Origin of the sequence: Mesorhizobium sp. B3-1-6 (assembly GCF_006439555.1) — a bacterium.
Lineage (GTDB): Bacteria > Pseudomonadota > Alphaproteobacteria > Rhizobiales > Rhizobiaceae > Mesorhizobium.
This window is the reverse complement of the sequence record NZ_VFTM01000037.1, coordinates 1-55,857: the sequence shown is the minus strand read 5'-3', so window position 1 is coordinate 55,857 and position 55,857 is coordinate 1. Positions and strand designations below refer to the sequence as shown.

The 55,857-nt window shown below is 63.7% G+C and carries 53 protein-coding genes and 1 pseudogene (1 of these 54 only partly in view); 27 read left to right on the top strand and 27 right to left on the bottom strand.

Annotated elements, in window-relative coordinates:
- The 3 genes from FJ414_RS26685 to nhaA all read left to right on the top strand — a co-directional run.
- Positions 1-93: the 3' portion of an ActS/PrrB/RegB family redox-sensitive histidine kinase gene (locus tag FJ414_RS26685; protein WP_140647362.1), read on the top strand. Its footprint begins 1,233 nt before the window's first position; the window shows 93 of its 1,326 coding nt (coding positions 1,234-1,326); its start codon lies off the left edge, out of view; the stop codon is at positions 91-93.
- A 291-nt stretch (positions 94-384) separates the two neighbouring features.
- Positions 385-948, top strand: a complete 564-nt coding sequence (locus FJ414_RS26680) for an ActR/PrrA/RegA family redox response regulator transcription factor (RefSeq protein WP_140647361.1) — start codon at positions 385-387, stop codon at positions 946-948.
- 307 nt (positions 949-1,255) lie between these two features.
- Positions 1,256-2,446, top strand: coding sequence for a Na+/H+ antiporter NhaA (gene nhaA / locus FJ414_RS26675; protein WP_140647360.1), 1,191 nt, complete (start codon positions 1,256-1,258; stop codon positions 2,444-2,446).
- A 52-nt stretch (positions 2,447-2,498) separates the two neighbouring features.
- On the opposite strand, the gene FJ414_RS26670 is transcribed toward nhaA, so the two are convergent.
- Positions 2,499-2,999, bottom strand: coding sequence for an MmcB family DNA repair protein (locus tag FJ414_RS26670; protein ID WP_164772367.1), 501 nt, complete (start codon positions 2,997-2,999; stop codon positions 2,499-2,501).
- Positions 3,000-3,128: 129 nt separating this feature from the next.
- Between FJ414_RS26670 and FJ414_RS26665 the strand changes: the two genes are divergently transcribed.
- The 3 genes from FJ414_RS26665 (at position 3,129) to FJ414_RS26655 (ending at position 4,070) form a co-directional block, all read left to right on the top strand.
- Complete coding sequence (locus FJ414_RS26665) at positions 3,129-3,356, top strand: hypothetical protein (protein WP_140647358.1); 228 nt, start codon at positions 3,129-3,131, stop codon at positions 3,354-3,356.
- 19 nt (positions 3,357-3,375) lie between these two features.
- On the top strand, positions 3,376-3,657 hold the full coding sequence (locus FJ414_RS26660) for a hypothetical protein (protein ID WP_140647357.1): 282 nt from the start codon (positions 3,376-3,378) through the stop codon (positions 3,655-3,657).
- A gap of 149 nt (positions 3,658-3,806) precedes the next feature.
- Positions 3,807-4,070: a DUF1902 domain-containing protein gene (locus tag FJ414_RS26655; protein ID WP_140647356.1), complete on the top strand. Its 264-nt coding sequence runs from the start codon at positions 3,807-3,809 to the stop codon at positions 4,068-4,070.
- Positions 4,071-4,264: 194 nt separating this feature from the next.
- Here the strand turns inward: FJ414_RS26655 and FJ414_RS31595 are convergent, their stop codons facing one another.
- From FJ414_RS31595 to FJ414_RS26640, 4 genes are all read right to left on the bottom strand, one after another.
- Positions 4,265-4,432 (bottom strand): hypothetical protein, encoded by a 168-nt coding sequence (locus FJ414_RS31595; protein ID WP_181181721.1) that lies wholly within the window; start codon positions 4,430-4,432, stop codon positions 4,265-4,267.
- Positions 4,432-5,253 (bottom strand): hypothetical protein, encoded by an 822-nt coding sequence (locus FJ414_RS26650; RefSeq protein WP_140647355.1) that lies wholly within the window; start codon positions 5,251-5,253, stop codon positions 4,432-4,434. Before FJ414_RS26650 ends, FJ414_RS31595 begins: the two co-directional genes overlap by 1 nt.
- 614 nt (positions 5,254-5,867) lie before the next feature.
- Complete coding sequence (locus tag FJ414_RS26645; protein ID WP_140647354.1) at positions 5,868-6,821, bottom strand: IS1595 family transposase; 954 nt, start codon at positions 6,819-6,821, stop codon at positions 5,868-5,870.
- A gap of 83 nt (positions 6,822-6,904) precedes the next feature.
- Positions 6,905-7,126 (bottom strand): hypothetical protein, encoded by a 222-nt coding sequence (locus FJ414_RS26640; protein WP_140647353.1) that lies wholly within the window; start codon positions 7,124-7,126, stop codon positions 6,905-6,907.
- Between the two features lie 144 nt (positions 7,127-7,270).
- Between FJ414_RS26640 and FJ414_RS26635 the strand changes: the two genes are divergently transcribed.
- The gene (locus FJ414_RS26635; protein WP_140647352.1) at positions 7,271-7,741 is read left to right on the top strand and encodes a nucleoside deaminase; all 471 of its coding nucleotides are present in this window, start codon (positions 7,271-7,273) and stop codon (positions 7,739-7,741) included.
- 13 nt (positions 7,742-7,754) lie between these two features.
- Here FJ414_RS26635 and cueR read toward each other — a convergent pair whose 3' ends face one another.
- Positions 7,755-8,144, bottom strand: coding sequence for a Cu(I)-responsive transcriptional regulator (gene cueR, locus FJ414_RS26630; RefSeq protein ID WP_140647351.1), 390 nt, complete (start codon positions 8,142-8,144; stop codon positions 7,755-7,757).
- 226 nt (positions 8,145-8,370) lie between these two features.
- Here cueR and FJ414_RS26625 point away from each other — a divergent pair, with 226 nt between their 5' ends.
- Positions 8,371-8,988: a L,D-transpeptidase gene (locus tag FJ414_RS26625; protein ID WP_140647350.1), complete on the top strand. Its 618-nt coding sequence runs from the start codon at positions 8,371-8,373 to the stop codon at positions 8,986-8,988.
- Positions 8,989-9,147: 159 nt separating this feature from the next.
- Here the strand turns inward: FJ414_RS26625 and FJ414_RS26620 are convergent, their stop codons facing one another.
- From FJ414_RS26620 to trpS, 4 genes are all read right to left on the bottom strand, one after another.
- Entirely contained in the window at positions 9,148-9,717 is a 570-nt protein-coding gene (locus FJ414_RS26620; RefSeq protein WP_140647349.1) for a NifU family protein, read from the bottom strand.
- Between the two features lie 146 nt (positions 9,718-9,863).
- On the bottom strand, positions 9,864-12,164 hold the full coding sequence (locus FJ414_RS26615; protein WP_140647348.1) for a glycogen debranching N-terminal domain-containing protein: 2,301 nt from the start codon (positions 12,162-12,164) through the stop codon (positions 9,864-9,866).
- A 151-nt stretch (positions 12,165-12,315) separates the two neighbouring features.
- Entirely contained in the window at positions 12,316-12,807 is a 492-nt protein-coding gene (locus FJ414_RS26610) for a universal stress protein (RefSeq protein ID WP_140647347.1), read from the bottom strand.
- A gap of 102 nt (positions 12,808-12,909) precedes the next feature.
- Positions 12,910-13,977, bottom strand: a complete 1,068-nt coding sequence (gene trpS / locus FJ414_RS26605; protein WP_140647346.1) for a tryptophan--tRNA ligase — start codon at positions 13,975-13,977, stop codon at positions 12,910-12,912.
- A 234-nt stretch (positions 13,978-14,211) separates the two neighbouring features.
- Between trpS and FJ414_RS26600 the strand changes: the two genes are divergently transcribed.
- On the top strand, positions 14,212-14,457 hold the full coding sequence (locus FJ414_RS26600) for a type II toxin-antitoxin system VapB family antitoxin (RefSeq protein WP_095766111.1): 246 nt from the start codon (positions 14,212-14,214) through the stop codon (positions 14,455-14,457).
- Complete coding sequence (locus tag FJ414_RS26595; protein ID WP_140647345.1) at positions 14,457-14,861, top strand: type II toxin-antitoxin system VapC family toxin; 405 nt, start codon at positions 14,457-14,459, stop codon at positions 14,859-14,861. Before FJ414_RS26600 ends, FJ414_RS26595 begins: the two co-directional genes overlap by 1 nt.
- On the opposite strand, the gene murJ is transcribed toward FJ414_RS26595, so the two are convergent.
- Together murJ and FJ414_RS26585 are read right to left on the bottom strand one after the other, a co-directional pair.
- Positions 14,836-16,443, bottom strand: coding sequence for a murein biosynthesis integral membrane protein MurJ (gene murJ, locus FJ414_RS26590; protein WP_140647344.1), 1,608 nt, complete (start codon positions 16,441-16,443; stop codon positions 14,836-14,838). The genes FJ414_RS26595 and murJ overlap by 26 nt on opposite strands.
- A 40-nt stretch (positions 16,444-16,483) precedes the next feature.
- Positions 16,484-19,285, bottom strand: coding sequence for a [protein-PII] uridylyltransferase (locus FJ414_RS26585; RefSeq protein WP_140647343.1), 2,802 nt, complete (start codon positions 19,283-19,285; stop codon positions 16,484-16,486).
- 185 nt (positions 19,286-19,470) lie between these two features.
- Between FJ414_RS26585 and FJ414_RS26580 the strand changes: the two genes are divergently transcribed.
- The 3 genes from FJ414_RS26580 (at position 19,471) to FJ414_RS26570 (ending at position 23,372) form a co-directional block, all read left to right on the top strand.
- Positions 19,471-21,975, top strand: coding sequence for a heavy metal translocating P-type ATPase (locus tag FJ414_RS26580; RefSeq protein WP_140647342.1), 2,505 nt, complete (start codon positions 19,471-19,473; stop codon positions 21,973-21,975).
- Between the two features lie 41 nt (positions 21,976-22,016).
- On the top strand, positions 22,017-22,406 hold the full coding sequence (locus tag FJ414_RS26575; protein ID WP_140647341.1) for a DUF305 domain-containing protein: 390 nt from the start codon (positions 22,017-22,019) through the stop codon (positions 22,404-22,406).
- A 105-nt stretch (positions 22,407-22,511) separates the two neighbouring features.
- Entirely contained in the window at positions 22,512-23,372 is an 861-nt protein-coding gene (locus tag FJ414_RS26570; RefSeq protein WP_140647340.1) for an aldo/keto reductase, read from the top strand.
- A gap of 383 nt (positions 23,373-23,755) precedes the next feature.
- Here FJ414_RS26570 and FJ414_RS26565 read toward each other — a convergent pair whose 3' ends face one another.
- From FJ414_RS26565 to mutS, 3 genes are all read right to left on the bottom strand, one after another.
- Positions 23,756-24,325 (bottom strand): TetR/AcrR family transcriptional regulator, encoded by a 570-nt coding sequence (locus FJ414_RS26565; protein WP_140647339.1) that lies wholly within the window; start codon positions 24,323-24,325, stop codon positions 23,756-23,758.
- Positions 24,326-24,447: 122 nt separating this feature from the next.
- Positions 24,448-24,912 carry a nuclear transport factor 2 family protein gene (locus tag FJ414_RS26560; RefSeq protein ID WP_140647338.1) on the bottom strand — a complete coding sequence of 155 codons (465 nt, stop codon included), beginning with the start codon at positions 24,910-24,912 and terminating at the stop codon, positions 24,448-24,450.
- Positions 24,913-25,002: 90 nt separating this feature from the next.
- Positions 25,003-27,741 carry a DNA mismatch repair protein MutS gene (gene mutS / locus FJ414_RS26555; RefSeq protein ID WP_140647337.1) on the bottom strand — a complete coding sequence of 913 codons (2,739 nt, stop codon included), beginning with the start codon at positions 27,739-27,741 and terminating at the stop codon, positions 25,003-25,005.
- Positions 27,742-27,892: 151 nt separating this feature from the next.
- Between mutS and FJ414_RS26550 the strand changes: the two genes are divergently transcribed.
- Both FJ414_RS26550 and FJ414_RS26545 read left to right on the top strand, forming a co-directional pair.
- Positions 27,893-29,074: a glycosyltransferase gene (locus FJ414_RS26550; RefSeq protein WP_140647336.1), complete on the top strand. Its 1,182-nt coding sequence runs from the start codon at positions 27,893-27,895 to the stop codon at positions 29,072-29,074.
- 101 nt (positions 29,075-29,175) lie between these two features.
- Positions 29,176-31,455: an NADP-dependent malic enzyme gene (locus FJ414_RS26545; RefSeq protein WP_140647335.1), complete on the top strand. Its 2,280-nt coding sequence runs from the start codon at positions 29,176-29,178 to the stop codon at positions 31,453-31,455.
- Positions 31,456-31,548: 93 nt separating this feature from the next.
- On the opposite strand, the gene FJ414_RS26540 is transcribed toward FJ414_RS26545, so the two are convergent.
- From FJ414_RS26540 to FJ414_RS26530, 3 genes are all read right to left on the bottom strand, one after another.
- Positions 31,549-32,652, bottom strand: a complete 1,104-nt coding sequence (locus tag FJ414_RS26540; protein ID WP_140647334.1) for a porin — start codon at positions 32,650-32,652, stop codon at positions 31,549-31,551.
- Positions 32,653-33,013: 361 nt separating this feature from the next.
- Complete coding sequence (locus FJ414_RS26535; protein ID WP_140647333.1) at positions 33,014-33,724, bottom strand: antitoxin Xre/MbcA/ParS toxin-binding domain-containing protein; 711 nt, start codon at positions 33,722-33,724, stop codon at positions 33,014-33,016.
- Between the two features lie 414 nt (positions 33,725-34,138).
- Complete coding sequence (locus FJ414_RS26530; protein WP_140647332.1) at positions 34,139-35,131, bottom strand: adenosine kinase; 993 nt, start codon at positions 35,129-35,131, stop codon at positions 34,139-34,141.
- 278 nt (positions 35,132-35,409) lie between these two features.
- Here FJ414_RS26530 and FJ414_RS26525 point away from each other — a divergent pair, with 278 nt between their 5' ends.
- Both FJ414_RS26525 and FJ414_RS26520 read left to right on the top strand, forming a co-directional pair.
- Positions 35,410-36,312 carry an EamA family transporter gene (locus FJ414_RS26525; RefSeq protein WP_140647331.1) on the top strand — a complete coding sequence of 301 codons (903 nt, stop codon included), beginning with the start codon at positions 35,410-35,412 and terminating at the stop codon, positions 36,310-36,312.
- A 154-nt stretch (positions 36,313-36,466) separates the two neighbouring features.
- Positions 36,467-37,162: a sulfate transporter family protein gene (locus FJ414_RS26520; RefSeq protein ID WP_140647330.1), complete on the top strand. Its 696-nt coding sequence runs from the start codon at positions 36,467-36,469 to the stop codon at positions 37,160-37,162.
- On the opposite strand, the gene FJ414_RS26515 is transcribed toward FJ414_RS26520, so the two are convergent.
- The 5 genes from FJ414_RS26515 to FJ414_RS26495 all read right to left on the bottom strand — a co-directional run bounded on the left by FJ414_RS26515 (position 37,159) and on the right by FJ414_RS26495 (position 40,668).
- Positions 37,159-37,968 carry an oxaloacetate decarboxylase gene (locus FJ414_RS26515; protein WP_140647329.1) on the bottom strand — a complete coding sequence of 270 codons (810 nt, stop codon included), beginning with the start codon at positions 37,966-37,968 and terminating at the stop codon, positions 37,159-37,161. The genes FJ414_RS26520 and FJ414_RS26515 overlap by 4 nt on opposite strands.
- A 74-nt stretch (positions 37,969-38,042) precedes the next feature.
- On the bottom strand, positions 38,043-38,897 hold the full coding sequence (locus FJ414_RS26510; RefSeq protein ID WP_140647328.1) for a hypothetical protein: 855 nt from the start codon (positions 38,895-38,897) through the stop codon (positions 38,043-38,045).
- Positions 38,898-38,961: 64 nt separating this feature from the next.
- Complete coding sequence (locus tag FJ414_RS26505; protein WP_140647327.1) at positions 38,962-39,621, bottom strand: HAD family phosphatase; 660 nt, start codon at positions 39,619-39,621, stop codon at positions 38,962-38,964.
- Positions 39,622-40,107, bottom strand: a complete 486-nt coding sequence (gene dut, locus FJ414_RS26500; protein ID WP_140647326.1) for a dUTP diphosphatase — start codon at positions 40,105-40,107, stop codon at positions 39,622-39,624. It lies immediately after the preceding gene.
- A gap of 90 nt (positions 40,108-40,197) precedes the next feature.
- Positions 40,198-40,668 carry an Lrp/AsnC family transcriptional regulator gene (locus tag FJ414_RS26495; protein WP_140647325.1) on the bottom strand — a complete coding sequence of 157 codons (471 nt, stop codon included), beginning with the start codon at positions 40,666-40,668 and terminating at the stop codon, positions 40,198-40,200.
- A 116-nt stretch (positions 40,669-40,784) separates the two neighbouring features.
- Here FJ414_RS26495 and FJ414_RS26490 point away from each other — a divergent pair, with 116 nt between their 5' ends.
- The 3 genes from FJ414_RS26490 to FJ414_RS26480 all read left to right on the top strand — a co-directional run bounded on the left by FJ414_RS26490 (position 40,785) and on the right by FJ414_RS26480 (position 42,810).
- Positions 40,785-41,039: a DUF6356 family protein gene (locus FJ414_RS26490; protein ID WP_140647324.1), complete on the top strand. Its 255-nt coding sequence runs from the start codon at positions 40,785-40,787 to the stop codon at positions 41,037-41,039.
- Positions 41,040-41,055: 16 nt separating this feature from the next.
- Positions 41,056-41,856: a class II glutamine amidotransferase gene (locus tag FJ414_RS26485; protein ID WP_140647323.1), complete on the top strand. Its 801-nt coding sequence runs from the start codon at positions 41,056-41,058 to the stop codon at positions 41,854-41,856.
- Positions 41,857-42,009: 153 nt separating this feature from the next.
- Positions 42,010-42,810: a class II glutamine amidotransferase gene (locus FJ414_RS26480; RefSeq protein WP_140647322.1), complete on the top strand. Its 801-nt coding sequence runs from the start codon at positions 42,010-42,012 to the stop codon at positions 42,808-42,810.
- Positions 42,811-42,853: 43 nt separating this feature from the next.
- Here FJ414_RS26480 and FJ414_RS26475 read toward each other — a convergent pair whose 3' ends face one another.
- Positions 42,854-43,927, bottom strand: coding sequence for an FAD-binding oxidoreductase (locus FJ414_RS26475; RefSeq protein WP_140647321.1), 1,074 nt, complete (start codon positions 43,925-43,927; stop codon positions 42,854-42,856).
- Between the two features lie 62 nt (positions 43,928-43,989).
- Positions 43,990-45,804 (bottom strand): winged helix-turn-helix domain-containing protein, encoded by a 1,815-nt coding sequence (locus tag FJ414_RS26470; protein WP_140647320.1) that lies wholly within the window; start codon positions 45,802-45,804, stop codon positions 43,990-43,992.
- A 203-nt stretch (positions 45,805-46,007) separates the two neighbouring features.
- Between FJ414_RS26470 and FJ414_RS26465 the strand changes: the two genes are divergently transcribed.
- The 4 genes from FJ414_RS26465 (at position 46,008) to FJ414_RS26450 (ending at position 48,853) form a co-directional block, all read left to right on the top strand.
- A complete protein-coding gene (locus FJ414_RS26465; protein ID WP_140647319.1) occupies positions 46,008-46,289 on the top strand; it encodes a DUF4242 domain-containing protein in 282 nt (93 codons plus the stop codon).
- A 16-nt stretch (positions 46,290-46,305) separates the two neighbouring features.
- Positions 46,306-46,821, top strand: coding sequence for a hypothetical protein (locus tag FJ414_RS26460; protein WP_140647318.1), 516 nt, complete (start codon positions 46,306-46,308; stop codon positions 46,819-46,821).
- A 76-nt stretch (positions 46,822-46,897) separates the two neighbouring features.
- Entirely contained in the window at positions 46,898-47,230 is a 333-nt protein-coding gene (locus FJ414_RS26455; protein WP_181181720.1) for a DUF1127 domain-containing protein, read from the top strand.
- 30 nt (positions 47,231-47,260) lie between these two features.
- Positions 47,261-48,853 carry a peptide chain release factor 3 gene (locus tag FJ414_RS26450; RefSeq protein ID WP_140647316.1) on the top strand — a complete coding sequence of 531 codons (1,593 nt, stop codon included), beginning with the start codon at positions 47,261-47,263 and terminating at the stop codon, positions 48,851-48,853.
- 114 nt (positions 48,854-48,967) lie between these two features.
- Here FJ414_RS26450 and FJ414_RS26445 read toward each other — a convergent pair.
- Positions 48,968-49,434, bottom strand: a pseudogene (locus FJ414_RS26445) (VOC family protein).
- A 249-nt stretch (positions 49,435-49,683) separates the two neighbouring features.
- Between FJ414_RS26445 and ilvD the strand changes: the two are divergent.
- Positions 49,684-51,528, top strand: a complete 1,845-nt coding sequence (ilvD, locus tag FJ414_RS26440; protein WP_140647315.1) for a dihydroxy-acid dehydratase — start codon at positions 49,684-49,686, stop codon at positions 51,526-51,528.
- A 46-nt stretch (positions 51,529-51,574) separates the two neighbouring features.
- Here ilvD and FJ414_RS26435 read toward each other — a convergent pair whose 3' ends face one another.
- Complete coding sequence (locus FJ414_RS26435) at positions 51,575-53,329, bottom strand: ABC transporter ATP-binding protein (RefSeq protein ID WP_140647314.1); 1,755 nt, start codon at positions 53,327-53,329, stop codon at positions 51,575-51,577.
- 174 nt (positions 53,330-53,503) lie between these two features.
- On the opposite strand from FJ414_RS26435, the gene FJ414_RS26430 reads away from it, so the two are divergent.
- Both FJ414_RS26430 and FJ414_RS26425 read left to right on the top strand, forming a co-directional pair.
- Positions 53,504-54,784, top strand: a complete 1,281-nt coding sequence (locus FJ414_RS26430) for an amidohydrolase family protein (protein ID WP_140647313.1) — start codon at positions 53,504-53,506, stop codon at positions 54,782-54,784.
- A gap of 77 nt (positions 54,785-54,861) precedes the next feature.
- On the top strand, positions 54,862-55,785 hold the full coding sequence (locus FJ414_RS26425; RefSeq protein ID WP_140647312.1) for a DMT family transporter: 924 nt from the start codon (positions 54,862-54,864) through the stop codon (positions 55,783-55,785).
- Positions 55,786-55,857 lie beyond the last annotated feature (72 nt).

The window sequence follows — 55,857 nt, the reverse complement described above, 5'->3', positions numbered from 1 at the left end:
CTTGGCGAAGGCGCGGTGGTGCAGATCGCATGGCCGCGCGGCGTCTTCCTCAACCAGGACCAGGCGTCGGCCACCATGTTCGACAATGCCTAAAGCAATTCCAGGAAAAGTGCGCAGCGGTTGGGCTCGGCGACTTCGCCGTAGTTTTCCGTCCGGAATTGCGAAACGGTGAAAAGCCCTGCAATTACTGCATGGCAGCTCTGTTGCCGGCTGTAAAAATTGGACATTGCCCTTGCGGGACTGTATCTGCGTAAAAGTAAGGCATGCCGCCCAAAACCGTGCAGCTTTTTTGGCAAACGGCGTGCCTGGAAACAAGGACTTAAGGCGCATTCGCTAGAATTCGTTTCGGGGCGAGGTGGTTCAAGTCAGTAGGATGCCGATAAGATGAGCGGAGACGAAACGACTGTTGCAATGGTGGAGGGCGAGGATACCTCGCTGCTCATCGTCGAGGACGACAAGCCGTTCCTCACTCGGCTCGCCCGGGCTATGGAGACCCGGGGCTTCGTGGTCGAGACGGCGGAGAGCGTGGAGGAGGCGGTCGCCAAGGCGCGCGCCCATCCGCCGGCCTATGCGGTGGTCGACATGCGGCTCGGCGACGGCAATGGCCTCGATGTCGTTGCCGCCATTCGCGAGAGACGCGACGACGCCCGCGCCATCATCTTGACGGGCTACGGCAACATCGCCACCGCGGTGACAGCGGTGAAGCTCGGCGCCATCGACTACCTCTCCAAGCCCGCCGATGCCGACGACGTCTTCGCCGCGCTTACCCGTACCTCAGGCGAGCGCGCGGCGCCGCCGGAAAACCCGATGTCGGCCGACCGCGTGCGCTGGGAGCACATCCAGCGGGTCTACGAAATGTGCGATCGCAACGTGTCCGAGACGGCGCGCCGGCTGAACATGCATCGGCGCACCCTGCAGCGTATCCTCGCGAAGCGGGCTCCGCGCTAGGCAAGCATCGTCATCCACGGGCGAAGCGGACGCGGAGACCCGAGGATCCATGCCGTGACCTTGGCCGGAGGATGCAGTGGAGCAGAATTCTGCGCCGTCGGCACCGCTCCGATGTAACGGAATGGATCCTCGGGTCTGCGCTGCGTCGCTTCGCTCCTTGCTTCGCCCGTGGATGACGAAGAGACGGACGTTTCGGCCAATTTTCGAAGCATCGGCTGCGGTGTCGCCCGTAAGCCTTGCATCTCCACTGACGTTGCGCATCATTGGACCACAGATTCCGGCCAACAGGCTAGGTTAGCGAGGCACCATGCAAGACGAACGGCCGAAATCGATCCTGCGTGAATTCCTCGACGGCGAGGCCGCTGGCGGCATCATCCTGATGGCGGCTGCAGCCCTTGCGCTGATCGTCGCCAACTCGCCTTTGGCCACAACCTATTTCACCGTCCTGCACGCCTATCTCGGACCGCTCAGCGTCTCGCATTGGATCAATGACGGGCTGATGGCGGTGTTCTTCCTGCTGGTCGGGCTGGAGATCAAGCGCGAGATGCTGGACGGTCAGCTCTCGACCTGGCCGCGCCGGGTGCTGCCCGGCATCGCCGCCGCCGGCGGCATGCTGGTTCCGGCGCTGGTCTACGTCGCCGTCAATCGCGACAATCCGGCCGCGCTTTCCGGCTGGGCGATCCCGACCGCCACCGACATCGCCTTCGCGCTCGGCGTGCTTTCACTGCTCGGCAGCCGGGTGCCCGCCTCGCTGAAGGTCTTCCTCACCGCTCTCGCCATCATCGACGATCTCGGCGCCGTCATCATCATCGCGCTGTTCTACACCAGCGGCCTGTCGCTCGCCTACCTGGCCGCCGCCTTCGTCGTCATCGCCTTGCTGGTCGTGCTCAACCGCATGCGGGCCATGAAGCTCTGGCCGTATCTGCTGCTCGGCGCGCTGCTGTGGGTGCTGGTGCTGAAGTCGGGCGTTCACGCCACGCTTGCCGGCGTTGCGCTGGCGCTCACCATCCCGCTTGAGCGTTCTCCGGGCATCAGCCACGATCTCGAGCATTCGCCGCTGCACCGGCTGGAACACGGCCTGCACAAGCTGGTGCCCTTCCTCGTCATCCCGATCTTCGGTTTCGCCAATGCCGGCGTCTCGCTCGGCGGCCTGAGCTTTGCGGCCCTTGTCGAGCCATTGACGCTGGGCGTCGCCGCCGGCCTGGTTCTCGGCAAGCTGGTCGGCGTCTTCGGCTCCTCGGCGCTCGCGATCCGCTTCGGCCTCGCCGACCTGCCGGTCAATGCCGGCTGGCTGCATATGCTGGGGATTTCGCTGCTTTGCGGCATCGGCTTCACCATGAGCCTGTTCATCGGCCTGCTCGCCTTCGCCAGCGACCCGGCGCTGCAGGACGCGGTGAAGGTCGGCATCCTTGCTGGCTCGCTGATTGCCGCGCTGCTCGGCGCCGCCGTCCTGCTCATGGCGCCGGCGGGCAGCGGAGTGGAAGAAGAAGTGGAATAGGTCAGCTGCAACGCCTATTTCCTCTCCCGCCTAGTGCGGCGAGGAACAGGCGCTACTCGCTCTCGCCATCCAGCGCCGGCACCGCGACGCCGGCGAGCTCCGCCGCCAGCAGCCGCGCGGCGCCCGCGCGGGCAATCCGCAGCATCAGCGCCTTGCGCGTCGCAGCCGCCATGCGGTGCTCTGGTGCATCGCGCAGGATCTCCGCGCCGTAGCCGTCGGAGAGGATGAAGCCGCATTCCTCGGGGAAGATGTCCTGGGGAACGCCGGGATGGGTGGCGAAGAAGAAGCGGTCGGAATGCAGCCGGTAGTCCGGCCATTTGCGGTCGACCCTGAAATCCTCGATCGAGGATTTGATCTCGATGATCCAGATATCGCCCTGCCTGGTCAGCGCCACGAGATCGGCGCGCCGCCCGGTGGCCAGGGAAAGCTCCGGCAGCACATGCGCGCCCATTTCGGTGAGCAGCCGCTGCACGCCGCGCCGCACCAGCATGGCGCGCTCCGACTGGCGGCCGTCGATCAAAGGGTTGAGGGGAATCGGGGATACGATGGGCATGGATGGCACCATGCCAGATTTTGTTCACGGTTTGAACCCGTTTTCTATGGGCTATTATCCGGTTGACAAACCCTTGGATAAATCCGGCGGTGCTGATATGAATCGTGCGGTAAATCGGGAGGTATGGCGATGCAATACAAAACCGTCATGGCCGTCGACGCGACTGGCGGTCAGCACGAGATTGTATGGGCTACGCGTGGTGATTTTATGGACATGAATGCCGCTGAAGGTCTTGGGTACGAGAGTGCCGGAGGCCGCTACTTTCTAGGCCACATTGACGGTCCGGAATTGCATCGCGTTTCAGAGTCTGTCCTTGAGAACCATTCTACCGGAGAAACCTATTCGCTTGTAATCTGAGCCAAACGGAGGTTGTCACATGGTGATTAAGGTTGACCACAAACCAACCGCCGCAAAAGGCTTCAAAAGCGTGCCCCGCAGAAGATCGGTCGCTCAAGCCGTGGCGGAATATGAGCGTGGCACTGTCCACCTGTCATTTTGGACAGGTCAAGATGTTGGGCGCGGAGAATGGCAAGTTTCCATACGCGCGGTGGACTTTAAAGAAGTCGTGACCGCCATGATGCGAGCGAACCAACCGGCAGCGCTTCGGGCTTTCCGCGCTGCTTTGCAAAGTGCGGAAAGCGGCGCTACCCAGCCGTAGGGAGGGATGCAAATTGTTGACAGCCTGTGGATTAGCCGGCGCTACGGACTCCTTTCTTGAGTCGTGTCAAGCGCTTACTGTAGCTTTCCCCAGAGAATCCCTATATCCTGCCAGGAAGGCCGATTGTGGCCGCCTAGTGGAGTTCTGAAATGCGGGAGCGCACAATAAACATTGACGTTATCAGCCATGAGAAATCAGGGCTGTTGGTTGCTGTTAGCGACGAGCTTCCGGGGCTTTATGTGCACGGTGATACGTATGAGGAAATTCGTGCCCGCCTCCCCGATGCGATAAAGTCGCTAGTAGAAGCATCAGAGAAAACTCAGGTCGAAGTTCAAGAAGTTGACGACTCCGATATTGAGCGAGTAGGTTTCCAGTCGCAAAGAAAGAGATTCATTTACTCTGCGGCTGCCTGATTGACGAACGACGATTTCAAAGAGTGCATAAGAGCGTTTGGTCTGACCCCGCGCCGTGCCGCCTATGAAGGCGGCACACTGCATGAAGATCGGGACGGCATGTTTCACACCATCCCAAATCCAGACACTATGACGCCAGACCAGCGCCGGGCCTTCATAAACCTACTGCGCATTCGGATGGGCCTTACCGACCATTAGTCTTTGGTCTTGCGCCCAACTAGCTTCTTTATCTGTTCTTGGGTCAGCTTCGGCGCATGAGCGATCTTGTTGACGGAAGCCTCAAAGGCTTCGTCGGATTGGTCGGTTTTCAGCTCGCGCGCCGCTTCCTCGAACTTCTCTCGTTGGGTTTTCTTCGGTTTCATCAAACAAGATTCTTTGATTTCTCGTCCAAGTCCTCTTCGTACACCAGATCAAAGCTGTTTTCGAGAATTTGCAGCCATAGCTTCCGCTTCGCCTTAGACCACGCCGCGCCAGATGGCGGCAGCCTATCGATGAGTCCTCGAATAATAGGGTCGATATCCGGCGGCTCGTATCCGCCCCCGCCACGCCCCTTACGGCTGCGCTCTTCAACGGTTGGGGTGGATTGTGGGATGTCCCTTAGTTCCCCGGTGGCTTGGGTTTGCGCACCCTCCATGCGCGGACGAACCAAACGGTCCTTACCGCTATCAAAGAACCCCGCATATTGAGCGGAACGTTCAAAAGCCTGTCGAGCGCGGTCCGTCTGCTTGCGAGGAACGCCCATCGTCTCCATTTCGCGTTCTAGGGCCTTGGCCGGCGGCAGGTTGTGGCCGCGAAACTTCTCGTAAATTTGCTGGTACAGGGGAACGCTCAAAAACGCATCAACCTTGGCTGAGTGCTCGGTTTCAGACGCCACGGCACGTTTCCCGATCTCGCTTAGCCGAAACGCGCTTCGCCCATCCTTATCGACAAGGGCAAACGTCTTTGCTGCCCCCGTTTTCATGCGAAACGCGCCGCTAAGTGTTTGCCCCATTTGCGCGGCCAATTCGTCTTGGTCGCAGGAGCCGAACGCACATCGTTCATAGATCGCTCGCGCAACTTCCATTGCCCCCTCCAGGGAGACATATGGGAAATCGATTGTCGAACGTTCCCGCTTGGACGCCTCGCTATCTGCCCCCTTGGCAGCATTAACCGCCGCGTCAAAATCAACTTTCTCGCCTACCATGAAGACACCTCGCGCCTTTCTAATAGGCGGTACACTACAGGAACATTACTCCTAACGCAAGGTGAGCGCATAGCGAACGCGCAAAACGAAAAGGCGCGTATTGTGAATTCGAGATTTTTTCGTTATACAGATTCGTGGCGGCCCTTGGCGCTGCCCAAGATGAAAGAGGACGACGATGATAAGACCTGCATAGCCCCTCACGCTCTGGCCATCGGCGCCGGAGGGGCAGGAGAAAACGAAAAGGCCGCAAACCCGGCTTCAACGGGAATGCGGCCCAGATGACCAGCAACCGGAAGAGGCGGTAGGCCTCGCGATCACTAGCGTTCACACCCTAGATTCGCATCTCTGCCGCCTCTTTTCAAGGCCCACCCCCTCGAAGAGGTGAAGATATGGTTTGGGTGAACCCCTACCTGCGCTTCCGCTTTGGCCGCACCGAATCGGTATGCGGCCATTATCGCAGCCGATAAGACCAGCGAAAGCGGCGTAGCCGCCTAGCCGTCCGATCAACCTGACTGCCGGGGATCTAGGTCCCCGGCTTTTTCATGCGCCGCTTCTCATACCGCCAGAACGGCAGTTCGAGCTGTACCGGCTTTCGGAAATGATCCTGCTTATCCTTAAGCAGGTCTATGATAGGTGAGGCGCTTGCCGGCAGCACCCTTCAAGGCGATGAAAGCGCGGGTGCCGTCATCGACGCCAAGCGCGATGCGGTTCGAATAGCGGAAATCGAACTCTACCAGATAGCGATGCAGATGGTGTTCGGCGCAATGCTGGTAAACGCCTTTCATGCCGCGCTTGAAGATCGAATAGAAGCCTTCGACGGTATTGGTGTGGACGGTCTTTTCCCCTTCGTAGCGAACGTACTCTTCCTTGGAATGCACAACGGTATCGTGGGACGCGAACTCGCCGCTGAGATAGCGGTAGCCGCCCCATTCGTCAGTCATCATCGCGGTTTCCTTGGCGATATTGGCGCGGACGATCGGCATGACAGTCTTCACCTTGGCGCTATCGATATGGAATGAGCGGGCGATGCCGCCGCGCTCTACCAGGGTCATGACAGTGTTCTTATGGCTACCGCCGCCAGCGCGCACCGGCTGACCTTTCAAGCGACCGATGTAGGTTTCGTCGGCTTCAACAATCTTGCCGGCGCCGCCCATCGGCGTAAGCGAGCCGGACGCCATTGCGAGGCGAATGCGATGGCACAGGAACCAAGCGGCCTCATAGGTGCATTCGAGTATGCGGTGCATCTGGTGAGCGCTAATACCCTTCTTTGAGGCGCACATAAGGTGGATAGCCTGTAGCCACTTGGTGAGCGGCAAATGGCTTTCCTCGAAAATGGTGCCCATGCGCACGGTGAACTGCGAACGGCAAGCGCTGCACTTGTACAGGCCGTGACGCTCGACACCGTTCGGGTTCTTTTTGGAAGGCTTGGTGCGAACGCCCTTCAAGGCGTAGTGGCGATCAACGCTACCGCACTTAGGGCAAACAGGACCGTTCGGCCACAATATGGATTCGACATGCTCGAAAGCCTTGGCTTCGTCATGGAATTCGGGGCGAGACAAAACGGACATAGCGATAACTCCTTGGAATCGTTATCGCAGTTCCATGTGGGTTTGTCAACCATATAATCGCCTTTCTATGGGCTTCGCTGCACTTATTGCGAGTCGCCCGCCCGGAATTCGTCCGCCAGAAGCCTGGCTAGGTGGTCGCGGCTCAGGCTCAGTGTCTCTTTCAGGAACCACAGGAAGTTGCGCGGGCCGTCTGTCGGCAAGCCGCTTTCCTCGGCCTGGGTGATGGCCGCGCTCTGTCGCTCGATCCGCTGTTCAATCTCGCGGATATGCTGCTCGACCCGTTCGATGTCTTCCTGCATGCCCATGGCCCAGCAATCTCATTGTGCGGTTGTCAAAATAGCACCAAACCGGAAATGGTCGGAGTTCAAAGCCAAGTGGGAGGCTCAAGAAAAGATTAGTTCTTGCTAATCAAATCCCCTGGCAGCAATCTCACCGTGGAGAAATTCCCCATGACCCGCGATCAGATGCTCGCCCACCTCCGGTCCGCTGACGCCGTCGCGCGCGAGGCGGCGGCGCATGGGCATCATCCGTTCGGTTGCGTGCTTGTCGGGCCGGACGTTCGTGTCTTGATGCGGCAGGGCAATCTCGACACGGTGCGCCATGCCGAGACGGAGCTCGCCCGCCGCGCCGCGGCGGCCTATGAGCCGGAGTTCCTGTGGCAATGCACGCTGGTCTCGACCGGCGAACCCTGCGCGATGTGCGCCGGCACGATGTATTGGGCGAATATCGGGCGGCTGGTCTACGGCTTCGAGGAGACCGATCTCCTGGCGCTCACCGGCGATCACGCGGAGAATCCGACGATGAACCTCGCCTCGCGCACCGTATTCGCCGCCGGCCAGAAGAAGATCGAGGTCTTCGGCCCGTTCCCCGAAATCGCGGACGAGTTGCTCGCCCCGCACCGCGATTTCTGGAAGCGCTGACAGGCCTCGGACCTCAGGCCGCTCCCGCCATGTCATCCAGGATCGGGCAGTCCGGCCGCTCATCGCCGTGGCAGGCGTGGATCAGCTTCTGCAGCGTCCCGCGCATCGACTGCAATTCGCGCAGCTTCTCCTCGATCGCCCTGACATGGGCGGCGGCGATCTCGCGCACGTCGTGGCTGGCGCGGCCGCGGTCCTGATAGAGCGCCATCAGCTGCCTGCAATCGTCGATTGAGAAGCCGAGATTGCGCGCACGGCGCAGGAAGGCCAGCCGGTGGATATCGTCGCCGGAGTAATCGCGATAGCCGTTCTCGGCCCGCGCCGGACGGATCAGGCCGATCTCCTCATAGTAGCGGATGGTCTTGGCCGGCAGGCCGGAACGCTCGGCGGCATCACCGACATTCATGGCGCTCTCCTCGAACCCAGGCGGCTCTATGAGCCGCCTCATTGATTTTGTTTCACAATCCTGTGAGGCCTGTTGCGGAAATGCCGCAGTTCGGCACTTACCCGCCTGCAAGGTCTTGCATATAGGCAGTGCGCGCTTGGCAAGCAAAAGAAATGCCAGCATGAATGATGACAACAAAGCGGCCGACTCGTGCCGCTGGCATCCAGGCGGGGCATCGGACCTTTTCATGCGCTTGAAGTCATTTGCAATCCTTGCCGCTCTTGCGTTGTCGACCGCGATCAGCGGGTGCAGCACCATCGGTGGGCAAATGTTCACCAACAACTATGGCGCGATGAGCGATGCAGGCTATCAGCTGCCGCGCATCCCGATCGAGAAGGTCCCCGCCAGGTACCGCCGCCAGGAAGTGCGGTACGACTCGCCGGAGAAGCCGGGCACCATCATCGTCGATACGCAGAACAAGTTCCTCTATTTCATCGAGGGCGACGGCATGGCGATGCGCTACGGCATCGGCGTCGGCCGCGAGGGTTTTGAATGGCACGGCACCGCCCATATCGCGCTGAAGCGCGAATGGCCGACCTGGACGCCGCCCTCGCAGATGATCAAGCGCCAGCCCGAGCTCGCCAAATTCGCCGGCGGCATGGAGCCGGGCCTGAAGAACCCGCTCGGCGCGCGCGCCATGTATCTCTTCAACAAGGGCGGCGACATGGGCTACCGCCTGCATGGTAGTCCGGAATGGTTCTCGATCGGCAAGGCGATGTCGTCGGGCTGCATCCGGCTGATGAACCAGGACATTATCGACCTCTACGACCGCACGTCGGTCGGCGCCAAGGTCATCGTGATGTGATCACGAAGGCCGAGGCCAAAAGCTTTCGCAAGCGGACCGTCTAGGCAACAACAAGACGTCCAAGAACAGAAAACCGGGCTGTTGGGGCCCGGTTTTTTGTTTTTTGCGTCTTGGATCGGATTTCGCCTCGCCGCACTGCGCGACCGGCGAATTGGATTCTCAGGCGACCTGCTCGACCTGCTGGACTTCCGGAACAAAGTGGCGAAGCAGGTTCTGGATGCCGTGCTTCAGCGTTGCCGTCGACGACGGGCAGCCGGCGCAGGCGCCCTTCATGTGCAGGAACACGGTGCCGTTCTCGAAGCCGCGGAAGGTGATGTCGCCGCCGTCCTGGGCAACGGCCGGGCGCACGCGCGTGTCGAGCAGTTCCTTGATGGTCAGCACCAGCTCTTCGTCGGCCTTGTCGTAGAACTCGCCGGTCTCGCCGGCTTGGCTCGCCGGAGCGGTCGTGGCCATGACCGGCGCACCGGACATGAAATGCTCCATGATGGCGCCGAGGATCGCCGGCTTCAGGTGCTGCCAGTCCGGACCGTCCTTGGTCACGGTGATGAAATCATAGCCGAAGAAGACGCCGGTGACGCCCGGGATCTCGAACAGACGGCCGGCCAGCGGCGAGGCCTCCGCCGCGGCTTCAGCGTTGCGGAAATCGGCTGTACCTTCGCCCACCACTTCCTTGCCCGGCAGGAATTTCAGCGTCGCCGGGTTCGGCGTCGATTCGGTCTGGATGAACATGGGTATCTCCAGGCCCTTCCCGGGCCGATAGTTTGGAATAATTCTAAATAGGCTCTATCGGCTGGACATTCAAGCGAAACGCGTCGCCCGAACGGCTGGCTGGCGGAATGTTTTTGCCATGGCGGGTGTCCGGACCGCAGCAGTTCTCATCCTCCAACTTCGACGATCAATTGTCCACTCGTCTGCAGGACATCGACTTCGGCTCCATCATCCGTCCGCCTGAATTCGAGATCGGCGCTGCCCTTGCCGACACGCAATCCGCGAAGTGCGATACGGTTCACGAAACCGGGCATCCGCGGCCGCACGATCCGCAGCTTGTTCGCGAACCCGTCGGGTTCCAGGCCAAGGCAGACCGTCAGCAGGAAGGGCGCTGTTCCGGCCGCCCAGGCCTGCGGGTGACAAGCCACCGGATAATGCACCGGCACCTGGAAATCCGCTCGCGGAAAGCCCGCCATCGCTTCTGGCAGCCTGTGATGGCGAAAGTGCATCGCAGCCTCGGCGATCCCGGTGAAAATGCGCAGCGCCGCTTCATCCTCGCCATATTCCCGGCAGCCGGCCGCCACCAGCGCATTGTCGTGTGGCCAGACGGTTCCGAGATGGTAGCCGACAGGATTGTAGCGCCGCTCCGAGGTGGCGAGCGTGCGCACGCCCCAGCCGTTGAACATGTCTTCCCGCATCAGCCGCGCTACCGACCGGCGACCCTTGTCGCGGTCCGCGATACCGCACCACAGCGCATGACCGGGGTTCGAGGAAACGACCGCGACCCGGCGGCTCCTTGCTTCCAGGGCAAGGGCGAAGATCCCTTGGTCCTCGCACCAGAAGTCGCGATTGAAGTGTATTCGAAGCCTGTCGGCCTCCTGGCGGAGCTGACTTGCGCGATCAGCTTCGCCGTTGCGATCATAAAGGTCGGCGATGGCCCGTTTGGCGGCAAAGACGTAGCCCTGCACCTCGACGAGGGCGATCGGCGGCTTGGCGAGGTCGCCATCGGCTCTCACGATCGCGTCGCCCGAATCCTTCCATCCCTGGTTGACGAGACCCTCTGTGGACCTGCTCCGGTACTTCAGATAGCCCTCGCCACGGTCGTCTCCGGCCCTGGCGATCCAATCCAATGCCTTTTCCACCGGCGCCTGCAATTCGCGGAACAGGCCGAGATCGCCGGCCCAGGCGGCATGGCGGCCGAGAAGCAGCAGGAACAGGGGCGTAGCGTCCACCGTGCCGTAGAATCGGGCATGGGGGACATCGCCGGCGCGCGCAAGCTCGCCGACGCGCAGTTCGTGCAGGATCTTGCCTGGCTGCTCCTCGCGCCAGCGATCCGTCCGATTTCCCTGGTAGCTGGCGAGCAGGCGGAGCGTCTGCGCGGCGATCTCTGGGTGAAAGGCCAGCATCTCCAACGCGACGATCAGGCTGTCGCGGCCGAACAGGGCAACATACCAGGGGACGCCGGCGGCAAAGTATTCACGGCTGCCCAATGCCGAGCGCAGCATCGCGACATCGCGCAGGGATCTCTCCATGATGCCATTGAGGAGAAGGCTGTCGCTGTCGAATTTCGTATGCTGTTCCAGCCAACCTTCAGAGTCTGTCTGGAGTCGGCCGGCAAGATCGCCGAGCGTGGCTGCGGGATTCTGACTCGGTTGCTCGGCCTCGGCGTCTTCCGGCTGTTCCTTGAGTTCGATCGTGACTGCGATATTTCGTGTGCCACTTGGCGCCACGTCGATTTGGAATTCGGCTGCCGTTTTATGCGTGACGTCCGGCCGTGGCGAGAACGCAATCGTTGCCGTCCTGCGGAGCCGGTCGGCACCTCTATATGCGAAATGCAATCGCCCGTCCCGCCAGACAGGCCGTTCAGCCTTGCCGAGATTTTGTTCCACCAGCCCGCGGACATTGAAAATGTCCTCGAAGCCGGCGCCGAATTGCAGGGTCAGTGGAAAGTCGTGCGCCTCGTGCCCTAGATTCTGGATAGTCAGGACTTCCCTTGCGCATGTCTGTCCGGCATCCAGAATACGCTCCCAACGGATGCCGAGTTCGTCCTTGGGGATCAACCGGCCCTGCTTGGAATGCAGGTCTGGGTTGGTCAGCTCGAAGAGTGCCGTGTAACCCTTCTGCGCGGTCGAGGCGAGGACAACTGGCGCCAGACCGGCCAGGATCATCTGATAGCCCCCGATGAACCGGCAGTCGTGAAAATAGAGCCCGAAGCCGTGTCCATCATGCACGGGTATCTGCGCATCTGCGGCGATGACGTAGTAGAGATCGAGGTTCTTGACGGTAACCGCACCGGCGATGCTGTCGACCATAGCCGGATGGCCCTTGGTGAGTACCCGATGCTTGCGCTCCTGCTGCGCATGAGGCGTTTGTCGAGCTTTTTTCTGGGCCTTTGCCGACGATCCGGCGCCCATGGTTTTTGCGCTCGGTTGTCTATGCCGGCTTGCCCCTTGCTTCGATCTGGCCATCGGCCCTCCATTGGAATGTCGCCCGAGTGACAATTCCAAATGGCGCGCCCCAATCGCCGGCCAAGGGTAAGTATCATGATTGTGTCGGCTTGGAGCCGTCGGGCTGACTGCCCCCTCGAACGCCCGGCGCCTTCCAGAAGGCCCTCGCAAGTCAGGCCAGGCTGTCGATCTCTTCGTCGGACAGATTCTGCGGCACCACCGTGACTGGAATGGGGAAGGCCGCTCCCCGGCCGGCAACCGCGCTGACCAGTGGTCCAGGGCCTTCCTTGCCGGCGCCGGCTGCCAGCACCAGGATGGCGATGTCCTGGTCTTCCTCGATCAGCTTGTGGATTTCTTCCGTGGGCTTGCCCTCGCGCACGACCAGCTCCGGTTCGATGCCGAGCTTCTGGCGCACCTTGTTCGCATAGCCGTCGAGCGCCGCGCGCGCCGTCGCATTCGCTTCCTCGCGCATGATCTTCTCGACCCCCAGCCAATGCTGAAAATCGTCCGGCACGATGACATAGAGCAGCACCAGCACGCCGCTGGTGCTTTGCGCCCGCTTCGAGGCATAGGCGACTGCGCGCTCGCATTCCGGCGTATCGTCGATGATCGTCAGGAATTTCCTGCGATGGCCGGCTTCGCGGCTGAGGCGTTTGGAGACCATGTCTATCTGCTCGGTATGGTTCGGCCGCAATCTGCCACTGCGGCCGACCGGCGGCAAGCCGCCGGCTGGCGCGGCAATGGTCCTATGGGACCAACTCGTCGGTCAGTCCTGCAACAGGCCGATAATGTCACGCACCGTCTTCATCGTGCCCTCGGCGATGGCGCGGGCGCGGTCGCCGCCGTCCTTGAGCACCGCGTCGACATAGGCGCGGTCGCCCTCGATGCGGCGCATCTCGGAAGCGATCGGCGCCAGCTTCTCCACGGCAAGGTCGGCCAGAGCCGGCTTGAACACGGAGAATTGCTGACCGCCATATTCCTTCAGCACGTCTTCCTTCGAGATCTCGGCGAGACCGGCATAGATGCCGACGAGGTTTTCGGCCTCGGGCCGGCTTTCCAGCCCCTCGATCTCGCTCGGCAAGGCCTCCGGGTCGGTCTTGGCCTTGCGGATCTTCTTCGAGATGGCGTCGGCGTCGTCGGTCAAATTGATGCGCGAGAGATCCGACGGATCCGACTTCGACATCTTCTTCGAGCCGTCGCGCAGGCTCATGATGCGCGCCGCCGGACCACCGATCACCGGCTCGGGGATCGGGAAGTAACCGTTCACCGTCTCTTCGCCGACCTGCATTTCGACGCCGACGCCGAGCGCGGCGATCTTCTCGGAGAAGTCGTTGTTGAATTTCTGCGCGATGTCGCGGGTGAGCTCCAGATGCTGCTTCTGGTCCTCGCCCACCGGCACATGGGTGGCGCGATAGAGCAGGATGTCGGCAGCCATCAGGCTCGGATAGGCGAGCAGGCCGAGCGAGGCGTTCTCGCGGTCCTTGCCGGCCTTGTCCTTGAACTGCGTCATCCGGTACATCCAGCCGATGCGCGCCACGCAGTTGAAGATCCAGGCAAGCTCTGCGTGCTGCATGACCCGCGACTGGTTGAAGACGATGTGCTTCTTCGGGTCGATGCCGGAGGCCAGGAACGCCGCGGTGATCGACCGCGTCTGGTCGCCGAGGTCCTGATGCACCAGCTGCGCCGTCAGCGAATGCAGGTCGACGACGCAGTAGATGCAGTCGGACTGTTCCTGGAGGGCGACGAATTTCTTGATGGCGCCGAGATAGTTGCCGAGATGCAGGTTGCCGGTCGGCTGGACGCCCGAAAAGACGAGTGGCTTGAAGGCGGACATGAATTCCTCATGGCTTGTGGAGGGCCGTATAAGCGTGATTCCAAAAAGTTGCAGACGTTTTGGAGCCAATCACACGGCTGGAAACCGCGCGCGGCGAAAGTCTTGCGACGGCGCGCTTATGGACGAAGCCGGCCGCGCGATCAAGAGGCGCGGACCGAGCTGGTATGGCTCATCGGTACGTTGACATTGCCACGCATAAGCTACATCTTTCTAACTACATAAAGGAATGTAGCGATGACTATCAACATCAACAACAAGGAAGCCGACAGGCTGACGCGCGCTTTCGCCAAAGCTGAAGGGGTAGGCATCACCGAGGCAATCGTGATTGCCATGCGCGAGGCCCTGGAGCGGCGGCGCAATCGCGAGACGCCACTGGAAACGGCGGCGCGACTGCGAGCCGAGTTTGGAATCAAGCTTAGCGAACAAGCGCGCAAACCGTTGCCGCAGTCCGTTTATGATGAACTTTCCGGCGACGACTGATGTTTGTCGACGCAGCAGCCATCGTCGCGATCCTGAGCAACGAGACGGAAGCCGAGCGATGCGCGCAGGCCGTCATGGAGGCATCGGCACCGTTCACGTCGGCGATAGCCGTTTGGGAGGCCGCGATGGCGCTCGCCCGACCAGAAAAGCTGGCGATTCCGGTCGCAAGAAGCGCGGAGATTGTAGATCGCTTTCTAGAAGAGCGGGCCATTGCCTTGCGCGAGCTTCCGCCTGCACCCGAGGCAACATCCCTATCCATCGAGGCCGCTTCGCGGTTTCGCAACAATGCTGTCCGCCTAAACATGGCGGACTGCTTCCACTACGCTTGCGCGCGATACTACGCCGTTCCGATGCTTTCCACGGCCAATGAATTCCGGCTCACGGATCTGGAGACTGTTCCCTGACGGGTGGTGGCGCCTTGGGTGAACGACGTTTCACATTGCGCCGGACCATGCCGAAATCGGCGCCGCCGGTGCCGAAGGCGGCGATGAAGTAGAGCGCGGCGCCCCCGGCGACAAGGCCAAGCACCGTCGTCGCCTTCACCACGAGCGGCGAGCCAGGCCCAATCTGTGTGGCAAAGTGGCGCTCCGCGAAGTAAAGCGCCACGGCCATGATTACGGCGGAAAGCACCAGCCGGGGAATGCGTCTCAAGAGCGGCACGTCGCGACCCCAATGGCCGCGTTTGATCAGCATGCCGAGCAGCATCAGCGCGTTGACCCAGCCGGCGACGGCCGAGGCCACCGCGATGCCCGGTGCGCCCATCGACGGGAACAGGCTCAGTGCCGTGGCGACATTCACGCCGACCGAGATGGCGGCAAAAATCATCGGGGTCCGGGTGTCCTCGCGTGCGAAATAGCCGGGCGTGAACGCCTTGATCAAAACGAAGGCGGGCAGGCCGAGGCCGAAGATCGCCAGGATCGAGGCGACGATCGGCGTCGAGTGGTTGGCGGCGAAGGCGCCGCGCTCGTAGACCAGCCGCACGATCGGTTCCGACATCACCCAAAGCGCCGCTGCCGCCGGCAAGGTCATGAACAAGGTGAACTCGACCGAGCGGTTCTGCAGATTGGCGGCCTCGATCAGATTGCCCGATTTCAGCGCCCGCGACAGTTCCGGCAACAGCACGATGGCGACGGCCACGCCAACAACACCTAGCGGCAGCTGGTAGATGCGATCGGCATAGGCGAGCGACGACACCGCGCTGTTCTGCGCCGAGGCGATCGCCGTGCCGATCAGCTGGTTGATCTGGGTGATGCCGCCGGTGATCGCCGCCGGCAGCGCCAGGATCAGCAACCTCTTGACGTTGGGCGTCATCTTCGGCCAGCGGAAGCCGATCGAGATGCCGGCATTGCGCACCGCTATCCAGACGATGGCAAGCTGCACGATGCCTGCCGCCAGCACGCCCCAGGACAAGCCGAAACCGACATCATGCGCGTCCAGCCCGTGATACCAGGCATAGGCGAGCACGCCGATCAGGATGATGTTGAGGAAGGCGGGCGCGATCGCCGCCGCGAAATAGCGGCGCAGCGAGTTCAGCATGCCGGCCATCATGGCGCCGAGCGACATGCAGATCAGGTACGGGAACATGATCGTCGCAAGCCGGACGGTCGTCTCGAACTTGCCTGGAATGTCGGCAAAGCCCGGCGCCACCAGGTAGCGCACGATCAGCGGCATCGCCAGTTCCATCGCGATTGTCAGTGCCAAAAGCGCCGAAAACAGCACACCGAACACTTCCTCCGAAAAGCGCTTGGCGCCTTCGGTGCCATGCTGCTCGATCTCCTTGGCGAACAGCGGCACGAAAGCGGCGTTGAAGGCGCCCTCGGCAAACAGCCGGCGGAAGGTGTTGGGAAACTGGAAGGCGGCGTTGAAGGCGTCGGCGACCGGTCCGGTGCCGAGTGCCGCCGCCATCAGCATCTCACGGCCGAAACCCAGCGCGCGGCTCATCAGCGTGCCGGAAGCGACGGTGGCGAATTTCTTGACTAGGCTCATGCTGGGGACGACTGCCAGAAAAATTGCGTCAAATGGATGGTCACTCGGCCGCTGCCTTGGCCTTGCCGTTGCGTTCGGACGAATTGCCTTCGAGCGTATCGATCAGCCGCTTGTGGATGGTGGCGGTGCGCGTCGGGCTGTCGATCTTCAGTCCGGTCAGGTCGGTGACGTAAAACGTGTCGATGACCTTCTCGCCGAAGGTGGTGATATGCGCCGAGGCGATGTCGAGCGACAGGTCCGACAGCGTCCCGGTGATCTCGGACAGCAGGCCCGGCCGGTCCAGCCCCTCGACCTCGACCACCGAAAAGCGGTTCGACAGCGTGTTTCGGATCTCGGCGCGGGGCGGAATCCTGAAAGCCTTGGCGCCGCGCTTCGGCTTGGTGCGCTTCTCGATCATCTCGGGCAGCCAGCTCTTGCCGGACAGTACGTCCTCGATCAGCCGGCCGACCCGCTCGGCGCGCCGGCGCTCGTCCTCGTCGAGGTCGAATTCCCTCGAGATCAGGATCGAGTCCAGCGCCCGCCCGTCCGAGGTGGTGAAGATCTGCGCGTCGACGATGTTGCCGCCGGCCGCGGCACATGCCCCGGCGATGATCGAAAGCAGGCGCGGATGGTCCGGCGCCAGCACGGTGATCTCGGTCACCGCTTCGAACTCATGCGTCTTGACCATGGTGGCGAGCTTCTTGCCTGCCGCATCCGCCTCGCGGACGAACTCGGCGTGCCGCAACTGGTCGGGCAGATCGACGGTGAGCAGATAGTTCTCGTAGTGCAGGGCGACGTAGCGTTTGCGCTCCTTCGCCGGCCATGCCGCCAGCGCCTCGGCCAGCCGCTCGCGCGCCGCCGTCGTGCGCTCGGCGCGCGACACCTCGGAAAAGCCGCCGGTCAAAAGCAGCTCCGTCTCGAAATAGAGTGTGCGCAGCAGCTGGCCTTTCCAGCCATTCCACACGCCCGGCCCGACGCCCCTGATGTCGCAGACGGTGAGGATCAAAAGCAGCTTCAGCCGCTCGACCGACTGCACGATGGAGGCGAAATCCTCGATCGTCTTGCGGTCGTTGAGGTCGCGCGTCTGCGCCGTCATCGACATCACGAGATGGTTCTCGACCAGCCAGGCGACGGTCTCGGTGTCGGCCGCCGACAATCCCATATGCGGACAGATGCGCCGCGCGATCCTGGCCCCGGCTTCCGAATGGTCCTCCGGCCGGCCCTTGGCGATGTCGTGCAAAAGCACGGCGACATAGAGTGCCTCGCGGCTCTTCTTCAGTCCCGGCATCAGCGTATGCGACAGCGGATGCACCTTCGCGCCGTCGCCGCGCTCGATCTCGGCCAGCACGCCGATGCAGCGGATCAGATGCTCGTCCACCGTATAGTGGTGGTACATCGAGAACTGCATCATGGCGACGATCTTGCCGAAGTCCGGGATCAGCCTGCCGAGCAGCCCCGCCTCGTTCATGCGCCTGAGATTGAGCTCGGCATTGCGGTCCGAGGTCAGGATGTCGAGGAACAGCCGGTTGGCTTCCTCGTCGCGCCGGAGCGACTTGTTGACGAGCCCGAGCGAGCGGGTGAGCAGCTTCAGCGCGTCGGGGTGGAACTCCAGCCCGTGCTTGTCGGCGAACCAGAACAGCCTGAGCAGGTTGACCGGATCGCGCTCGAACACGCTGTCATCGGCGATGTTGATGCGGTGGTTGTCGACGATGAAGTCGGAGGTGCCGGCAAGCTTGCGCTTGCGCCGCGAGAAGGTGAGGAAGATGCGGTTGAAGCCCGGCACGTGCTTGGCCTGCTCTTCCTCGAGCGCCGCGCAGAAGATGCGGGTGAGGTCACCGACATCCTTGGCGACGAGGAAATAGTGTTTCATGAAGCGCTCGACCGCCGACAGGCCGGGATGCGTCGTATAGCCCAGACGCTCGGCGATCTCGCGCTGGATGTCGAAATGCAGCCGCTCCTCCGCCTTGCCTGTGAGGAAATGCATGTGGCAGCGCACCGCCCACAGGAAATCCTCGGCCTTCTGGAATTCGCGATATTCGGCCTCGGTGAAGACGCCCTTCTCGACCAGCTCCTCGCCGGTGCGCACGCGATAGAAATATTTGCCGATCCAAAACAGCGTCTGCAGGTCGCGCAGGCCGCCCTTGCCGTCCTTGACATTGGGTTCGACAAGGTAGCGGCTTTCGCCGGCCTTGGCGTGGCGCTCGTCGCGCTCGGCAAGCTTGGCCTGCACATATTCCGGCCCGGTGGTGCGCACCACTTCGTGGTCGAAGCGGGTGAGCAGCTCGTCATAGAGCTTGTGTTCGCCCCACAGGAATCGCGCTTCCAGGATCGAGGTGCGGATGGTGATGTCGCTGCGCGAGAGCCTGAGGCACTCGTCGATGTTGCGGGTGGCGTGGCCGACCTTCAGCCCCATGTCCCACAGCATGTAGAGCATGTATTCGACGATCTGCTCGCCCCATGGGGTCTGCTTGTAGGGCAGCAGGAAAAGCAGGTCTATGTCGGAGCCCGGCGCCAGCGTGCCGCGGCCGTAGCCGCCGACGGCAACGACCGCCATGCGCTCGGCCGCGGACCGGTTCTTGACCCGGTAGACATGGGTGGCGGCGAAATCATAGAGCGCCCGGATCAGCTCATCCATCAGATGGGAGAGCCGTTCGGCGCAGGCATTGCCGCCGCCATCCTGCTTGAGCATGGCTTCGGCGATCTTTCGCCCTTCCGCCATCCTGGCCTTGAGCAGCTGGAGGACGGCCGTGCGAACAGCCGGTCCTGAACCGTCGCCGGCGCTTGCCGCCGTCAGCGCGGTCAAGTCGCGGCGCAAGGCGTTGCCATCGATGATTTCGTCGAGTTTCAGGGAGATCTTTGCCATTCGGCGGCGTCTATAGCCTGTTTTCGCGGCGCTGTGTATGGGGCGGGCGGCGCGTTTCCGGCAGCGCGCGATGGACGCCACGCGAAGCCGGATGGCGATAGCCGGAAAAATCCAAACCGCCCCTTGACCTTCCAGTTACTGGAAGCACTACCTCCGCCTCAAGTTCGAGATTCAGAGGCCTGGCCATGACCCATTCCGACCATCAACGCCATCATGCGCATGGCGGCGGCTGCTGCTCCGCGAAGGATGCCGCGCCCGACGCCGAAGCGGTGATTCGCGATCCTGTCTGCGGCATGACGGTCGATCCGGCGGCCGGCAAGCCGACGGCCGAGCATGGCGGCCGGACGTTTCATTTCTGCAGCGAACGCTGCCGCACGAAATTCCAGGCCGAGCCGGAAGCATATCTTTCCGCCACCGACCCCGTCTGCGGCATGAATGTCGACCGCGCGAGCGCGAAGCACTTCGTTCGCCACGAAGGCCAGGGCTTCTATTTCTGCTCCGCCGGCTGCAAGGCCAAGTTCGAAGCCGAGCCGGCAAAATACCTCGCCGGCCGGCCCGAGCCTCAGCCGATGCCGAAGGGCACGCAGTACACCTGCCCGATGCATCCCGAGATCGTCCGCGACAAGCCCGGCTCCTGCCCGATCTGCGGCATGGCGCTGGAGCCGATGGGCGTGCCGACCGGCGAGGAAGGCCCGAATCCCGAGCTCGTCGACTTCACCCGCCGGTTCTGGGTCAGCGCGGCGCTCTCCGTGCCCCTCCTGACCATCGCCATGGCGCCGATGCTGGGCTTCAGCTTCGAAAACCTCGTCGACGGCCGCGCCAAGACCTGGGTCGAGCTGGCGCTGGCGAGCCCGGTGGTGCTGTGGGCGGCGTTTCCGTTCTTCCATCGCGGCTGGGAGTCGATCCTGAACCGCAGCCCCAATATGTGGACGCTGATTTCGCTGGGCGTCGGTGCTGCCTATCTCTTCAGCTTGGTCGCGACATTGGTCCCGGACGTCTTCCCGCATCAGTTCCGCGGTCATGACGGCGCCGTGCCGGTCTATTTCGAGGCCGCCGCCGTGATCGTCGCGCTGGTGTTTCTGGGGCAGGTGCTGGAACTCAGGGCCCGCGAGCGCACCGGCTCGGCCATTCGCGCGCTGCTCGACCTCGCGCCGAAGACTGCGCGGCTGATCGGCGCCGACGGCTCCGAGACGGACGTGCCGCTCGACAGCGTCAAGACCGGAGACAAGCTGCGCATCCGCCCCGGCGACGCCGTACCGGTCGACGGCACGGTGCTGGAGGGACGCTCGGCGATCGACGAATCCATGATCACCGGCGAACCGCCACCGATCGAAAAAACGGAAGGCGACACGCTCACCGGCGGCACGCTGAACAAGAACGGTTCGCTGGTCATGCGCGCCGAAAAAGTCGGCGCCGAGACCACGCTGTCGCGCATCGTCGAGCTGGTCGCCAAGGCGCAGCGCTCGCGCGCGCCGATCCAGGGTCTCGCCGACCGCGTGTCCTTCTATTTCGTCCCCGCCGTCGTGCTGGTGGCGACCCTGGCCTTCATCGCCTGGGCGATCCTCGGTCCCGAACCGAGCTTGATCTTCGCCATTGTCTCGGCGGTGTCGGTGCTGATCATCGCCTGTCCCTGCGCGCTCGGCCTTGCGACACCGATGTCGATCATGACCGCGACCGGACGCGGCGCGCATGCCGGCGTGCTGATCAAGGAAGCGGCGGCGTTGGAGCGTTTTGCCTCGGTCGATACGCTGATCGTCGACAAGACCGGCACGCTGACCGAGGGCAAGCCGCGGCTTACCGATGTCGTTGCGGCCGACGGCATCGACGAGAACGAGCTGCTGGGCCTCGCCGCCGCGCTCGAAAAGGGCTCCGAGCATCCGCTGGCCGAGGCGATCGTCGAGGGCGCCGCCGCGCGCGGTCTGAAGCTGGCCGACGCGGTCGATTTCGAAGCCATCACCGGCAAGGGCGTTTCGGGCACGGTTTCGGGCAGGAAGGTCGCGCTCGGCAATGCGGCGATGATGGCGGACCTCGGCGTCGGAACTTCGGCGGCCAATGCCGAAGCGGTGCAGGCCGACGGGAAAACGGCCATGTTCGTGGCCTTCGACGGCAGGTTCGCCGGCATCGTCGCTGTCGCCGACCCCGTTAAGGCGACGACGGCCGAAGCGATCAAGGCCCTGCATGACAAGGGCCTGCGCATCATCATGGCCACTGGCGACAACGAGCGCACGGCAAAAGCGATCGCCGGCAGGCTCGGCATCGACGAGGTCCGCGCCGGGCTGCTGCCGGACGAGAAGGGCGCGCTGGTCGAGGAATTGCGTGCCAAGGGTGCCGCCGTCGCCATGGCCGGCGACGGCGTCAATGACGCGCCGGCGCTGGCCAGTGCCGATGTCGGTATCGCCATGGGCACCGGCGCCGATGTCGCGGTCGAAAGCGCCGGCATCACGCTGATCAAGGGCGACCTCAACGGCATTGTGAGGGCACGTACGCTGGCTCAGGCGACGATCGGCAATATCCGCCAGAACCTGTTTTTCGCCTTGCTCTACAACGTGCTTGGCGTGCCGGTCGCGGCCGGCGTCCTTTATCCGCTCACCGGCACGCTGCTGTCGCCGATGCTCGCGGCGGCGGCAATGAGCCTGTCGTCGGTGTCGGTCATCGCCAATGCCTTGCGGCTGAGAACATTGAAACTGTGAGCAAAGCCCCCAGATACGCTATCCAACAGAAGGAGACCTGAATGACCTTGGCCAAGAAAATCGTGCTGCTGCTGATGGCCGCTGGAATGCTGCTTGCCGTCTTCCTCGAGAGCGTGCCGGCTTCGTCGGAAGAGATGAAGCATAACATGTCCAAGATGGCGATGGGTGCCCAGAGCCCGGCCACCGTCGGCTACGAGGCCGCGATGAAGAAGATGCACAAGGACATGATGATCAAATACACCGGCAATGCCGATGTCGATTTCGTCCGCGGCATGATCCCGCATCATCAGGGCGCCATCGACATGGCCAAGGTCGTGATCGCCAACGGCAAGGATCCGGAAATCCGCAAGCTCGCCGAAGGCGTCGTCACGGCGCAGGAAGCCGAGATCAAGCAGATGCAGGACTGGCTCGCCAAGCATCCGGCGAAGTAGCCGCTGCGGGAAATCCGGGCAGCCAGGTATCCAGGCGGCCACGAACCTTCGATCTGGATTTCCGGCCACGGCTGTGCTGCGATCCGGCCTCACGCGGAGAAAGCCATGCCCCCGTCAATCAACCGCTCGTCGATCAGAACCCTGAAGCTGCCGTCCGGCGAAGCCATTCCGGTGCTCGGCCAAGGCACATGGAAAATGGGCGAGGATCGACGGCGCCGCGCCGATGAGGTGGCGGCGCTGCAGCTGGGGCTCGACCTCGGCATCACGCTCATCGACACGGCGGAGATGTATGCCAGCGGCGGCGCCGAGGAAGTGGTGGCTGAGGCCATCGTCGGGCGCCGCGACGAGACCTTCCTGGTCTCCAAGGTGCTGCCCTCCAACGCCTCGCGCGCCGGCGTGAAGCGCGCCTGCGAGAACAGCCTGAAGCGGCTCGCCACCGACCGCATCGATCTCTATCTGCTGCATTGGCCGGGCAGCGTGCCGCTTTCGGAAACCGTGGAGGCGTTCGAGGCGCTGAAAACGGAAGGCAAGATCCGCCACTGGGGCGTCAGCAATTTCGACACCGACGAGATGGAGGAACTGGTCGGCTTGGACCATGGCGGCGACGTCCAGACCAATCAGGTGCTCTACAACCTGTCGCGGCGCGGCCCCGAATTCGATCTGGCCCCCTGGTGCGCGGAGCGCGGCATACCGCTGATGGCCTATTCGCCGGTCGAGCAGGGCGCGCTGGCTCACAATACCCGGCTGGAAATCGTCGCTGCCCGCCACAACGCCACCGCCGCGCAGATCGCGCTTGCCTGGGTGATGATGCAGGACGGCGTCATCGCCATCCCGAAGGCCGGTCGCCAGGAGCACGTGCGCCAGAACGCCGCCGCGCTTGACATCAAGCTGACGCCGCAGGATTTCGCCGATCTCGACCGCGCCTTCCCGCCGCCGACGCGTAAGCGTGGGCTGGAAATGATCTAGTTCCCTTGAACAGGCATTTTGATCGGTCACCTCTGTTTGCGTTCGCAGACGGCATACCTTGGAGATTGGCCGAAACGCCCATCGCGATCGTCATTCTAGGGCGGAGCAGGAGCGAAGCTCCGTCGCGAAGACCCTAGAATCCATGCCGGTACCTCAGCCGAAGAATGCAGCGGAGTAGAAGTTCTGCACCGTGAGCGGCGCTCTCACGTCACGGAATGGATCTATGGTCTGCGCCGCGTCGCTTCGCTCCTTGCTCCGCCATAGAATGACGAGGCTGGGACGGTGTCAACCAAACCCCGGCGTTTGCTGATTTCACGCAAATCAACGGAAAATCTTGCACCAGGGCAAACGGCAACCCTTCAAAATCCCTGGGAGGATCCGCCCTAGACCTTGGCCGGAATCCCAAGCCGCGTGCGCAGTCGCCGCAATGCCCTTGAAAACACATCGAGGTCATTGGCGGCGCGGGCCAGCGTGAGCGCGCCCTGAATGGCGGCGACGGCTTCCTCGGCCAACTCGCTGGCCTCGCCCGGTCGGTGCCCGGATCGCGCCAGCGCATCGGCGAGATGCGTGACCCATCGGCCGAAATAGTCTCTTATCTGGTCGGCGAACAGGTCGCGCGATTCATCCAGCGCGAAGGCGCCGATCAGGCAAACGCGCCGTCCCGAGCGGAAATAGCTGTCCGTCGCCGCGAGCATCCGTTCGATCCCTGCCAGCGGATCGGTGCTGTCGCGCAACGGCGCGAAGACATTGTCCTCGAACCAGCCGTCGATATGGGCAATGACAGCCCTCGCCATCTCCTCCTTGCCGCCGGGGAAGAAGTGGTAGAGGCTTCCTTTGCCGAGCCCTGTCGCCTCGCCGATCAAGGACAGGCTGGCGCCCTCGTAGCCATGCTCGCGGAAAACTTCCGCAACGACCCCCAGCAGCTGATCGCGGTCTGGCGCGATGCGCCGCATCCATTCGCCCCCTAGAGCCGGATGATTGCAGGTCGAATCGACCTGAAATCATCCGGCTCTACATCAAAGAGATAGAGCATGATGTCGCCCGAAAACCGCTTCACACTTTTCGGCATCATGCTCTAGAGCCCGAGTTCCGAAAGGCCGGGATGGTCGTCCGGCCGGCGGCCGAGCGGCCAATGATACTTCCGCTCGCTTTCGGTGATCGGCAGATCGTTGATGCTCGCCACGCGCCGGCGCATCAGCCCGGCTTCGTCGAACTCCCAATTCTCGTTGCCGTAGGAGCGGAACCAATGCCCGCTGTCGTCGCGCCATTCATAGGCGAAGCGCACCGCGATGCGGTTTTCGTTCCAGGTCCAGACCTCCTTGATCAGGCGATAGTCCAGCTCGCGCGACCATTTGCGCTTGAGGAAATCGACGATTTCGCCGCGGCCGGACACGAATTCGGCCCGATTCCGCCAGCTGCTGTCCTCAGTGTAGGCGAGCGAGACCCGCTCAGGATCGCGGCTGTTCCAGGCGTCCTCGGCAAGGCGCGCCTTTTGCGCCGCTGTCTCGGCCGTGAAGGGCGGCAATGGCGGACGGCTCATGAGATCTCCTGTCGGTTTCGATCGTCGATAACCGACATTGTACCGATCGGTACAATGAGTCAATGGCCAGAGTGACGAGCGGGACAGGTGCTATCGCTTTGTCGCCAGCCCCTTCAGCCGGTAGAGCGCCTCCAGCGCCTCGCGCGGCGTCATCTCGTCGGGATTGATGGCGCCGAGCGCGTCGTCGAGCGCATCGCTTTTCGCCGGTTTCGGGGCTTCGCGCTTCACCGCCACAGAAAACAGCGGCAAATCGTCGACGAGCCGATTTGTCTTGCCCGAGACTTCGCCCTCTTCGAGTTGGTGCAGCACTTCCTTGGCGCGGGCGACGACCGCTTCCGGCAGGCCGGCCAGCCGTGCCACCTGCACGCCGTAGGAACGGTCGGCCGCGCCCTTGCCGACCTCGTGCAGAAAGACGACGTCGCCTTCCCATTCCTTGACCCGCATGGTGACGTTGTGAAGCCGGAGCAATTTGCCGGCTAGCGCCGTCATCTCATGGAAATGCGTGGCGAAGATCGCCCGGCAGCGGTTCTTCTCGTGCAGATATTCCACCGCCGCCCAGGCGATCGACAACCCGTCGAAGGTCGCGGTGCCGCGACCGATCTCGTCGAGGATGACCAGCGCCCGCTCGCCCGCCTGGTTGAGGATCGCCGCCGTCTCGACCATCTCGACCATGAAGGTCGAACGTCCCCGCGCCAGATCGTCCGAGGCGCCGACGCGCGAGAACAGCCGGTCGACGACGCCGATATGGGCGCTTTGCGCCGGTACGAAGGAGCCGGTCTGGGCGAGGATGGCGATCAGCGCATTCTGCCTGAGGAACGTCGATTTGCCGCCCATATTGGGGCCGGTAAGCAGCCAGATCGCGCCGGCCTTGGCGCCGCCGTCGGGCGAGAGGTCGCAATCATTGGCGACAAACGGGCCTTCGCCTGAGCGCCTGAGCGCCTGTTCGACCACCGGATGTCGCCCGCCGGAAATCTCGAAGGCGAGGCTGGCATCGACCGTGGGCCTGCACCAGTCTTCGCTTTCGGAGAGCAGCGCCAGCGCCGCCGACACGTCGAGCACGGCCAGCGCCTCGGCGCCGGCGCGGATCTTGTCAGCCTCGCTCACCACTTCGGCCGCCAGCCGGTCGAATGTCGCGAGCTCGATGCTCAGTGCCTTGTCGGCGGCATTGGCGATCTTCGATTCCAGCTCCGCCAGTTCGGTTGTGGTGAAGCGCATGGCGTTGGCCATGGTCTGGCGATGGATGAAGCGCGCCTTGGCGGCGTCGCTGCCGGTCATGAGCGCGTGATGGTTGGCGGTGACCTCGATGTAGTAGCCGAGCACATTGTTGTGCCGGATCTTCAGCGAGCGGATGCCGGTCTCCTCGATCAGCGACCGCTCCAACCCGGCGATCACTTTTCGCGATTCGTCGCGCAATGCCCGCATCTCGTCGAGTTCGGCATTGTAGCTCGACCGAACGAAGCCGCCGTCACGCTTGATCAGCGGCAGCTCGTCGTCGAGCGCTTCGCTGAGGTGACGGGCGAGCGCCGCTGGCAAGGCTCGGATCGCGGCAAGCGCGGCGGTGAGCTCGGCGGGCAAGGCGGCCGCCGCGAACAATTCGGCGATCGCGCCGGCCGCCTCGAAGCCGGCGCGCAGTGCGCCGAGATCGCGCGGCCCGCCGCGGTTGAGCGCCAGACGGGAGAGCGCTCGCGGCATGTCGGCGACGCCTTTCAGGCTCGCCCGCAAACCCTGGCAAAGCCGCGCCTCGGAGCGGAAAAAGGAGACCGAATCCAGTCGCGCCGCGATCGTCGCCGGATCGGTCAGCGGCGCCATCAGCCGGTCGGCCAGCAATCGCGCGCCGCCGCCCGTCACGGTGCGGTCGATCGCCTTGAAAAGCGAGCCGTCGCGGCTGCCCGACAGCGTGCGCAGCAATTCCAGATTGGCGCGCGTCGCCGGATCGATGAACAGCGTCGAGCCCTGCTCCTCGCGCTCGGGTCGCGACAGCGGCGGCCGCTCGGCCTTCTGCGTTTTTTCGACATAGGCTATGGCGCCCGAGATCGCCGACAGCTCGGCGCGCGAAAACGTGCCGAAACTGTCCGGCGTCGCGACCTCGAAGAAGCGCGCGATGCGGCTTGTGGCCGAAGCCGAATCGAACAGCGAAGGCGGCTGCGGGCTGGCGACCCGGCCCAGCACGTCGAACACCGGCCTGAGCTCCGGATCGTGGAAAACCGGCTCGGCGACGATCAGCTCGCGCGGGTCGACGCGGAAGATGTCGGCAAGCAGTCGCTCGGCGCTCGTCTCGGCGACGCGGAAGGCGCCGGTCGAAATGTCGATCCAGGCCAGTGCGAAATTCGCCTGACTGGCCGCGCCGCCCCCCTTGACGCGGCCGAGCGCCATCAGGAAGCTCGATTCCGAGGGTGCCAGCAGCTTGTCCTCGGTGATGGTGCCTGGCGTGACCAGCCGCACCACGTCGCGGCGCACCACCGATTTGGAGCCGCGTTTCTTGGCTTCGGCCGGGTCCTCGATCTGCTCGCAGACGGCAACGCGAAAACCTTGCGCGATCAGCTTCTGCAGATAGTCGTCCGCCGCATGCACCGGCACGCCGCACATCGGGATGTCGTGGCCCTGGTGCTTGCCGCGCTTGGTCAAAACGATGCCCAGGGCCTGGCTCGCCTTCTCCGCGTCGTCGAAGAACAGCTCGTAGAAATCGCCCATGCGGTAGAACAGCAGCGAATCCGGGTTCGCCGCCTTGATCTCGATGAATTGCTCCATCATCGGCGTGACGCCGCTCGTGGCGGGCGCAGGCGTCGTCGTCTCCTGGGCGTCGGTATCAGCGGGCATGTGCATATTCATGCGGCAACGCTAGCAGAAGTGGCAGCCCGGTTTAATGCCGGCGACGCGAAAAGCAGGGGAAGACTGGCGGCGGCCTGCTGTGACGCGCCTGGTTGCGCCGGGCCGGCCTGGCACTCTATGGTTCCCTTGGGGAAAGGGCGGCGGGGGACTCGTGGATCAGGACAAGCAGGAGACTTTCGACGAGATGGTCGGCCCGGTCGGCTCGGCCGCCGAGCGCCTCTGGCTGCTGGCGACGCGGCGCGCCCATCGAACCGCGAACAAGCTCAGGGTTTCGGCGCGCAAGCGCTTTCCCTATATTCTGCCGGCGCGCGGTCCCTTGTCCGATCTCGACGGCGGCATCGAGATGTCGGCTCACATATTCAGCCGCGACCCGCTGGTGCTCTATATCCCGATCGGCGGACCCCGTCCCCTGCATCCGCTGGCAGCCATCGGCCGGCGCCTTGCCGCGCGGCGCGCCACCTTTCTGCTGATGCCGATGTGGACGATGGAGAGGCCTGCCGTCGTCGCCCAGATGGGCCGTGATCTTGCCTGGTATGCGGCGCGTTTTCGTCTTCATGAGGTGATCTTCCTCTGCAACAACGAGGAAGAGCGCCGTCTCATCGCCGCGGTCGGCGGCAAAGCCATGTTCTCCAATCACAATCTGATGATATCGGAAGATGTCTTCAGGCCGCTGCCGGATGTGCCGGTCGAGTTCGATGCCGTCTACAATGGCCGCATCTCGCCGATGAAACGCCACTATCTTGCCTTCGAGATCGATCGGCTTGTCCACGTCACCTATTCGATCGGCGAATTGACGCCGCCCGCCGCCCGCGCCTTCATTCGCCGCCTCCAGGCGCAATCGCCGCGCCATCGCATCGCCAATCCGATCGTGGACGGTCTGCCCGGCCGGCTGACCTCCGCCGAGGTCAACCAGGTCTACAACCAGGCCGCCGTCGGGCTGTGCCTGTCCGCCGTGGAAGGGGCGATGTATTCCAGCATGGAATATCTGATGGCCGGGTTGCCGATCGTCAGCACGCCGAGCCTCGGCGGGCGCGACGTCTATTTCGATCCGGACTATTGCCTGATCGTCGATCCGGAGCCGACGGCCATTCGCCGCGCCGTCGAGCGGCTTCGGGATCGCGCCATGCCGCGCGAGGAAATCCGCGGCAGGACGCTGGAAAAGGTCCGCGCCCAGCGGCAGGAACTCACCGCGTTCCTGTCGGCGCTTCTGCGGCGCAAGGGCAGCAGCGCTCCCCCGCTGGAGACGTGGCCGTTCTCAGGCACCGAGGGCTTGATGCGCTGGGCCACCGTGCGGGAAATTGCCGCGCTCGTCGGCGAACCGGACCGCGCCTGACCGCTTGGCCGTTTACAGCGCTGCCGTGTAGCCTTAATCCCAAGACACATAAACACGCACCTGCCTCAAGGGTGCGCGAAGGCGAGGAAATCAAAAGCATCATGGCCAGGAAAACCGAAAGCAGCGGCCCCTCCGTCAGTCCAGAGGAGGCGCTGGAATTCCACGCCATGGGACGGCCCGGCAAGCTGGAGATCGTCGCCACCAAGCCGATGGCGACGCAACGCGATCTGAGCCTCGCCTATTCGCCTGGCGTCGCCGTTCCCGTGCGTGCCATCGCCGAGGATCCGAGCCGCGCCTTCGATTATACGACGCGCGGCAATATGGTCGCCGTCATCTCGAACGGCACCGCCATTCTCGGTCTCGGCAATCTCGGCGCGCTGGCCTCGAAGCCGGTCATGGAAGGCAAGGCGGTGCTGTTCAAGCGTTTCGCCGATGTCGATTCCATCGACCTTGAAGTGGCGACCGAGGATGCCGACGAGTTCATCAACTGCGTACGCTTCCTCGGCCCCTCTTTCGGCGGCATCAATCTCGAGGACATCAAGGCGCCAGAATGCTTCATCATCGAGCAGCGGCTGCGCGAGTTGATGGACATCCCCGTCTTCCATGACGACCAGCACGGCACGGCAATCATCTCGGCCGCCGGCCTGATCAACGCGCTGGAGATCACCGGCCGCGACATGAAGACCACGAAGATGGTCTGCAACGGCGCGGGCGCCGCCGGCATCGCCTGCATCGAACTGATGAAGGCGATGGGTTTTGCGCCGGAAAACATCATCCTGTGCGACACCAAGGGCGTAGTCTTCCAGGGCCGCACCGAAGGCATGAACCAGTGGAAGTCGGCGCACGCGGTCAAGACCGAGGCGCGCAGCCTGGCCGAGGCGCTGGACGGCGCCGATGTCTTCCTCGGCCTGTCCGCCAAGGGGGCACTCACCACCGCCATGGTGCAGTCGATGGCGAAGAACCCGATCATCTTCGCCATGGCCAATCCCGACCCGGAGATCACGCCGGAGGAAGTGGCCGAGATCCGCACCGACGCCATCATGGCAACGGGCCGCTCGGACTATCCCAACCAGGTCAACAATGTGCTGGGCTTTCCCTATATCTTCCGGGGAGCGCTCGATGTGCGCGCCACCACCATCAACGACGAGATGAAGATCGCCGCGGCCCGGGCGTTGGCCGAACTGGCGCGCCAGGATGTGCCGGATGATGTCGCCGCCGCCTATCAGGGCAACCGTCCGAAATTCGGCCCCAACTACATCATCCCGGTGCCGTTCGATCCGCGCCTGATCTCGGCGATCCCGCTGGCGGTGGCGAAGGCGGCGATGGAATCCGGCGTCGCCCGCAAGCCGATCCTCGATCTCGACCGCTACGCGCAGGAACTGTCCGCCCGCCGCGATCCTATCGCCTCGACCTTGCAGCGCATCTACGACCGCGTGCGCCGCCAGCCCAAGCGCATCGTCTTCGCCGAGGGCGAGGAGGAGCAGGTGATGCGCGCCGCCGTCTCCTATGTGAACCAGAGGCTCGGCACGGCGATCCTGCTCGGCCGCGACGACGTCATCAAGGACAATGCCCGCAATGCCGGCATCGACCTGAACAAGCCGGGCCTGGAGATCATCAACGCCAGGCTGTCGCGCCGCAACGGCATCTACACCGACTATCTCTACGAGCGCATGCAGCGGAAGGGCTTCCTGTTCCGCGACTGCCAGCGCCTGATCAACAACGACCGCAACCATTTCGCCGCCTGCATGGTGGCGTTGGGCGATGCCGACGGCATCGTCACCGGCGTCACCCGCAACTATTCGACCGCGCTTGACGACGTGCGCCGCATCATCGACGCCAAGCCCGGCCACCGCGTCATCGGCGTGTCGATCGTGCTGGCGCGGGGCAGGACGGTGCTGGTCGCCGACACCGCCGTGCACGACATGCCGAACGCCGAACAGATCGCCGACATCGCCGAGGAGGCGGCCGGCTTCGCCCGCCGCATGGGCTACGAGCCGAGGCTCGCCATGCTTGCCTATTCCACCTTCGGCCATCCACAGGGAGAACGTTCCGAGCGCGTGCAGGAGGCGGTGCGCATCCTCGACAAGCGCCGCGTCGATTTCGAATATGACGGCGAGATGGCAGCGGACGTCGCGCTGAACCCGCGCGCCATGGCGCAATATCCGTTCATCCGGCTGACCGGCCCGGCCAATGTGCTGATCATGCCGGCATTCCACTCGGCCTCGATCTCGACCAAGATGCTCCAGGAACTCGGCGGCTCGACCGTCATCGGCCCGTTGCTGGTCGGCCTCAACAAGCCGGTCCAGATCGTCTCGCTCAACGCCAAGGACTCGGACATCGTGAACATGGCGGCGATCGCCGCCTATACGGCGGGGAACTGACACGGTAGTAGCTCGACCGTTTCTTTTATCTGCGCCAAAGCAAAAGGCCCGCGGCGATGCCGCGGGCCTTTCCTTTGTGATCTTTGCGTTCGATCAGAAGTTGCGCTGGAAACGGACGATACCGCCCCAGCTGTTTTCCTTGTCGGCCTTGGTGAAGTTGTAGTCGTCGGCCTGACCGAACTTGCCGTCGTGGTAGTAGTTGACTTCGGTCGTGACCGTGAAGCCCGGAACGAGCGTGTAGGCCACGTTTGCCGCGACGGCGAAGTTCTTGGCGTCGTCGGCCGAGACCTGGAGGTTGAAGGCGGTCTTCGGGTTGAACTTGTAAGTGCCGCCGCCCCAGACGGCCCAGTTGCCGCCCCAGGGCTTGTAGAAGCCGCGCCCGCTACCGTGCTCGACCAGATTGTCGTCGGTGCCGTAGCCGCCCATGATGAACAGCGACAGCTCCTTGGTGACGTTGACGTCCAGGCGAACCTTGCCGGCCACTTCCTCGTAGTTGCTGTCATAGGCGACGACGCCGGTGATCGCACCCCAGTCGCCCTTGTACTTCAGGCCGCCGACGACATGCGGGACATAGCTGTCGATCAAGCCGAGGATGCCGCCAGTGTCCGCACCTTCTTCGAGCGAGACCACGCCCGAGAAGCCGCTGCCGGCGTCGAAATAGTAGCTGACGACGTTGGTGACCTTGATGCCGTACGGGATGATCGTGTCCTGCACCACGTTGCCGGCATAGCCGATGAACTGGTCGTAAGGCGTCTCATCCACACCGACGCGCAGGCCGCCGAGCTGGACCCAGCCGAATTCCAGGTTCACCGCCGACGCGCCGTTCTTGAAGTTGAAGCGGGTCTCGGTATAGGTCTTCAACGTGCCGAGCTCGGTCTCCTGGCCGGTCCAGGTCCTCAGCGCGAAACGGGCATTCTTGTTCCAGCTGTTCTGCGAATCGCGGTCTATGACGTCGGTCGTCTTGCGGCCGTCGAGGGTGCCGGGATCGCCGAAGCCGGCGTCATAGCGGATGTAGCCGCCGACGCGCAGGCAGGTCTCGGTGCCGGGGATGTAGAAGTAGCCGGCGCCATAGACGTCGCAGATCTTGACGTATTCGGCCGGTTCCGGCTCGGCGATGGTCACCGCGTCGGCGGCGCGCGCGCCCGAAACTGCGATCAGCGCCGCAGCGGAGCCGAGAAGAAGGCTCTTGATGTTCATTTTCTTGAATCTCCAGTCAAAGGTTCAAGACAGGCCTGACATGCCGTTCGGCTTTTGCCACCCCCGTCCCCATCGTTGAAAAAGTCGCGCACCGGCGCCGCTTCTTCACCTTGGACATGGCTTAATCGGTCGTCACGTACAACAGAGATTGTGTCTGAAAGGCGGCTTTTTGAATCTTATGAAGGTCTTGTTGCCCAAATATCACGTCATATATTTGTAAAAATGGAACATATTGCACAATCTATACAATCGAAACGCGAAGAAGGACGTGGAAACGTGCCAAATGTGCCAATATTACAGTTTTGTGACGAAAGATTTGCCGGCTAAAAGGAGCAGGCGAACGCGGAAAAAAGACTCCGGGTCAGGACAGTCCGCGGGCTGCGCGTACCACGTCCTCGACCATGTCATCCCTCAACATCTCGATGGGAACGCGGCCATTCAACTCCGGCGACGGCCGGCTCAGCCAAAACCAGGCAAGCCTCGGATTGGCGATCGCCGAAAGCACCTCGCTGATCCCCGGGACCGGCCTGCCGTCGATGAACTGGGCCAAGGGGAAGACATGTTTGCGGCCGCCCTTGCGCAGGGCAACGACCTCACCGCGTCTTTGCCAGCGATGCAGCGTGGAGCGCGGGATACGAAGCCTCTCTTCCAGATAGGTCGAGCCGGCGACCTCGCCGGCCCAATCCTCGATCAGCATGGATTGGAGGTCCGCGGCTCGCTTGGCGATCGGCTGGGGCGTCGGCCTCCCTGTCTCCGACTTCGGCGGCGAGCGCTCGAAGGCGCGGTCGGATATGGCCGCGCCGTCGCTCGTTGCCTTCCCCGTCATCACACGAAGAAAGTCGGACGCAAGGTCGGTCCACTCGCCCTTGAAGGAGCCGATGGCAAGGCGCTGCGCCGGCGGCAGGAAGGGGAGGGCGGCAGCCACATGGCCGGCGATCTTGCTTGCCGAAGTCAGCGCCTCGGCGTCCAGCATGACGCCATGCTGCATCAGCGCCTGTCGCACGGCTTCGGCCATAAGGCCCGCCAATGCCTCTTGTGAAATCCCGTCGGACGGGTTCTGGAATCTGGTCATGAATCTGTCTTGCGGCCCGCGCTCCTCCCCAGGCGCCGGCGGTTGCTGAAAATTCTATCGCGGAAAATAAAATATGCGACGGCAACGGGCCTCGCGGCCCGGCAACTTGCTGGTTTGCATCTTCACACCCCTGGTTTGGCGTGCCGAAATGTCAGTCGCGGAACGCCTCATTTTGCATCTTAGAAGTCCAACGTGACAGGTCCGCGACAGCCGGCCCTGTTTGGAGGCAGCCGGCGATGACGCAACGGCATCTGTTCCCACGCAATTGCGGGACCGAAAGCCGTCACTGCTTTGTCAGGATGTTCAAGAGCGGATCATCGTTTCGCGGGAGCGATGATCTGCTCTATCTCTTTGTTTCGGCACGATTTTCGACGGAAGGCTACAGCGAACACACCAAGCCCATCCGTAGGCCGATTAGAGAAGCCCTGCTTGCTCGGCCTCGCGGCGCAGGTTCTGGCGCGGGCGCGGGCCGATCTGCTGGATCACCAGCCCGGCCGCCAGCGAGCCGAGGTCGCCGCAATCCTTGAGGCTGCGCCCGGTCGTGTAGCCGTAGAGGAAGCCAGCGGCGTAGAGATCGCCGGCGCCGGTCGTGTCGACCAGTTCCTTGATCTTCGTCGCCTGGATGATGACGGTCTCGTCGCCGCGCACGATCACCGAGCCTTTTTCAGAACGGGTGACGGCGGCTATTCTGCAATCCTTGCGGATGGCGGCGAGCGCCTCCTCGAAGGAGGCGGTCTGGTATAGCGACTTGATCTCGTGGCTGTTGGCAAAGACGATGTCGACGGTGCCCGAACGCATCAGCTCGAGGAATTCGTCGCGGTAGCGGTCGACGCAGAAGGAATCCGACAATGTCATCGACACTTCGCGGCCGGCCGCATGCGCCAGCTTCGCCGTCTGGCGGATAGCCTCCTTGGCGCGCGGCGGATCCCACAGATAGCCTTCGAAATAGGTCACCTTGGAGCCGGAGGCCTTGTCGGCCTCGACATCCTCGGGGCCAAGTTCGACGCACGCGCCGAGATAGGTGTTCATCGAACGCTCGCCGTCGGGCGTGACGAAGATCATCGAGCGCGCCGTCGGCGGTTCGCCCTCGAGCGGCCCGGTATCGAAGGCCACGCCCTGGGCATGGATGTCGTGCGTGTAGATTTCGCCCAGTGCGTCGTTCGACACCTTGCCGAAGAAGGCTGCCCGTCCGCCGAGGCTGGCGACACCAGCCGCCGTGTTGCCGGCGCTGCCGCCGGAAGCTTCGATCGCTGGTCCCATGCGGCTGTAAAGCAATTCGGCGCGCCTGGCGTCGATGAGGTTCATCGCCCCCTTGATGATGCCGTTGGTCTCGAGAAAAGCTTCGTCGCATTGCGCGATGATGTCGACAATGGCATTGCCGATGCAAAGCACGTCATATTCCGGCATCAAAATCTCCGCCAAGGACTGCCCGGCTATCTGGCATGCCGGCCGGGCGCGGGTCTAGCGAGTTGGCGCCGCTTTGCCTACCCTGAAAATCGCCATTGCCTTCCGTGACGCCGCCCCCGGAGCCGATTGTTCGCCGGCTGCGGCAGCGTTCGTATCGAACTGGCCCACAACAGTCACGACCCTGACAGCTATGGTTTCACCGCGATCTAAACATTTCCGCGGCGTCGCGGGTTAGAAGCGGATCGTTCCGGCGACAAGCTGAAGGGCGCGAACCACGAATGTCCGAGAAGACCGAAATGTCCACCGACCTGGCGCTGCTCGGCGTCTTGGCAGTGCTGTGGGGCGCTTCGTATACCTTCATCAAGATCGGCGTCGAGACGATCCCGCCCGTGACCTTCATCGCCGCCCGGACGCTGATCGCCGGGGCTATTCTCTTCGCCATCATCCGCTGGCGCGGCCTCGCCATGCCCGCCGACGCGCCGACATGGCGCCGGTTCGCCTTCCAGGCCTGCCTCAACAGCGTCGTGCCGTTCACGCTGATCGCCGCCGCCGAGCGCTCGGTCGATGCCGGCCTTGCCACCATCCTCAATTCGACGTCGCCGATCTTCACCTTCCTGCTGACGGCATTGGTCACGCGCCATGAGCCCGTCACGGCGCGCAAGCTGGTCGGTGTCGGCGCCGGCATCGTCGGCATCTGTCTCATCATCGGCACGGAGGCGCTTGGCGGACTTGGCCATGAACTGTGGGCACAGCTTGCAATTGTCATTGCGACGATCTCCTATGCCGGGGCGGCGATTTTCGGCCGCGGCTTCAAGGGCCTCGATCCGATGATACCCGCCGCGGGTTCGATGCTTTGCGGCGCCGTGATGCTCGTGCCGCTCAGCCTGATCGTCGACCGGCCCTGGACGCTCGCGCCTTCGGCCGCGTCGATCCTGGCCCTGCTTGGACTGTCGGTCTTTTCAACGGCGCTGGCCTTCGTCATCTATTTCCGGCTGATCCACACGCTGGGCTCGGTCGGCACCACCTCCCAGGCCTATCTGCGCGTGCCGATCGGCGTCGGCATCGGCGCCATCGTCCTCGGCGAAAGCCTCGGACCAGCGGCCTGGGTCGGCATGGCCTTCGTCGTTGCAGGCGTCGCGGCAATGACGATTCCGGCCAGGCAGGCCAGGCTCGCGCGATAATGCATGTCGCCCAAAAGTGTGAAGCGGTTTTGGGCCAAGCGAGACGCTTCGAGACAAAACCCAAAGCGCGTCGACGCGACGCGCTTTGGTTGCGCCAGGGATCGAGCCGGCCTATCTGCGACGCGTCGTTTCTCGATGAGGGCCCGGACCTGCCGTGATCCTAGACGCCGCCCGCGCCGCCGCCAGCCGGCTGTTCTCGCCTGAATTCCGCTCCGTCTTCCTGAAGACGCTGGGGCTGACGCTGCTCGCTTTGGTGGCGCTCTGGCTCGGCCTCGACAGCCTGCTCGAATGGCTGGCCTGGCCCTGGCTGCAAGCGCTGCTGCCAGGTCTGCCGTCCTGGGCCGGATGGCTGGGCGGCATCATCGCCGGCATCGTTCTGGCTGTGGGCTTGGCCTTGCTCATCGCGCCGGTCACGGCGATCGTCGCCGGCCTCTTCCTCGACGATGTCGCCGAGGTGGTCGAGCGTACCGACTATCCCAACGATCCGCCCGGCAGGCCCGTGCCCGCGCTGCATTCGCTCGTGCTGGCGATCAAATTCTTCGGCGTGGTGGTCCTCGGCAACATCGTCGCGCTGCTCTTGCTTCTGGTGCCGGGCATCAACATTGCCGCCTTCTTCATCGTCAACGGCTATCTGCTCGGCCGCGAATTCTTCGAGTTTGCCGCCATGCGTTTTCGTCCCGAACCCGAGGCCAAGGCGCTGCGCCGCAAATATGCCGGCACTGTGTTCCTCGCCGGACTGGTCATCGCCCTGTTCCTGGCGGTGCCGCTGCTCAACCTTCTGACGCCGCTTTTCGCGGCCGCCATGATGGTGCATCTGCACAAGGCGGTTTCGGCGCGGGAGCCGGTCTAGCCCTGCTCCTTGCCCTCCCGGAACAGCGCCTGCAGCTTGCCGAACGGCATCGCCGCCCGGGTGAAGCCGAAGGTGCCGTCCTGCTGGATCTCGCGGGCCGCCGTCTCCAGCATGCCATAGGCGAAATTGGTCAGCCATGGTCCGAGCGAGATGCGCTTGACGCCGCCCATGGCAAGGTCGGCGATGGTGAAGCCTGGCCGGGCCATCACATTGACCGGCCGGCTCACCGACGAGCAGATCGTGCGCACCATCCCGACGTCGCTAATGCCCGGCGCGTAGAGCACGTCGGCGCCGGCTTTCTCGAAAGCCTGCAGCCGCTTGATGGTATCGTCGAGATCGCTCTTGCCCCACAGGAAATTCTCGGCCCGCGCGGTGAAGACGAAATCGTGCTTGAGCGCGCGGGCAGCCTCGACAGCCGCCGCGACGCGTTCGGTCGCCAGCGCGAAATCGTAGATCGGATTGGCGGCGTCGCCGGTGTGGTCCTCGATCGAGCAGCCGGCGAGGCCCGCGGCTTCGGCCGCGAAGATGGTTTCGGCCGCCTGCTCGGGGCTGTCGCCCTTGCCGCGCTCCAGATCGGCCGAAACCGGCAGGTCTGTCGCCGCAGTCACCTCGCGGCAATGGTGGATCATGGCGTCGAACGTCACGGCGCCGTCCGGCAGGCCGCGCGAGAAGGCAAAGCCGGCGCTGGTCGTCGCCAGCGCCTTGAAACCGAACGAAGCGAGAAGCTTGGTCGTGCCGATATCCCAGGGGTTGGGTATGACGAAGGTGGAGGCATGCAGATCGCGAAAAATCTTGCCCTTGTCCATGGCGGGTCCTCGATTGGGGGTCGTAGGGGGAATTTATCGCGGTCGCTCGAACCGGGCAAACGAATGCGTCTGGCTCAGAAGCGCTCGGCGTTTTCTGCTGACAATTTCTCGAAGGCGCCAGAATCCTTGACGTAGCGCGACGCCTTGGCATCCCAGCGATAAGTGACGGAAATATCGTGCGAGACGGCCTTGGGCGCGGGTTCCTCGCAGCTTTCGCCGCTCGGCTTGGTGGCGTCGGTCACCGTCACCTTGATCGCCGAATAGGGTTTGTCGCCAGCATGCGTCTGGAAGGACAGGTCCTGCGTGCGCTTATAGGCGCAGACATTCTCGTCGAACGTGTTGATCTGGTCGATAGGCTCGAAGCGGCCGTCGCGGACCAGGATCAGGATCGTGCCGACATAGCCCTGGTTCGAATTGAAATGCGTGCTCATGGTTATGAGCGCGTCGTCATCCGGGCTGATCGCGAGCTTGCCCGGATCGCGAAAATAGGTGCCTTGGTCGGTTCCGACATTGACGGCGTCGAGCAGCTTCGGCTTGCCCGTGATGTCGTAAAGCGCCAGCGCGGCAAACCCTTCGGCGCTGTCCTGCGCCTGGCCGAGGTCGAAAAGCATCGCCAGCCGGTCCTTGCCGCCTGCCTTGACGGCGAGCACGGCGGCATTGGAAAGGCTGATGGTCTCGGGCGGCGAGCCGCCCTCGTCGCCGCCGAGGATGTCGCGCATCTCGATCGGCGCGCTGCCCTTGTAGAAACCGTCGTCGCCGGCCTTGAGATCGGGCACGATCATTTCGGCGAGGTCGAAATAGGTAACGTCCCGATGTCCGGGAACGGCGCTGCTCAGCTCCGGAAAGCTGACGGCCTGGGCCGCCGCGGCCGTCCACAGGCACTGCAGCAGCAGGCATGCAAGCATGAAACGGCATAGTTTGGAAATCATGGACCGCGCCCCCTCGGATGCGCTCACGCTAGCACGGCGTTTTGCGGTGCGCAGCCGGGTCCGATCAGCGTATGGGCACGAGTCCGGCCAACTCCCGCATGTCGTCGAACAATATGCCGCCGGCCGCCGCCAGGCCGTCGCGATCGGAGAACGGATCGGCGTGGTAGGAGAACACCCGCATGCCGGCGGCGATGCCGGCCTGAGTACCGGCGACGCTGTCCTCGATGACGATGCTGTCGGCCGGCGCGAAGCCCATCGTCTTTGCGGCATGCAGGAAGAGGTCCGGGAACGGCTTGCCGCGCCCGACCATGGTCGAGGAGAACATGGCATGCTCGAACAGCGGCAAAAGCCCGGTCTGCCCAAGCGTGATGTGCATCTTGAAGACCCGCGCCGAGGAGGCGACGCAATAGGCAATGCCGGCCTTGCGCACCGTCTCGATGAAGTCGCGCACATAGGGGATCGCCTCGACGCCATGCGAGAAAAGGTCCGGCAGGCCGGCATTCCAGCGATCGACGAAGTCGGAGCCGAGCCTGACCTCGGTCGTCTCTTCGATCTCCTTCTGCACCGAGGCCATGCTGCGGCCGGAGAAGTTCTTGCGGCAATATTCGAATGTCGTCGTAAAACCGGCGGCGGTCAGCCATTCGGCAAGGCGCCTGTTGGCAAGGTTTTCGGTGTCGACCAAGACCCCGTCACAGTCGAAAATAACAAGTTTAGGGATTGCCATTCAAGCGGTGCCGGTCGACCCGAAACCGCCTGCGCCCCGCGTCGTGCCGCCGGCCAGCGCGCGCTCCTCGACCGCAACCTGGGTCACGGCGGCGAAGACGATCTGGGCGATGCGCAGGCCGCGCGTCACTGAAAAATCCTCGTCGCCGAGATTGACCAGCAGCACCTTAACCTCACCGCGATAGTCGCTGTCGACGGTGCCGGGCGAGTTGAGCACGGTGAGCCCATGCTTGAAGGCAAGGCCGGAACGTGGCCGCACCTGGCCTTCCATGCCCTCGGGGATTTCCAGGATCAGGCCGGTCGGCACCAGGGCTCGCTTTCCAGGCAGGATGAGCAGCGGCCGGTCTTCCGGCACCGCCGCGCGCAAATCCATGCCGGCGGCACCCGCGCTCTCATAGGCCGGCAGAGGCAAGTCTTCACCATGCGGAAGCCTGACGAAACCGACGGTGGGGCCGATGACGGAGGTAGGATAAACAGCGGTGCGCATGAGCACACTCCTATCGGCGCGAAAGCCGATTCGGTCAACTCTGACGTAGGGCCTATCAACGGCTTTCTTTCGCCTCCGGTTCCAGGGCCGTCAGCGTAGTTCCACCGGCACCACGGTCGTCTCCTTGATCTCCTCCATGACGAAGGAGGCCGAGACGTCCGACAGCGCCACCTTGGCGATCAGCCGCTGGTAGAGACGGTCATAGGCTTTCACGTCGGCGACACGGGCGCGCACCACATAGTCGAGATCGCCCGACATGCGGTAGACGCCGGTTATCTCCGGAAAGCCGGTCACCGCCGCGCGGAATTTCTGCAGCCAGTCCGGATCGTGGTTGGAAGTGCGGATCAGGATGAACACAGACAGGCCGAGGCCCAGCTTGTCGGCATCGACCAGCGCGACGCGACCGGTGATGACGCCATCTTCCTCCAGACGCTTGACGCGCCGCCAGCAGGCATTGCGCGACAGCGCCACCCGCTCCGACAGCTGATCGACCGACAGCGTGCCGTCGCGTTGCAGCTCGGCCAGCAATCTTCGATCGATCTCATCAATTTCCACCGACATGTTGGGATGAATGTCCCAGGAAGCCGGCAAAAGCAAGGACAATTTGGGACCGATGAACCAAACCCATGTGGCACGATACTCAGCATTCGGGGCTCATCCCGGCAGGAGGGTTCACCATGACGACCAGGCTTGCGGCGCTCTTCACCTCTCACCCGGAGAAGGTCGGCGAGACCTATTTCGGCCACATGGCCTTCGCCGCCTGGTTCTGTTCGCGGCTGTTGATGGCGGCGGGCGCCGCGCTCGTTCACGCTTTCTTGCCATTTCTGTTCGAAACTACGGCGAGCCGAATCGTTCGCGAGCTCTATGAGCGCACGCACAACAGAGGCTCGCATGCGGTCAAGGAGCCGGCGGCTCTGATGGATCGCGCCTGATAGATGGTGGAAAGCGATGTGCCGGTGGGCGGCCTATCTTGGTGAAGCGGTCTTCCTCGAAGACATCATCACCGCGCCCTGCCACTCGCTGATTGCCCAGAGCCACTGCGCCCAGGAAGCCAGGTCGCCGACCAATGGCGACGGCTTCGGGCTCGCCTGGTATGGCGACCGGCCCGAGCCCGGCCTTTATCGCGACATCCTGCCGGCCTGGTCCGACCCCAATCTGAAGAGCCTGTGCCGGCAGATAAAATCCGGCCTGTTTCTGGCCCATGTCCGCGCCTCGACCGGCGGCGCCACCAGCCGCATGAACTGCCACCCCTTCATCTCCGGCCGCTGGTCGTTCATGCATAACGGCCAGATCGGCGGCTTCGAAAAGATCCGCCGCGCGCTGGAGAATTCACTTTCCGACGCGGTCTTCGACCAGCGCGAGGGCACTACCGATTCCGAGCTCTTTTTCCTGCTGATGATCGATGAAGGATTGTCCGGCGATCCGCAGGGCGCGGTCTCGCGGGCGACCAGCCGCGTGCTCGATACGTCGCGCCGGGCCGGCATCGAGCCATCCCTGAAACTGACGGCGGCCTTTTCCGATGGCCAGGCGCTGTACGCGGTTCGCTATGCCACCGACGACCATGCGCCGACGCTCTATACCGGCGCCTTCGCCAAGCGCGACGGCCATTGCATCGTCTCGGAGCCTTTCGACCGCGACGGTGGCGAGTGGCAGGCGATACCCCCGGCGAGCTTCGTCACCATGACGAGGGACGGTACCGGGATCCGCCCGTTTGCGCCGGCGGCGAATAAGCTGGCGCTGGTCGGCTGACGCAAATCCCAGGCTGCCGCGTTCAGGCAGAGATCAGCAAAACGTAAGCACGGCGTAAGGACGCCAAAGCTCCCTCCTGTCATCTGTGGCGCCCGACGAGCCGCGAATTCATTCGCACGCTCAAAAACGCATCGATAAGAGGATCACAGGACAATGTGCCGGTGGGCAGCCTATCTCGGCGACGCGATCTTCCTGGAAGACGTCATCGCCGCACCCTCCCATTCCCTGATCGCTCAGAGCCGCCAGGCGCGGGAGGCGAAATCGCCGACCAATGCCGACGGCTTCGGCGTGGCCTGGTATGGCGATCGGCCGGAACCCGGCCTTTACCGCGATGTCCTGCCGGCCTGGTCCGATACCAATCTCAGCAGTCTCGGACGCCAGATAAAATCCGGCCTGTTCCTGGCCCATGTGCGCGCCTCGACGGGCGGCGGCACCGGCCGCGCGAACTGCCACCCCTTCGTCTCGGGCCACTGGTCGTTCATGCACAACGGCCAGATCGGCGGCTTTGAGCGGGTCCGTCGGGTGCTGGAGAATTCGCTCTCGGATGCGCTGTTCGACCAGCTCGAAGGGACCACGGATTCCGAACTCTTTTTCCGCGTGATGCTCGACGAAGGCCTCGCGCAGGATCCGCAAGGCGCGGTGTCCCGCGCCACCAGCCGCGTGCTCGAGGCTGCGCGCCGCGCCGGCATCGAGCCGGTCCTCAAACTGACCGCCGCCTTCAGTGACGGAAGGGCGCTTCACGCCGTTCGCTACGCCACCGACGGCCAAGCTCCGACGCTCTACACCGCCGCCTTCGCCAAGGGCGTTGGTCGTTGCATCGCCTCGGAACCGTTCGATCGCGATGGCCGGACCTGGCACGAGATTCCGCAATCGAGCTTCGTGACGATGACCCGCGACCGCACCAGCATCCGGCCGTTCGCGCCAGCTGCCGCCGCGCTGGCGCTGGCAAGCTGAGGTCTCGGCATACTCTCTGCCGGCGGCTTCCGCCGCCAGCCGGCTACTGATCGAAGCGCGACAGAGCGTAAGGCGCGAGCAACGCATCGCGCTCGTCGTCGAGGATTTCGCGGGCAGCGAACAGCCCCACGGCCGGCGCCAGCGTGATGCCGGAATGGGTGACGGCGATGTAGAGGCCGCCGACACCGTCGGCGCGGCTGACGATCGGGAAACCATCGGCCGGCGTCGGACGGTAGCCGATCGTGTGGAAGTCGAGTTCCAGCCCGTCGGCGCCGCGCAGCATCGCTTTCATCGCCTCGAAAAGCGCGCGCGCGTCGGCCTGCGGGTTCTCGCCCGGCTCGCCGCCGCCGAAGTCAGAGCCGGCGACGATGCGTCCCTCGGCCGTCTGGCGCATATGCAGTTTCTCGGCCAGCACCAGCCCGTTGAGCAGCTTCTTGTAGGGGCGAGAATGCACGATCAGGCCGGGCGGGGTCCCGATCGGCAGCTTCACGCCCGCCGTCGAGGCGATCGCCGGAGCACCGGCGCCCGCTGCAATCACCACCTCGTCGGCGGCGATGCTCTCGCCCGATACGACGACGCCCGTGACCTTGCCGTTGGACAGCGCCAGCGCATCGACAGTCCCCGGGACGATCCGCGCGCCGCGCCGTTCGGCGTCCGCCAGCAGCACATTTGTGGTCGCCACAGGCTCGGCCACGCCTTCCTCTGCGACGTAGAGCGCAAACGGCGGAAGCTCCGCCAGGTTGGGCTCGATGCGCGCCGCTTGTTCGCGCCCGACCCGCGCGATGCCATAGCCCCAGGACGAATGCTCGGCCGCGTACGTCTCGAGCTCGTCCGCGGGCAGGTCCCAGCACAGGCCGCCGCACCAGGTGAGCGGCAGACCGGACAGGTCGTTCGCCAGCCGTTTCCATTCGGCCATGGCGCGGATGCGCAGCCGAAAATAGGTTTCCGGATTGCCCCAGCTTGCATTGATCCAGGCAAAGGAATTCGGCGTGGCGACGCCGCCGGCGCCACTTGTCGAGACGACCGTAACGCGCGCGCCGGCTTTCGTCAGATGCCAGGCGATCGAGGCGCCGATGATGCCGGCGCCGATGACGATGACTTGCTTTGCGCTGCTCATGCCGGACCTTTGAGAGAGATTTCCCTCTCATGCCACCGCGCCGAGCAGACCTCAAGTGAGAGCTAGACGCTGCTCACCGCTACCGCCTGCGCCCCGGCAATCAGGCCCTTCAGCTCGTCGCAGCGCCGCATGAGCCGTGAAGAGTCGACTTTCTTCGCAACCGCCAGCGCAGTGCCCAGCTCCAACTCAGCGCCGGGACGATCGCCGATCCTGATGAGCAGCGCCGCGAGCGACAGCCGGGCGTCGGCGACGTTGATCGGCGAGCCGATCTCGTTCCAGCGCGAGCATGCGATCTGCAGCTCCCGCGCAGCCTCGGCGAGGCGCTCTTCCTGCATGAAAAGCTCCGCTTTGGCTTCCGCGGTCAGCGCCTGGATGGAGGCCATCGGCCAGCGCTGCGGCTGGGTCTCCAATTCGGCGATCACCTCTTTCGCCCGCTCGCGCCGATTGGTCCGCGCCGCCACCTTGGCGAGCGTGGCGAGGACCATGCCTCGCCGCTGCAAGGTCGGCCAGCCATTGCCCACCAGGGAACGTTCGAGAGCGCTGAAAGCTGCCTCCGCCTGCCCTTGCTCGAGTTGCAGCAGCGCAAGTCCGGGCTGCGGATCCCAGCCTGCTGCGTGCGATGCGCGGTAGGCCGTTTCGGATTCCGTGAATTCTCCGGCCGCCAGGTGAATGTCGCCCAGCACGCGCAAGGCGTCGCCGGTCGCCCAGGGCGCGTCGAGTGCGAGCTGGTCGAGTGCCGCGCGCACAAGCGCTTCCGCCTCCTTCAATGTGCCATGAACGCCGAGCACTTCGGCGCGATGCAGCCGGCACGAGCCCGAAAGGTCTTCCAGCCCGTGTCCCCTGCACCAATCTTCGTAGCCGAGCGTCCATTGGTTGGCGCGCGACCAGTCGCCGAAATTCCGGCAGGCCCACAGAATGTTGCAGTAGAGGATCCCGCCGACGACCGGGTCGACATCGCTGGACAGGCCGAGCGCGGCGGCAAGGTCCTGATCCTCCTGCCCGGCTTTGGTTTCACCGAGACACAGCTTGAAGAAGCCGCGATAGATAAGGCCGAGCGACTCCACCACCGGATCGTCGAGGTGCCTGCCGACCGCGAAGGCCTGCTCAGCCAGCGCAAGCGCCTGTTCCGGCTCGGCTTCCGCGCCCATGATGCGCGCCCCCATCCAGCACCAGAGACCGTGCTCCCTGCTGTCGGAAGCGGCATCGATCAACTGCGCGGCGCGCTTGTGCCAGCCCTTGGCGACAGCAAGCTCGCCTCTCTCGAGATGGATCCTGGCGAGGGTGATTGCGGGGGAAGCCGCGCGCAGTCGCTCACCGGCCACGCCGTAAGCCGTCACCGCGCGCGCCAGAAGCGGAATGGCTTCGGCCGGCCGGCCCATGCATTCCAGCGCCAGCGCCCATTCCTCGAGATCGGCCGTCAGCAGCTCGTCGGCGGCATCCGCTTGCGTGAAAGAGGCCGCGGCGTCATGCCATTTTCTGACTGCAACGGCCGCGCGTGCCGACAGGATTGATGAACCGGGGCTCGAAGTCCCGTTGCCCGCATCGGCCCGCGCCGGCCCGCTTTCCGAAGCGGTCGCCTGGTCGAGGCAAATCCGGTAGCCGAAGCGGGGCAGGTTGCGCAGTGACGTCTCCATACCGCCCTGGCGAAGGATGCCGCGGGCAAGGCTCGCGACGCGCTGCAGCGAAGCCTCGGTCACCGTCACGCCGGGCCACAGCGTCTCAAGCAATTCGTCCTTGCTCATGGCACGGTCCTGGTGCCGCAGCAAAATGGCGATGAAATCGAAGACGAGGGGCTGCGCCTCGATCTCGTTTCCAGCGAGACGAAGGGCACGGGAGTCTTCATTGAGTTCGAAGTCGCCGAAGCAATAAATTCCCATCGGCAGCAATCCCTGTAACGGCAATAGGCAAAAGATCAGAATAAGATAAGGGCGGCGTAAGGACTGTTGGCCGCCTGTTCCATAATTCTCCGTCTGCCTGGCGGGCCAAACCGCAGTTTAGCGCAGCGGCCCCCGGCATGTCACCGGCACCGACCTGATCGGGCGCCCGGGGCATTTGAACCCCAGATCAAGGAGATTGCAAAATGCAGAAATACATCATCGAACGGGAGATTCCCCAGGTCGGCACCTTCGAGCGCCAGCAGCTTCGCGACGCCTCCAAGGCCTCGAACGCCGTTCTGGCCGAGCTCGGTCCGGACATCCAGTGGGTCGAATCCTTCGTGGCCGACGACAAGACCTTTTGCGTCTATCTCGCCAAGGACGAAGCGATCATCCAGCGCCACGCCAAGATGAGCGGCTTCCCGGCGACGAAGATCACCGAGGTCAAGCGCCTGTTCGATCCGACGACGGCTTACGCCACCGCCTGACCGGGAGGGATCGATCGTGAAGCGCTTTGCGGAAATCGTCCTTGCGGTCGGCGCCTCGGCGCTGTTTTACAGCACTGCTGTCGCCCATGACATGCCCGATCCCGTACTCAACCGGTCCCGGGAAATGGCGGCCAAGTATCTCGACATCAAGGTCGCCAAGGCGGACGGCTACCAGCAGCTGTTCGAATGCACGACGCATGACGAGCACGGCACGATGGGCGTCCATTTCATCCATCCCGCCCGCGCCGGCGACGGCAAGCTGGTGCTCGGCGAGCCGGACGTGCTGACCTACGAGCCGGAGGCCGATGGCTCGATGCAGCTCGTCGGCATGGAATACATCGTCTTCGAAAAGGACTGGAAGGGGAAAAGCGTGCCTGAATTCCTCGGCCGCACCCTGCAACGCAAGACGACGGTGGGCGTCCACCCGGTGGACCCCTACTACGAACTCCACGTCTGGCACTGGCGGCACAATCCGGCCGGCATGTTCGCCGACTGGAACCCGTATGTGAGCTGCGAGCACGACCGGTCCTGACCTTTTGTCGGCAAAAGGCCTTTGGGAGGGCCACCAGTGGCCCTCCCTTCACCGTTTTATCGAAAGGAGGATGATCATGACTATCCTTGTGCAGGAGCGTGCGGCCAGTCGGTCCGTGCTCCGGCGCGTCTTTGCCGTGGCCATTGATATCTGCCATGCCGGCGGAAGTTTCCTTGCGCGCATCATCCGCATCCGCAGGGATCGCGCCCTGCTGGACGAGCTGTCGGACTACCTGCTGCGCGACATCGGCATCGACCGCTCGGAAATCTCGTCGGTACCTGGTTCGGCAGCAAGGCCGGTAGCGACGGTCCGTGGATTTGAAGGGCCAACCTCTTTTTCCCGTGGCGCTTCCCGGGTCGCGACCAGCACTCTGCCCAAAACCGTCGACAGGCCGGGAAAGCGCTGCTAGAAGCCCGCGCCACAGACAGGATTCCACGACTTGGCAGAAGACATCGAACAGGCCGTATCGCGCCGCCGCACCTTCGCGATCATCGCCCACCCCGACGCGGGCAAGACGACGCTCACCGAAAAGCTGCTGCTGTTCGGCGGCGCCATCCAGCTTGCCGGCGAGGTCAAGGCCAAGAAGGATCGCATCCAGACGCGGTCCGACTGGATGAAGATCGAGCGCGAGCGCGGCATCTCCGTCGTCACCTCGGTGATGACCTTCGAATATGAAGGCAATGTCTTCAACCTGCTCGACACGCCCGGCCACGAGGATTTTGCCGACGACACCTACCGCACGCTGTCGGCGGTGGATTCGGCCGTCATGGTCATCGACGCCGCCAAGGGCATCGAGCCGCGCACGCTGAAGCTGTTCGAGGTCTGCCGGCTGCGCGACATCCCGATCATCACCTTCGTCAACAAGATGGACCGCGAAAGCCGCGATCCGTTCGAGATCCTCGACGAGATCGAGCAGAAGCTGGCGCTCGACACGGCGCCCATCACCTGGCCGATCGGCCGCGGCAGGACGTTTTCCGGCACCTATCACCTGGCGCTCAATGCCGTGCGCAGGGGTGATGAGGAAAAGGAGCGCACGCCCGTCAATGGCCCGGATTCCAACCGCGTCGCCGGGCTCTTGCCGGACAATGAGCGCGAAGCCTTCATCGAGGAACTGGAGCTCGCGCGGGAAGCCTGCCGCCCGCTCGACGTGGAAGCGTTCCGCGAAGGTCATCTGACGCCGGTCTATTTCGGCTCGGCACTGCGCAATTACGGCGTCCGCGATCTGATCGAGGCGCTGGGCGCCTACGGCCCGCCGCCCCGCGCGCAGGAGGCCGATACCCGCACGGTCGAGGCGACGGAGGAGAAGATGACCTCCTTCGTCTTCAAGATCCAGGCCAACATGGACCCCAACCACCGCGACCGCATCGCCTTCGTGCGCGTCTGCTCGGGCACGCTGGAGCGCGGCATGAAGGCCAAGCTTGTGCGCACCGGCAAACCGATGTCACTCTCGGCGCCGCAATTCTTCTTCGCCCGCACCCGCGTCACCGCCGACGAAGCTTACGCCGGCGACGTCGTCGGCATTCCCAACCACGGCACGCTGCGCATCGGCGACACGCTGACCGAAGGCGAGGAGATCCTGTTCCGCGGCGTGCCCAATTTCGCGCCGGAAATTTTGCGCCGCGTGCGGCTCGGCGACGCCATGAAGGCGAAAAAGCTCAAGGAAGCGCTGCACCAGATGGCCGAGGAGGGCGTCGTCCAGCTGTTCTCGCCCGAGGACGGCTCGCCGGCCATCGTCGGCGTCGTCGGCGCGCTGCAGCTCGACGTGCTCAAGGAACGGCTCAACATCGAATACACGCTTCCCGTGGATTTCGAAATGTCGCGTTTCTCGATCTGCCGCTGGATTTCGGCCGACGACAAGGCGGAAGTGCAGCGCTTCATCGAAGCGCATCGCGGCGACATCGCCCGCGATCTCGACAACGATCCGGTGTTTCTGGCCCAGCACGCCTTCTCACTGAATTACGAGGCCGAGCGCTGGAAGGCGATCCGCTTCGCCACCGTCAAGGACTACCAGGTCCGCGACAAGGCGGCGTGATTCTAGTGAGTAGTGAGTAGTGAAGTAGTTGATTGGTAATTGGAAAGAGCTGGCATCGCTACTCACTACTCACTACTCACTACTCACTACTCACTACTCACTACTCACTAATTCTCATCCCCTTGCCGCCGCTTCGATCTTGTCGATCTCGATCTTGCCCATCTTCATCATGGCGTCCATGACGCGGCCGGCCTTGGCACGGTCGGGGTCCATGAGCAGGCGCGGCAGCTGTTCCGGCACCACCTGCCAGGAAACGCCGAACTTGTCCTTCAGCCAGCCGCAAGGTCCGGGCTCGCCACCTTCGCTGAGCCTGGTCCAGAAATGGTCGACCTCTTCCTGCGTCTTGCAGTCGATCGATTGCGATATGGCTTCGGTGAAATTGAATTCCGGTCCACCATTGAGTGCCTGGAACGGCACCCCGTCGAGCTCGAACGTGGTCACCAGCACCTTGCCCTCGTCACGATGGCCCTTGGGCCAGCGCATGATGCTCAGCACCTTCGAGTTTTGAAGATGGAAATGTAATGGTTCATCGCCTCTTCGGCCTGGCCGTCGAACCACAGGCAGGTGGTGATCTTTTGCATGTGTTTGTCCTCCGAATGCTTCTTTTGCGGTTACCGTCAAACGGCTGGCCGCGAGAAATGGTGCCATGCCGTCTGCCCAAGGACGGCCGGGCGGGCCGCGATCCGACACCGGCTTGCTGTTTTTCCGCAAGAATCTGGCGCAGTGCAAAATGGTGGTCATGCCGGGCCGTGATCGCTATAACCGCTGCCGACTAAAATTTGAGCGCCGCCCGCCGCGCATCGGCGCGGCCAGCCAGCAAGGACAGTTCGATGCCTGCCTATCGTTCCCGCACCACCACCCATGGCCGCAACATGGCCGGCGCCCGCGGCCTGTGGCGCGCAACCGGCATGAAGGACAGCGATTTCGGCAAGCCGATCATCGCCGTGGTCAATTCCTTTACCCAGTTCGTGCCGGGCCACGTGCATCTGAAGGACCTCGGCCAGCTTGTCGCGCGCGAGATCGAGAAGGCCGGCGGCGTCGCCAAGGAGTTCAACACCATCGCCGTCGATGACGGCATCGCCATGGGTCACGACGGCATGCTCTATTCGCTGCCGTCGCGCGAGCTGATCGCCGACTCGGTCGAATACATGGTCAACGCGCATTGCGCCGATGCCATGGTCTGCATCTCCAACTGCGACAAGATCACCCCCGGCATGCTGATGGCTTCGCTGCGCCTCAATATCCCGACCGTCTTCGTCTCCGGCGGACCGATGGAGGCCGGCAAGGTGGTGCTGGCCGGCAAGGCGCAGGCGCTCGACCTGGTCGACGCCATGGTCGCGGCTGCCGACGACAAGATCTCCGACGAGGACGTCAAGGTCATCGAGCGGTCGGCCTGCCCGACCTGCGGTTCCTGCTCCGGCATGTTCACCGCCAATTCGATGAACTGCCTGACCGAGGCGCTGGGCCTGTCTCTGCCCGGCAACGGTTCGACCTTGGCCACCCATACCGACCGCAAGCGCCTGTTCGTCGAGGCCGGCCATCTCGTCGTCGATCTCGCCCAGCGCTACTACGAGCAGGACGACGAAACGGCACTGCCGCGCAGCATCGCCTCCAAGGGCGCCTTCGAGAACGCCATGGCGCTCGATATCGCCATGGGTGGTTCGACCAACACGGTTCTGCACATCCTCGCCGCCGCCCATGAGGGCGAGGTCGACTTCACCATGGAGGACATCGATCGGCTGTCGCGCAAGGTGCCTGTGCTTTGCAAGGTCGCGCCAGCCAAGTCCGACGTCCACATGGAGGACGTCCACCGCGCCGGCGGCATCATGGCCATTCTCGGCCAGCTCGACGAGGCCGGTCTGATCAATCGCGACCTGCCGACTGTGCACACGGCGACCCTTGGCGAGGCCCTCGACCATTGGGATATTTCGCGCACCTCTGCCGAAAACGTCCGCGACTTCTTCCTGGCCGCTCCCGGCGGCGTGCCGACCCAGGTCGCCTTCAGCCAGGACCGCCGCTGGGACGAGCTCGACACCGACCGCGAGAAGGGCGTCATCCGCTCGGCCAAGACGCCGTTCTCGAAAGACGGCGGCCTTGCCGTGCTGAAGGGCAATCTGGCGCTCGACGGCTGCATCGTGAAGACCGCCGGCGTCGACGAATCGATCCTGAAATTCACCGGCCCGGCCCGCGTCTTCGAAAGCCAGGACGCCTCCGTCAAGGCGATCCTCGGCAACGAGATCAAGGCTGGCGACATCGTCGTCATCCGCTATGAGGGACCGCGCGGCGGCCCCGGCATGCAGGAGATGCTCTATCCGACCAGCTACCTGAAGTCGAAGGGCCTCGGCAAAGCCTGCGCCCTGATCACCGACGGCCGCTTCTCCGGTGGCACGTCCGGCCTGTCGATCGGCCACGTTTCGCCGGAAGCCGCCGAAGGCGGCGCGATCGGGCTGGTCCAGGAAGGCGACACGATCGAGATCGACATCCCCAACCGCACGATCCGGCTCGCCATCAGCGACGCCGAGCTTGAAGCGCGCCGCACGGCGATGAATGCGAAAGGCCCGGATGGCTGGAAGCCGGCCGAAAAGCGCAAGCGCAAGGTGACGACCGCGCTACGCGCCTACGCCGCCTTCGCCACCAGCGCAGACAAGGGCGCTGTGCGGAAAGTGCCGGAGTGATGAACGCTTCTCCTTCTCCGGCAAGGGGAGAAGGAGAGGCGCCGCGCTACGGCATCAGCTGATATTCATAAAGTTTCTGGTAGAGCCCGCCCTGCTTGAGCAGGGCCTTGTGCGGGCCGCTTTCCACCACCTTGCCCTTTTCCAGCACCACGATCGTGTCGGCTTGGTGCACGGTGGAAAGCCGATGCGCGATCACGATGGTCGTGCGCCCGACGGTGAGCTGCTGCAGCGCGTCGCGGAACAGCGCTTCCGACTCGGCGTCGAGCGCACTGGTCGCCTCGTCGAGCAGCAGGATCTCGGCGTTGCGCAGCATGGCGCGCGCGATCGAGATGCGCTGGCGCTGGCCGCCGGACAAGAGCGAACCGTTCTCGCCGACCTCCGTGTCGTAGCCCTTGGTCATGGCGCTGATGAATTCGTGCGCATTGGCGGCCTTGGCGGCGGCGATCACCTCTTCGTCGGTCGCGCCCTCGCGGCCGAGACGAATATTGTGCATGACGGTGCCGGCGAACAGGAACGTGTCCTGGCTGACATAGGCGATCTTCTGCCTGAGCGAATCGAGCGTCGCGAACGAGATGTCCTGGCCGTCGAACATTACCTTGCCGGTCTGCGGGTCGTACATGCGCATGATCAGGTTGAGGATCGTCGACTTGCCGCTGCCGGATGGCCCGACCAGCGCCGTCATCTTGCCGGCCTCGAGCGTCAGGTCAAAACCTTCGAACACCGGCGGGCTTTCCGGATAGGCGAAGCTGACATTGTCGAACCGGATTTCGCCCGGGCCGGGTTGCAGCGGAGTGGCGCCGGGTTTCTCGGCGAGCGTCAGCGGCCGGTCGGCGAGCTGGAACATCATGCGCACGCCGACGATGCCGGTCTCGAGCGAGATGCGAACGCGGGCCAGGCGCTTTGCCGGCTCATAGGCCAGGAGCAGCGACGCGATGAAGGCCATGATGTTGCCCGGCATTTGCCCGCCCTGCAGCACCAGGAAGCCGCTGACGAAGACCGCCCCGGCGATCGCCAGGCCGGCAAGCGTTTCCATCACCGGACTGGTGGCGGCCTCCAGTGTTGCGATGTTGTTGGCGCGGTTCTCGACATCGGAGACGGCCTTGTACATGCGTTTGCGCATCGCGCCTTCGAGGTTGAAGGATTTGACGACGCGCACGCCGATCGCCGTCTCCTGCATCACATGCACGATCTGGCCAAGCGACATGAATTCCATGGACGCGATCTTGCGCACGCGTTTCAGGATGCGGTTGACGCCATAGATCGCCACCGGCCCGACGGCAAAGCAGATCAGCGACAGCCACGGCTGTTGCCAAACCATGACCGCGACCAGCACGATCAATGTCACCAGGTCGCGCACATAGGAGGTGACGACGAGGTCGAGCACGCTGCGCGCGGCCTGAGCGTTGTTGGTCATGCGGGCGATCAGGTCGGCCGACGAGGTCGAATGGTAGAATTCGATGCCTTGCGCCAGGATGCGATCGTAGATTTTGCGTTGACGGTCGGCGATGATGGCGTTGCCGACACGGCTCATGCAATAGGCCTGCACGAACGTTGCGAAGCCCTTGAGCAGGAAGATCCCCGCGACGCTCGCCGCTATCATGTTGACACGGTCGAGCCTCTTGAAGACGACGAATTCGTTGGTGATCTCGCGCAGGATCCAGGCGCTGGCACCGGTCATGGCGGCCACCACCAGCATCGACACTATGGCCGCGCCATAGCCGAATTTATGCTCGTGGAAGGATTCCCTCACCAGTCTTGCGATGAGGCGCTGGTTTTCCGTGGAACGGAAGAAGCGAAACAACGGCCGATCCTGTGTCTGGCTGCGAGAATTTCGGATTCGCCACGAGGGCGAGAGGCGGCTTATAGAGCGAGTTGCGGCGCGATGGAACCTTTCGGCTCCCGGGGAAAGAAAAGGCTGCGCCGGGCTGTCTTTTCGGCCACGATGATTGCCGATTCTTGAAAAGGGTGACGACAGATGGATTTCGACCTCATCGTGCGCGGCGGCACGCTGCCGGACGGCAGGATTGCCGATATCGGCATTGCCGGCGAAACCATTCGGGCGGTCGAGCAGAAACTGCCGGGCTCCGCGCCGAGCGAGATCGACGCCCGCGGCAATCTGGTCTCGCCGCCCTTCGTCGATCCGCATTTCCATATGGATGCGACGCTGTCCTACGGCATCCCGCGCATCAACGCTTCCGGAACGCTGCTCGAAGGCATTGCGCTCTGGGGCGAGTTGAAGCCGCTTCTGACGCATGAAGCGGTGCGCGAGCGCGCGCTCGCCTATTGCGACTGGGCGGTGTCGATGGGCCTGCTCGCCATCCGCAGCCATGTCGACGTGTGCGACGACCGGTTGCTCGCGGTGGAAGCGCTGCTCGATGTCAAGAAAACCGTCGCACCCTATATCGACCTGCAACTGGTCGCGTTTCCGCAGGATGGCCTCTATCGCTCCCCGACGGCGCTGAAGAACACCATCCGCGCGCTCGACAAGGGCGTCGATATCGTCGGCGGCATCCCGCATTTCGAGCGCAGCATGGCGGATGGCACGCGCTCGGTCACGGAGCTTTGCGAGATCGCGGCCAAACGCGGCCTGATGGTCGACATGCATTGCGACGAGACCGATGATCCGCTGTCGCGCCATATCGAGCAACTGGCCTATGAAACGCAGCGCCTCGGGTTGCAGGGCAGGGTGGCCGGCTCGCACCTCACCTCCATGCATTCGATGGACAATTACTACGTCTCGAAGCTTTTGCCGCTCATCGCCGAGGCCGGCGTGTCGGCAATCCCCAATCCGCTGATCAACATCATGCTGCAGGGGCGCCACGACACCTTCCCGAAGCGGCGCGGCCTGACCCGGGTCAAGGAGATGCAGGCGCTCGGCATCCGCGTCGGCTGGGGCCAGGATTGCGTGCTCGACCCCTGGTATTCGCTAGGCACTGCCGACATGCTCGACGTCGCCTTCATGGGCCTGCATGTCGCGCAGATGTCGAGCCCGGCCGACATGGCGCGCTGCTTCGACATGGTGACCAACGTCAACGCCGCCGTCATGGGACTGGACCATCTGGGTCTCGCGGTCGGCAAGCGGGCCAGCCTCGTCGTGCTCGATGCCGGCAATGCGATCGAAGCCGTTCGCCTGCGCCCCGAGCGCCTCTGCGTCATTGCCAGGGGCAAGGTCGTGGCCGTGCGGACCAGGCAGGAGACCAGGCTGTCGATCGCCGGCCGGCCGAGGCAAGTGAACAGGCGGCACAAGGCCGGCTAGCCGATTTCCGCCGCTGGTCTTACCGATTTCCCCGGATTTCCCTCGTCAAACCGGCTGCTTGCGGCTAGGGAGCCGGCATGGCCCTGTCCCTTGCGCGCAATTTCACGATCAGGAACATGTTGCTCGCCGGCATCCTCTTGATGCTGGCCGGCGACTTCATGTTCGCGCTGAACGACGCGATGGGCAAATGGCTGGTCGCGAGCTTCTCCGTCGGACAGGTGGTGCTCATCCGCTCGATCGGCGCCTTCATCGTGCTGGGTCCGATGATCGCCAACCAGGGCACGGCCAGGCTGTTTCACATGGACCGGCCGGTTTTGCAGTTCCTGCGTGTCGTGGCCACCACAACCGATACCGGGCTGTTCTATGCCGCGGTCGTCTACCTGCCGCTGGCCGACGTGATGAGCTTCTACATGGCCGGGCCGATCTACGTCGCGGCGCTGTCGCATCTGTTGCTCGGCGAAAAGGTCGGTTGGCGCCGCTGGCTGGCGATCCTGGTCGGCTTCTGCGGCGTGCTGATCATCCTGAAGCCGTCCTCGGCGGCCTTCTCGCTGTCTTCGGCCTTCGCGCTCGTGGGCAGCATCGCCTTCGGCTTCGCCATCATCCTCGGCCGTCTCCTGCGCGGCACCAGCGACACGACTTTGGTTACCTGGCAGACCATCGGCACGCTGATTGTCGGCGGCCTGCTCACCATCGGCGCCTGGCGCACGCCGTCGGCGCTCGATTTCGGGGCCATGCTGTTGCTCGGCGTCGTCTCTTGCGCCGCGCATCTGATGATCACAAGGGCGCTGAAGCTGGCGCCGGCCTCGACGCTGGCGCCACTGCACTACACCCTGCTCCTGTGGGCTGTGGTCTTCGGCCTCGTGTTCTTCGGCGATGTCCCGGGGCCGCGTATCCTGGTCGGCGCGGTCATCGTCGTGCTCGCCGGCCTGTTCATCTTCCATCGCCAGAAGGTGGTGGAGACCGAGGTGCCGCCGGAGAATGTGCCGAAGGGCGTGAACTAGGCGGTGGTGACGATTTAACTATTTGAGCCAGATGGCGATAGCGGCGAGTTTGACGAAGCCCATGAAGTTGGC

Excerpts from the sequence above, each read along its gene's own strand:
- FJ414_RS26510 (WP_140647328.1), bottom strand. The coding sequence starts at position 38,897 with ATGATTTCCAAACTATGCCGTTTCATGCTTGCATGCCTGCTGCTGCAG.
- FJ414_RS26665 (WP_140647358.1), top strand. The coding sequence starts at position 3,129 with ATGCAATACAAAACCGTCATGGCCGTCGACGCGACTGGCGGTCAGCAC.
- FJ414_RS26600 (WP_095766111.1), top strand. The coding sequence starts at position 14,212 with ATGACTATCAACATCAACAACAAGGAAGCCGACAGGCTGACGCGCGCT.
- FJ414_RS26480 (WP_140647322.1), top strand. The coding sequence starts at position 42,010 with ATGTGCCGGTGGGCAGCCTATCTCGGCGACGCGATCTTCCTGGAAGAC.
- FJ414_RS26670 (WP_164772367.1), bottom strand. The coding sequence starts at position 2,999 with ATGCCCATCGTATCCCCGATTCCCCTCAACCCTTTGATCGACGGCCGC.
- FJ414_RS26425 (WP_140647312.1), top strand. The coding sequence starts at position 54,862 with ATGGCCCTGTCCCTTGCGCGCAATTTCACGATCAGGAACATGTTGCTC.
- FJ414_RS26620 (WP_140647349.1), bottom strand. The coding sequence starts at position 9,717 with ATGTTCATCCAGACCGAATCGACGCCGAACCCGGCGACGCTGAAATTC.
- FJ414_RS26515 (WP_140647329.1), bottom strand. The coding sequence starts at position 37,968 with ATGGACAAGGGCAAGATTTTTCGCGATCTGCATGCCTCCACCTTCGTC.
- FJ414_RS26470 (WP_140647320.1), bottom strand. The coding sequence starts at position 45,804 with ATGGGAATTTATTGCTTCGGCGACTTCGAACTCAATGAAGACTCCCGT.
- nhaA (WP_140647360.1), top strand. The coding sequence starts at position 1,256 with ATGCAAGACGAACGGCCGAAATCGATCCTGCGTGAATTCCTCGACGGC.
- FJ414_RS26560 (WP_140647338.1), bottom strand. The coding sequence starts at position 24,912 with ATGAGCCGTCCGCCATTGCCGCCCTTCACGGCCGAGACAGCGGCGCAA.
- FJ414_RS26530 (WP_140647332.1), bottom strand. The coding sequence starts at position 35,131 with ATGCCGGAATATGACGTGCTTTGCATCGGCAATGCCATTGTCGACATC.
- FJ414_RS26570 (WP_140647340.1), top strand. The coding sequence starts at position 22,512 with ATGCCCCCGTCAATCAACCGCTCGTCGATCAGAACCCTGAAGCTGCCG.
- FJ414_RS26640 (WP_140647353.1), bottom strand. The coding sequence starts at position 7,126 with ATGGGCATGCAGGAAGACATCGAACGGGTCGAGCAGCATATCCGCGAG.
- FJ414_RS26545 (WP_140647335.1), top strand. The coding sequence starts at position 29,176 with ATGGCCAGGAAAACCGAAAGCAGCGGCCCCTCCGTCAGTCCAGAGGAG.
- FJ414_RS26595 (WP_140647345.1), top strand. The coding sequence starts at position 14,457 with ATGTTTGTCGACGCAGCAGCCATCGTCGCGATCCTGAGCAACGAGACG.
- ilvD (WP_140647315.1), top strand. The coding sequence starts at position 49,684 with ATGCCTGCCTATCGTTCCCGCACCACCACCCATGGCCGCAACATGGCC.
- FJ414_RS26615 (WP_140647348.1), bottom strand. The coding sequence starts at position 12,164 with ATGGCCAGATCGAAGCAAGGGGCAAGCCGGCATAGACAACCGAGCGCA.
- FJ414_RS31595 (WP_181181721.1), bottom strand. The coding sequence starts at position 4,432 with ATGAAACCGAAGAAAACCCAACGAGAGAAGTTCGAGGAAGCGGCGCGC.
- FJ414_RS26585 (WP_140647343.1), bottom strand. The coding sequence starts at position 19,285 with ATGGCAAAGATCTCCCTGAAACTCGACGAAATCATCGATGGCAACGCC.
- FJ414_RS26625 (WP_140647350.1), top strand. The coding sequence starts at position 8,371 with ATGCGCTTGAAGTCATTTGCAATCCTTGCCGCTCTTGCGTTGTCGACC.
- FJ414_RS26455 (WP_181181720.1), top strand. The coding sequence starts at position 46,898 with ATGACTATCCTTGTGCAGGAGCGTGCGGCCAGTCGGTCCGTGCTCCGG.
- FJ414_RS26485 (WP_140647323.1), top strand. The coding sequence starts at position 41,056 with ATGTGCCGGTGGGCGGCCTATCTTGGTGAAGCGGTCTTCCTCGAAGAC.
- cueR (WP_140647351.1), bottom strand. The coding sequence starts at position 8,144 with ATGAATGTCGGTGATGCCGCCGAGCGTTCCGGCCTGCCGGCCAAGACC.
- FJ414_RS26465 (WP_140647319.1), top strand. The coding sequence starts at position 46,008 with ATGCAGAAATACATCATCGAACGGGAGATTCCCCAGGTCGGCACCTTC.
- FJ414_RS26680 (WP_140647361.1), top strand. The coding sequence starts at position 385 with ATGAGCGGAGACGAAACGACTGTTGCAATGGTGGAGGGCGAGGATACC.
- FJ414_RS26495 (WP_140647325.1), bottom strand. The coding sequence starts at position 40,668 with ATGTCGGTGGAAATTGATGAGATCGATCGAAGATTGCTGGCCGAGCTG.
- FJ414_RS26580 (WP_140647342.1), top strand. The coding sequence starts at position 19,471 with ATGACCCATTCCGACCATCAACGCCATCATGCGCATGGCGGCGGCTGC.
- FJ414_RS26475 (WP_140647321.1), bottom strand. The coding sequence starts at position 43,927 with ATGAGCAGCGCAAAGCAAGTCATCGTCATCGGCGCCGGCATCATCGGC.
- FJ414_RS26540 (WP_140647334.1), bottom strand. The coding sequence starts at position 32,652 with ATGAACATCAAGAGCCTTCTTCTCGGCTCCGCTGCGGCGCTGATCGCA.
- FJ414_RS26525 (WP_140647331.1), top strand. The coding sequence starts at position 35,410 with ATGTCCGAGAAGACCGAAATGTCCACCGACCTGGCGCTGCTCGGCGTC.
- FJ414_RS26505 (WP_140647327.1), bottom strand. The coding sequence starts at position 39,621 with ATGGCAATCCCTAAACTTGTTATTTTCGACTGTGACGGGGTCTTGGTC.
- dut (WP_140647326.1), bottom strand. The coding sequence starts at position 40,107 with ATGCGCACCGCTGTTTATCCTACCTCCGTCATCGGCCCCACCGTCGGT.
- FJ414_RS26650 (WP_140647355.1), bottom strand. The coding sequence starts at position 5,253 with ATGGTAGGCGAGAAAGTTGATTTTGACGCGGCGGTTAATGCTGCCAAG.
- trpS (WP_140647346.1), bottom strand. The coding sequence starts at position 13,977 with ATGTCCGCCTTCAAGCCACTCGTCTTTTCGGGCGTCCAGCCGACCGGC.
- murJ (WP_140647344.1), bottom strand. The coding sequence starts at position 16,443 with ATGAGCCTAGTCAAGAAATTCGCCACCGTCGCTTCCGGCACGCTGATG.
- FJ414_RS26655 (WP_140647356.1), top strand. The coding sequence starts at position 3,807 with ATGCGGGAGCGCACAATAAACATTGACGTTATCAGCCATGAGAAATCA.
- FJ414_RS26535 (WP_140647333.1), bottom strand. The coding sequence starts at position 33,724 with ATGACCAGATTCCAGAACCCGTCCGACGGGATTTCACAAGAGGCATTG.
- mutS (WP_140647337.1), bottom strand. The coding sequence starts at position 27,741 with ATGAATATGCACATGCCCGCTGATACCGACGCCCAGGAGACGACGACG.
- FJ414_RS26635 (WP_140647352.1), top strand. The coding sequence starts at position 7,271 with ATGACCCGCGATCAGATGCTCGCCCACCTCCGGTCCGCTGACGCCGTC.
- FJ414_RS26610 (WP_140647347.1), bottom strand. The coding sequence starts at position 12,807 with ATGGTCTCCAAACGCCTCAGCCGCGAAGCCGGCCATCGCAGGAAATTC.
- FJ414_RS26490 (WP_140647324.1), top strand. The coding sequence starts at position 40,785 with ATGACGACCAGGCTTGCGGCGCTCTTCACCTCTCACCCGGAGAAGGTC.
- FJ414_RS26565 (WP_140647339.1), bottom strand. The coding sequence starts at position 24,325 with ATGCGGCGCATCGCGCCAGACCGCGATCAGCTGCTGGGGGTCGTTGCG.
- FJ414_RS26430 (WP_140647313.1), top strand. The coding sequence starts at position 53,504 with ATGGATTTCGACCTCATCGTGCGCGGCGGCACGCTGCCGGACGGCAGG.
- FJ414_RS26660 (WP_140647357.1), top strand. The coding sequence starts at position 3,376 with ATGGTGATTAAGGTTGACCACAAACCAACCGCCGCAAAAGGCTTCAAA.
- FJ414_RS26575 (WP_140647341.1), top strand. The coding sequence starts at position 22,017 with ATGACCTTGGCCAAGAAAATCGTGCTGCTGCTGATGGCCGCTGGAATG.
- FJ414_RS26645 (WP_140647354.1), bottom strand. The coding sequence starts at position 6,821 with ATGTCCGTTTTGTCTCGCCCCGAATTCCATGACGAAGCCAAGGCTTTC.